The sequence below is a fragment of the Acidocella aminolytica 101 = DSM 11237 genome, assembly GCF_900129125.1.
Taxonomy (GTDB): domain Bacteria; phylum Pseudomonadota; class Alphaproteobacteria; order Acetobacterales; family Acetobacteraceae; genus Acidocella; species Acidocella aminolytica.
Map to the genome: position 1 here is coordinate 1 of NZ_FQVJ01000010.1, position 55,726 is coordinate 55,726.

At 62.2% G+C, this 55,726-nt stretch carries 53 protein-coding genes and 1 pseudogene (1 of these 54 cut by a window edge); 27 read left to right on the plus strand and 27 right to left on the minus strand.

Features of this window, described 5'->3' with window-relative positions:
- Positions 1-209: 209 nt before the first annotated feature.
- A complete protein-coding gene (locus tag BUB54_RS07045; protein WP_048877312.1) occupies positions 210-1,118 on the minus strand; it encodes a site-specific tyrosine recombinase XerD in 909 nt (302 codons plus the stop codon).
- A 29-nt stretch (positions 1,119-1,147) separates the two neighbouring features.
- Between BUB54_RS07045 and aroB the strand changes: the two genes are divergently transcribed.
- On the plus strand, positions 1,148-2,791 hold the full coding sequence (gene aroB, locus BUB54_RS07050; RefSeq protein WP_048877311.1) for a 3-dehydroquinate synthase: 1,644 nt from the start codon (positions 1,148-1,150) through the stop codon (positions 2,789-2,791).
- 47 nt (positions 2,792-2,838) lie between these two features.
- Here the strand turns inward: aroB and BUB54_RS07055 are convergent, their stop codons facing one another.
- The gene (locus tag BUB54_RS07055) at positions 2,839-4,227 is read right to left on the minus strand and encodes a lytic transglycosylase domain-containing protein (protein ID WP_048877310.1); all 1,389 of its coding nucleotides are present in this window, start codon (positions 4,225-4,227) and stop codon (positions 2,839-2,841) included.
- A 167-nt stretch (positions 4,228-4,394) separates the two neighbouring features.
- Between BUB54_RS07055 and BUB54_RS07060 the strand changes: the two genes are divergently transcribed.
- The 5 genes from BUB54_RS07060 (at position 4,395) to BUB54_RS07080 (ending at position 7,975) form a co-directional block, all read left to right on the plus strand.
- Positions 4,395-4,736, plus strand: coding sequence for a hypothetical protein (locus tag BUB54_RS07060; protein WP_048877309.1), 342 nt, complete (start codon positions 4,395-4,397; stop codon positions 4,734-4,736).
- Positions 4,737-4,806: 70 nt separating this feature from the next.
- Positions 4,807-5,712, plus strand: coding sequence for an ABC transporter permease (locus BUB54_RS07065; protein WP_052948269.1), 906 nt, complete (start codon positions 4,807-4,809; stop codon positions 5,710-5,712).
- Positions 5,713-5,715: 3 nt separating this feature from the next.
- Positions 5,716-6,504 carry an ABC transporter ATP-binding protein gene (locus BUB54_RS07070; protein WP_048877308.1) on the plus strand — a complete coding sequence of 263 codons (789 nt, stop codon included), beginning with the start codon at positions 5,716-5,718 and terminating at the stop codon, positions 6,502-6,504.
- A 3-nt stretch (positions 6,505-6,507) separates the two neighbouring features.
- Positions 6,508-7,371 carry a D-amino-acid transaminase gene (locus BUB54_RS07075; RefSeq protein WP_048877307.1) on the plus strand — a complete coding sequence of 288 codons (864 nt, stop codon included), beginning with the start codon at positions 6,508-6,510 and terminating at the stop codon, positions 7,369-7,371.
- Positions 7,364-7,975: an FMN-binding negative transcriptional regulator gene (locus BUB54_RS07080; protein ID WP_048877306.1), complete on the plus strand. Its 612-nt coding sequence runs from the start codon at positions 7,364-7,366 to the stop codon at positions 7,973-7,975. Before BUB54_RS07075 ends, BUB54_RS07080 begins: the two co-directional genes overlap by 8 nt.
- Here BUB54_RS07080 and BUB54_RS07085 read toward each other — a convergent pair.
- The 3 genes and pseudogenes from BUB54_RS07085 to rpsA all read right to left on the minus strand — a co-directional run bounded on the left by BUB54_RS07085 (position 7,972) and on the right by rpsA (position 11,466).
- Positions 7,972-9,309, minus strand: coding sequence for a methyl-accepting chemotaxis protein (locus tag BUB54_RS07085; protein ID WP_199444639.1), 1,338 nt, complete (start codon positions 9,307-9,309; stop codon positions 7,972-7,974). The two genes, BUB54_RS07080 and BUB54_RS07085, sit on opposite strands and share 4 nt — an antisense overlap.
- A 29-nt stretch (positions 9,310-9,338) precedes the next feature.
- Positions 9,339-9,623, minus strand: a pseudogene (locus BUB54_RS21425) (PAS domain S-box protein); the annotation flags it as partial.
- Between the two features lie 112 nt (positions 9,624-9,735).
- The gene (gene rpsA, locus BUB54_RS07090) at positions 9,736-11,466 is read right to left on the minus strand and encodes a 30S ribosomal protein S1 (protein ID WP_048877305.1); all 1,731 of its coding nucleotides are present in this window, start codon (positions 11,464-11,466) and stop codon (positions 9,736-9,738) included.
- Positions 11,467-11,729: 263 nt separating this feature from the next.
- Between rpsA and BUB54_RS07095 the strand changes: the two genes are divergently transcribed.
- The 8 genes from BUB54_RS07095 to BUB54_RS07130 all read left to right on the plus strand — a co-directional run bounded on the left by BUB54_RS07095 (position 11,730) and on the right by BUB54_RS07130 (position 20,956).
- Positions 11,730-12,608 (plus strand): outer membrane protein assembly factor BamD, encoded by an 879-nt coding sequence (locus tag BUB54_RS07095; RefSeq protein ID WP_052948268.1) that lies wholly within the window; start codon positions 11,730-11,732, stop codon positions 12,606-12,608.
- 7 nt (positions 12,609-12,615) lie between these two features.
- Positions 12,616-14,295: a DNA repair protein RecN gene (recN, locus tag BUB54_RS07100; protein WP_048877304.1), complete on the plus strand. Its 1,680-nt coding sequence runs from the start codon at positions 12,616-12,618 to the stop codon at positions 14,293-14,295.
- Positions 14,292-16,304 carry an NAD-dependent DNA ligase LigA gene (ligA, locus tag BUB54_RS07105; protein WP_048877303.1) on the plus strand — a complete coding sequence of 671 codons (2,013 nt, stop codon included), beginning with the start codon at positions 14,292-14,294 and terminating at the stop codon, positions 16,302-16,304. The genes recN and ligA overlap by 4 nt, the downstream gene beginning before the upstream one ends.
- A gap of 17 nt (positions 16,305-16,321) precedes the next feature.
- Positions 16,322-16,993, plus strand: coding sequence for a MarC family NAAT transporter (locus tag BUB54_RS07110; protein WP_048877302.1), 672 nt, complete (start codon positions 16,322-16,324; stop codon positions 16,991-16,993).
- A 58-nt stretch (positions 16,994-17,051) separates the two neighbouring features.
- Positions 17,052-17,516, plus strand: a complete 465-nt coding sequence (locus tag BUB54_RS07115) for a MarR family winged helix-turn-helix transcriptional regulator (protein ID WP_073211418.1) — start codon at positions 17,052-17,054, stop codon at positions 17,514-17,516.
- Positions 17,516-18,619: an HlyD family secretion protein gene (locus BUB54_RS07120; RefSeq protein ID WP_048877301.1), complete on the plus strand. Its 1,104-nt coding sequence runs from the start codon at positions 17,516-17,518 to the stop codon at positions 18,617-18,619. The genes BUB54_RS07115 and BUB54_RS07120 overlap by 1 nt, the downstream gene beginning before the upstream one ends.
- A complete protein-coding gene (locus BUB54_RS07125; RefSeq protein WP_048877300.1) occupies positions 18,619-20,166 on the plus strand; it encodes a DHA2 family efflux MFS transporter permease subunit in 1,548 nt (515 codons plus the stop codon). Before BUB54_RS07120 ends, BUB54_RS07125 begins: the two co-directional genes overlap by 1 nt.
- 178 nt (positions 20,167-20,344) lie before the next feature.
- Positions 20,345-20,956 carry a hypothetical protein gene (locus BUB54_RS07130; RefSeq protein WP_241869285.1) on the plus strand — a complete coding sequence of 204 codons (612 nt, stop codon included), beginning with the start codon at positions 20,345-20,347 and terminating at the stop codon, positions 20,954-20,956.
- Between the two features lie 63 nt (positions 20,957-21,019).
- On the opposite strand, the gene BUB54_RS07135 is transcribed toward BUB54_RS07130, so the two are convergent.
- The 6 genes from BUB54_RS07135 to BUB54_RS07160 form a co-directional block, all read right to left on the minus strand.
- Positions 21,020-21,895 carry a 3-hydroxybutyryl-CoA dehydrogenase gene (locus BUB54_RS07135; RefSeq protein WP_048877299.1) on the minus strand — a complete coding sequence of 292 codons (876 nt, stop codon included), beginning with the start codon at positions 21,893-21,895 and terminating at the stop codon, positions 21,020-21,022.
- Between the two features lie 2 nt (positions 21,896-21,897).
- Positions 21,898-22,827, minus strand: a complete 930-nt coding sequence (locus BUB54_RS07140; RefSeq protein ID WP_048877298.1) for an FAD-binding protein — start codon at positions 22,825-22,827, stop codon at positions 21,898-21,900.
- A gap of 2 nt (positions 22,828-22,829) precedes the next feature.
- Positions 22,830-23,579 (minus strand): electron transfer flavoprotein subunit beta/FixA family protein, encoded by a 750-nt coding sequence (locus BUB54_RS07145; RefSeq protein WP_048877297.1) that lies wholly within the window; start codon positions 23,577-23,579, stop codon positions 22,830-22,832.
- Positions 23,580-23,679: 100 nt separating this feature from the next.
- On the minus strand, positions 23,680-24,840 hold the full coding sequence (locus tag BUB54_RS07150; protein ID WP_048877296.1) for a pyridoxal phosphate-dependent aminotransferase: 1,161 nt from the start codon (positions 24,838-24,840) through the stop codon (positions 23,680-23,682).
- Between the two features lie 3 nt (positions 24,841-24,843).
- A complete protein-coding gene (locus tag BUB54_RS07155; protein ID WP_073211421.1) occupies positions 24,844-26,100 on the minus strand; it encodes a gamma-glutamyltransferase in 1,257 nt (418 codons plus the stop codon).
- A 67-nt stretch (positions 26,101-26,167) separates the two neighbouring features.
- On the minus strand, positions 26,168-26,938 hold the full coding sequence (locus BUB54_RS07160; protein ID WP_048878548.1) for an SDR family NAD(P)-dependent oxidoreductase: 771 nt from the start codon (positions 26,936-26,938) through the stop codon (positions 26,168-26,170).
- 231 nt (positions 26,939-27,169) lie between these two features.
- Here BUB54_RS07160 and cysD point away from each other — a divergent pair, with 231 nt between their 5' ends.
- From cysD to BUB54_RS07175, 3 genes are read left to right on the plus strand one after another with little or no spacing between them, the layout of a single operon-like run.
- On the plus strand, positions 27,170-28,096 hold the full coding sequence (gene cysD, locus BUB54_RS07165; RefSeq protein WP_048878549.1) for a sulfate adenylyltransferase subunit CysD: 927 nt from the start codon (positions 27,170-27,172) through the stop codon (positions 28,094-28,096).
- Positions 28,096-30,006, plus strand: a complete 1,911-nt coding sequence (gene cysN, locus BUB54_RS07170; protein ID WP_048878550.1) for a sulfate adenylyltransferase subunit CysN — start codon at positions 28,096-28,098, stop codon at positions 30,004-30,006. The genes cysD and cysN overlap by 1 nt, the downstream gene beginning before the upstream one ends.
- Positions 30,003-30,734: a 3'(2'),5'-bisphosphate nucleotidase CysQ gene (locus tag BUB54_RS07175; RefSeq protein ID WP_048878551.1), complete on the plus strand. Its 732-nt coding sequence runs from the start codon at positions 30,003-30,005 to the stop codon at positions 30,732-30,734. The genes cysN and BUB54_RS07175 overlap by 4 nt, the downstream gene beginning before the upstream one ends.
- Before the next feature lie 53 nt (positions 30,735-30,787).
- On the opposite strand, the gene shc is transcribed toward BUB54_RS07175, so the two are convergent.
- Genes shc through hpnA form a run of 6 tightly spaced genes read right to left on the minus strand, consistent with a single transcriptional unit; the run spans position 30,788 to position 37,784 of the window.
- Positions 30,788-32,725 carry a squalene--hopene cyclase gene (shc, locus tag BUB54_RS07180; protein ID WP_048878552.1) on the minus strand — a complete coding sequence of 646 codons (1,938 nt, stop codon included), beginning with the start codon at positions 32,723-32,725 and terminating at the stop codon, positions 30,788-30,790.
- A 36-nt stretch (positions 32,726-32,761) separates the two neighbouring features.
- Positions 32,762-33,943, minus strand: a complete 1,182-nt coding sequence (hpnE, locus tag BUB54_RS07185) for a hydroxysqualene dehydroxylase HpnE (protein ID WP_048878553.1) — start codon at positions 33,941-33,943, stop codon at positions 32,762-32,764.
- 10 nt (positions 33,944-33,953) lie between these two features.
- Positions 33,954-34,799 (minus strand): presqualene diphosphate synthase HpnD, encoded by an 846-nt coding sequence (hpnD, locus tag BUB54_RS07190; protein WP_048878554.1) that lies wholly within the window; start codon positions 34,797-34,799, stop codon positions 33,954-33,956.
- Positions 34,796-35,665 (minus strand): squalene synthase HpnC, encoded by an 870-nt coding sequence (gene hpnC / locus BUB54_RS07195; protein ID WP_082075631.1) that lies wholly within the window; start codon positions 35,663-35,665, stop codon positions 34,796-34,798. The genes hpnD and hpnC overlap by 4 nt, the downstream gene beginning before the upstream one ends.
- Entirely contained in the window at positions 35,662-36,765 is a 1,104-nt protein-coding gene (locus tag BUB54_RS07200; RefSeq protein WP_048878555.1) for a glycosyltransferase, read from the minus strand. The genes hpnC and BUB54_RS07200 overlap by 4 nt, the downstream gene beginning before the upstream one ends.
- Entirely contained in the window at positions 36,762-37,784 is a 1,023-nt protein-coding gene (gene hpnA / locus BUB54_RS07205) for a hopanoid-associated sugar epimerase (RefSeq protein ID WP_048878587.1), read from the minus strand. The genes BUB54_RS07200 and hpnA overlap by 4 nt, the downstream gene beginning before the upstream one ends.
- 78 nt (positions 37,785-37,862) lie before the next feature.
- Between hpnA and BUB54_RS07210 the strand changes: the two genes are divergently transcribed.
- The 4 genes from BUB54_RS07210 to BUB54_RS07225 all read left to right on the plus strand — a co-directional run bounded on the left by BUB54_RS07210 (position 37,863) and on the right by BUB54_RS07225 (position 41,354).
- Positions 37,863-38,810, plus strand: coding sequence for an aminomethyltransferase (locus BUB54_RS07210; RefSeq protein WP_048878588.1), 948 nt, complete (start codon positions 37,863-37,865; stop codon positions 38,808-38,810).
- Positions 38,811-38,818: 8 nt separating this feature from the next.
- Entirely contained in the window at positions 38,819-39,811 is a 993-nt protein-coding gene (locus BUB54_RS07215; RefSeq protein ID WP_241869357.1) for a lysylphosphatidylglycerol synthase domain-containing protein, read from the plus strand.
- A 74-nt stretch (positions 39,812-39,885) separates the two neighbouring features.
- Positions 39,886-40,143: a GlsB/YeaQ/YmgE family stress response membrane protein gene (locus tag BUB54_RS07220; RefSeq protein WP_048878557.1), complete on the plus strand. Its 258-nt coding sequence runs from the start codon at positions 39,886-39,888 to the stop codon at positions 40,141-40,143.
- Between the two features lie 95 nt (positions 40,144-40,238).
- Positions 40,239-41,354 (plus strand): MFS transporter, encoded by a 1,116-nt coding sequence (locus BUB54_RS07225; RefSeq protein ID WP_073211424.1) that lies wholly within the window; start codon positions 40,239-40,241, stop codon positions 41,352-41,354.
- Here the strand turns inward: BUB54_RS07225 and BUB54_RS07230 are convergent.
- Genes BUB54_RS07230 through ftsE form a run of 4 tightly spaced genes read right to left on the minus strand, consistent with a single transcriptional unit; the run spans position 41,351 to position 44,225 of the window.
- Positions 41,351-42,034 (minus strand): lysophospholipid acyltransferase family protein, encoded by a 684-nt coding sequence (locus BUB54_RS07230; protein ID WP_048878559.1) that lies wholly within the window; start codon positions 42,032-42,034, stop codon positions 41,351-41,353. The genes BUB54_RS07225 and BUB54_RS07230 overlap by 4 nt on opposite strands.
- A gap of 7 nt (positions 42,035-42,041) precedes the next feature.
- Complete coding sequence (locus BUB54_RS07235) at positions 42,042-42,671, minus strand: YdcF family protein (RefSeq protein WP_048878560.1); 630 nt, start codon at positions 42,669-42,671, stop codon at positions 42,042-42,044.
- Positions 42,668-43,561: a cell division protein FtsX gene (locus BUB54_RS07240; RefSeq protein ID WP_241869358.1), complete on the minus strand. Its 894-nt coding sequence runs from the start codon at positions 43,559-43,561 to the stop codon at positions 42,668-42,670. Before BUB54_RS07240 ends, BUB54_RS07235 begins: the two co-directional genes overlap by 4 nt.
- Positions 43,551-44,225 carry a cell division ATP-binding protein FtsE gene (ftsE, locus tag BUB54_RS07245; RefSeq protein WP_048878562.1) on the minus strand — a complete coding sequence of 225 codons (675 nt, stop codon included), beginning with the start codon at positions 44,223-44,225 and terminating at the stop codon, positions 43,551-43,553. The genes BUB54_RS07240 and ftsE overlap by 11 nt, the downstream gene beginning before the upstream one ends.
- Positions 44,226-44,356: 131 nt before the next feature.
- Here ftsE and BUB54_RS07250 point away from each other — a divergent pair, with 131 nt between their 5' ends.
- Positions 44,357-44,878 (plus strand): zinc-ribbon domain-containing protein, encoded by a 522-nt coding sequence (locus tag BUB54_RS07250; protein ID WP_158320095.1) that lies wholly within the window; start codon positions 44,357-44,359, stop codon positions 44,876-44,878.
- A 21-nt stretch (positions 44,879-44,899) separates the two neighbouring features.
- Here the strand turns inward: BUB54_RS07250 and glmU are convergent, their stop codons facing one another.
- The 5 genes from glmU to BUB54_RS07275 are packed head-to-tail and all read right to left on the minus strand — an operon-like array spanning position 44,900 to position 49,346.
- Positions 44,900-46,183 carry a bifunctional UDP-N-acetylglucosamine diphosphorylase/glucosamine-1-phosphate N-acetyltransferase GlmU gene (gene glmU, locus BUB54_RS07255; RefSeq protein WP_048878564.1) on the minus strand — a complete coding sequence of 428 codons (1,284 nt, stop codon included), beginning with the start codon at positions 46,181-46,183 and terminating at the stop codon, positions 44,900-44,902.
- 2 nt (positions 46,184-46,185) lie between these two features.
- On the minus strand, positions 46,186-46,506 hold the full coding sequence (locus tag BUB54_RS07260; protein ID WP_048878565.1) for an NIPSNAP family protein: 321 nt from the start codon (positions 46,504-46,506) through the stop codon (positions 46,186-46,188).
- A 12-nt stretch (positions 46,507-46,518) separates the two neighbouring features.
- Positions 46,519-47,406 carry a prephenate/arogenate dehydrogenase family protein gene (locus BUB54_RS07265; protein ID WP_048878566.1) on the minus strand — a complete coding sequence of 296 codons (888 nt, stop codon included), beginning with the start codon at positions 47,404-47,406 and terminating at the stop codon, positions 46,519-46,521.
- Entirely contained in the window at positions 47,399-48,484 is a 1,086-nt protein-coding gene (gene hisC / locus BUB54_RS07270) for a histidinol-phosphate transaminase (protein WP_048878567.1), read from the minus strand. Before hisC ends, BUB54_RS07265 begins: the two co-directional genes overlap by 8 nt.
- 1 nt (position 48,485) lies before the next feature.
- The gene (locus BUB54_RS07275; RefSeq protein ID WP_048878568.1) at positions 48,486-49,346 is read right to left on the minus strand and encodes a chorismate mutase; all 861 of its coding nucleotides are present in this window, start codon (positions 49,344-49,346) and stop codon (positions 48,486-48,488) included.
- Positions 49,347-49,464: 118 nt separating this feature from the next.
- Between BUB54_RS07275 and metX the strand changes: the two genes are divergently transcribed.
- The 3 genes from metX (at position 49,465) to adhP (ending at position 52,337) form a co-directional block, all read left to right on the plus strand.
- A complete protein-coding gene (gene metX, locus BUB54_RS07280) occupies positions 49,465-50,607 on the plus strand; it encodes a homoserine O-acetyltransferase MetX (protein ID WP_048878569.1) in 1,143 nt (380 codons plus the stop codon).
- Positions 50,604-51,221 (plus strand): methionine biosynthesis protein MetW, encoded by a 618-nt coding sequence (gene metW, locus BUB54_RS07285; protein ID WP_241869359.1) that lies wholly within the window; start codon positions 50,604-50,606, stop codon positions 51,219-51,221. Before metX ends, metW begins: the two co-directional genes overlap by 4 nt.
- A gap of 87 nt (positions 51,222-51,308) precedes the next feature.
- Complete coding sequence (gene adhP / locus BUB54_RS07290; RefSeq protein WP_048878570.1) at positions 51,309-52,337, plus strand: alcohol dehydrogenase AdhP; 1,029 nt, start codon at positions 51,309-51,311, stop codon at positions 52,335-52,337.
- On the opposite strand, the gene BUB54_RS07295 is transcribed toward adhP, so the two are convergent.
- The gene (locus tag BUB54_RS07295) at positions 52,334-52,846 is read right to left on the minus strand and encodes a septal ring lytic transglycosylase RlpA family protein (protein WP_073211397.1); all 513 of its coding nucleotides are present in this window, start codon (positions 52,844-52,846) and stop codon (positions 52,334-52,336) included. The two genes, adhP and BUB54_RS07295, sit on opposite strands and share 4 nt — an antisense overlap.
- A gap of 165 nt (positions 52,847-53,011) precedes the next feature.
- Between BUB54_RS07295 and ilvD the strand changes: the two genes are divergently transcribed.
- A complete protein-coding gene (gene ilvD / locus BUB54_RS07300) occupies positions 53,012-54,856 on the plus strand; it encodes a dihydroxy-acid dehydratase (protein ID WP_048878571.1) in 1,845 nt (614 codons plus the stop codon).
- Positions 54,857-55,093: 237 nt separating this feature from the next.
- Positions 55,094-55,726, plus strand: the start of a protein-coding gene (locus tag BUB54_RS07305; RefSeq protein WP_082075636.1) for a hybrid sensor histidine kinase/response regulator. It continues 1,458 nt past the right edge of the window; the window shows 633 of its 2,091 coding nt (coding positions 1-633); its start codon is at positions 55,094-55,096; its stop codon lies beyond the right edge, outside the window.

The following is a 55,726-nucleotide window of genomic DNA, read 5'->3' on the forward strand; positions in this document are numbered from 1 at the left end:
TGAAACGGTCCCCGGTGAAGCAGGAACCGAACAGCATGGCTGCTGAGTAGCTTTAATCAGCTAGGGGCAGGTATGCGTAGGTTTCGGATAACGGGAGACAAGGCTGGCGCACGCCAGTTTCGGCGCCGTGTGCCATGCCGGGGCGATGCGCGATTAAATCCGCCCGTATGAAACTAAGCTGCGCGGCACATTGCTGACGCGGCTGTGGCTCAGCCTCCTGCCGGCTTAAAGCCCGCCGCCAGCGGATGATGTGCCTGCACCAGCTTTTGCAGCCGCTCCGCCAGAACATGAGTGTAAATCTCGGTGGTGGCGATGTCCGCATGTCCAAGCAGCTTTTGCAGCGCCCGTAAGTCCGCTCCGTGCGCCAGCAAATGCGAGGCGAAGGAATGCCGCAGCACATGCGGGGAGAGCCGTGCGGGGTCCAGCCCGGCATCGATGGCCGCCTGTTTCAGCAGCAGCGCGAAGCCCTGGCGCGTCATGGGTTTCATAATATCTCGCCCGGCGAACAGATAGCGTGCCTTGGCAGGAGAGGAAGCGCGCAGGGCGCTGGCGGCTTGGCGGGCGGCGTCTGACAGCGGGATCATGCGCTCCTTGCCGCCTTTGCCCTTGATGAGCAGCATCATTGCATCCGTGCTGAGGGCGCTGGCGCGCAGAGACAGCATTTCCGTCACGCGCAGCCCGGTGGAGTAGAGAATCTCAAGTCCTGCCACGGCTTTTAAGCCCGGCAGCCCGTCCATGCCGCGCGCGGCTTCCAGCAGGGTGTCCACCTCGCTCTCGCTGAGATATTTAGGCAGGGTCTTGGGCAGTTTGGGTGCGCTTATCTCGGCGGCTGGGTTGTCCTCCCGCGCACCCTCGCGCAGCAGGAATAGAAAAAATTGTTTCAGAGCCGAAAGGCGGCGCGCCTGGGTTCTGGCGGCCATGTCGGAAGCGCCAAGCCACTGCATATAGCGTACAATCTCCGCCGCCCCGGCGCCGGAAAGCGTATTGCCGTTGCCCAGAAAAGCGCTGAAATCCAGCAAATCTGCGCGGTAGGAGTCCAGCGTGTTGGTGGCCGCGCCGCGCTCGGCGGCCAACATCTCCAAAAAGGCATCAAGGCGGGCGTCTGGCTCTAACGTCATGGCACTCTATGTGATAAGCGTCCGCGCCGATGTCACTCAATAGTCAAACAGCCCCGGCGGCGGAACGCAGCATTGTTCTGGTCGGCCTGATGGGCGCAGGTAAGACCGCCATTGGCAAGCGCCTCGCGGCCTTGCTGGGTCTACCTTTTTACGATGCCGACGAAGAAATTGAACGTGCGGCAGGCATGACCATTGCCGAGATTTTCAAAACCCATGGCGAGGCAGCGTTTCGGGCCGGGGAGAAGCGGGTGATCCAGCGCCTGCTCAGCAATGGACGGATTGTGCTGGCCACAGGCGGCGGGGCGTTTATGGATCCGGAAACCCGCGAGGCGATCCGCGTGCGGGCGACTTCCGTCTGGCTGCGTTGCCCGATTCCGGTGCTGGTGCAGCGCACTGCCGGGCGCACCCACCGGCCCTTGCTGAATACGGGCAATCCAGCTGAGATACTGGAAAAACTTTCCGCCGTGCGCAGCCCCGTCTATGCGCTGGCTGATATCATCGTTGACGGATCAGAGGACCCTCCGCACGTGACCACAGCAAATGTCGCCAGCGCCATCGAGACCTACAGCAGCCCGCGCCGCGTGGAGGTCCAGCTTAGCCATTCCAGCTATGACGTGTTGATCGGCGGCGGGTTGCTTGCCAGGGCTGGAGCGCTGATGGCGCCACTATTGCCGCAGTCGCGCTGTTTTATTGTGACGGATGAGCATGTTGCCGAGCTGCATCTGCACACGCTTACCGCCAGCCTGGATGAAGTCGGCATTGCGCATCAGAGCTTCGTCGTGCCGCCGGGGGAGGCGTCCAAGAGCTTTGCTGCCTGGCAAAAGCTGATTGAAGATCTGCTGGCGGCGAGGATCGACCGCAAAACCACCATCATCGCGCTGGGCGGTGGCGTGGTCGGGGATCTGGCCGGTTTTGCCGCCGCCTCGGCCATGCGCGGGGTACCGTTCGTGCAGATTCCCACAACGTTGCTGGCGCAGGTGGATAGCTCCGTGGGCGGCAAAACCGGCATCAACTCCGTCCATGGCAAGAACCTCATTGGCGCGTTTTACCAGCCACTGTTGGTGCTGGCCGATACCGGCGTGCTGGACACGCTGTCACCGCGTGAGCGCGCGGCGGGCTATGCCGAGATCGTGAAAACCGGGCTCATCTCGGATGCGGGTTTTTATAATTGGTGCGAGGCGCACGGCCAGGCGTTGCTGCAAAACGACAAGGACGCGCTGGCCCAGGCGATTGAACATGCGGTGCGGTTCAAAGCCCGCGTGGTGGGGGATGATGAGCGCGAAACAAAGCCGAATGATGGTCGCGCGCTACTGAATCTCGGCCATACTTTTGCGCACGCGCTGGAGGCGGAAACCGGCTATGACGGCCGGCTGCTGCATGGCGAGGCGGTGGCGACGGGGCTGGTTCTTGCCGCGCATCTCTCCGCCGCCTTGGGGCTGGCACCGCAGGAGGACCCGCCGCGTATCGCCCAGCATCTATCAGAAACAGGCTTGCCGGTGCGGATTCAGGCGCTGCCGGCGGACAAGCTGCTGGCACATATGAAGCTGGACAAGAAAAACCGCGGCGGCAAGCTGCATTTTGTGCTGCAGCGGGGTATCGGACGGGCTTTCACCAGCGGTGATGTTCCGGAAGACGCGGTGCGCGCCACATTGCTGGCCAACGGCGCGGTATGACCAGAGTTAAAGTCGCGGAGGTTTCAGCCAGAAGCCCCCGCGACATTTTAAGACTGTGCGTCGGGCGAGAGTACTTCACAACCCGTCGGCCCGCCTGAGAGGCGGTTGCAGGCGTTTACCGCTTCATCGTGTTGAAGGCCCACAAAGCGCGCACGGTATTTGGTACTGCCGCCGGTGTGAATGGTCATCACAACCGGCTGCGCCTTATGGAGAATATTGGCGCCGGTCAGTTCCGCCATGCCAAGCGCGGCCTTGGCGTTGGAGGAGCTGTCATACGCGCCCACCTGAATCCCCCAGCTCGACCCGCCGGACGAGTTGAACGCCACTTGCTCGCGCGGGGGCGTGGCCGCCATCGCGGACGGGATGATCGAGAAGCGGTGCGGGCTGGGAGCCGGGGGCGGAACGGGCAGCGTGTTGCTGGCCAGCACCATGCTGGCCTGCCGGGGCGGCGGTGGCGGCAGGGCGCTGTGCGGCGTGTAAATCGCGGAGGCCATGCGCACCGGCGCAGGCGGCGGCACCGGAAGGGCGGGAGCGCGTGGCGCTTGCACGGGCGGTGCCGGCGGCAGGGACGAAGCCTGCACTGCGGCGGCCTGTTGGGCGCGGGCGCTCTCAATCTGCGCCACCTGGGGCATGATGGAGGATACCGGCACAGAAACCGGCGCGCTGGCTTGCTCCTCCTCCGCCGGTGCAAGGGAAGCGATTTCAACCGGGGCGGAAAGCTGGGACGGGGTTGGTGCTTCTGGCGTGAAACCACGAGGCAGAATCCCGCCATCGCGGCCCATCGGTTCGGTATTCAGTGCTAGCTCATCAGCCGGGGAGCGGTGTTTGGGGTAATAGCCGTCGATATTCGGGGCGATCATCGCCACGTAGTTTTTGGTCTCGTCCGGCAGCGGGCGGTGATAATTTATATAGGAATCCAGCCGCCCGGGCCCGGCATTATACGCCGCGAGGAAGCCTGGTGAGCCGTAAATCTGGTACATTTCATGAATATACGCTGCCCCGGCCATAATATTGTCGAGCGGGTTGAACGGGTCGTTGCCCAGCCCGTAACGCTCGGCCATCTCCTGATAGGTGCCGGGTTCGAGCTGCATCAGTCCCATCGCCCCGGCGGAGGAGACGATGAGATGCCCGCCGCTATATTCGTGCCCGCCGGATTCGACGCGCATGACCTGACGGATCCACATTTGCGGCACGTCGAAATGTTGGGCGGCGATTTTGATATACGGCCCCCACGGGTCGCTCGGTGGACCGGGCGGTTTATAGCTGTGCGACGCGTGGGCCAGATAATAGGCCGTATCCTCACCCGCATAGCGCGAGCCATGACCGCCCGCGCAGGCTGAAAGCAGCGCCAGCCCGGCGCATCCAGCGACAAGACCAGGCTTCAATTTCGCTACTTTCCGAGCGAAGCCGCTGGCCAGAATTCTGGTTGAACCCAAGGTTAGAAGCCTCCACGCAGTCAACCCGCCATCAGCTTACGGTATTTCGCTCAATGATGGCTTAAAAAAGGCGTTATAACCTCTTAAACGAGCATAAAACATGGAGCAAGAAAAACCTGTAACCGGGGCGCTACCGGAATGACGGGCGGGCGTGCTAGCAAGCAATTATGCGCTGTTTATCCGCCATTATGTGTCTTGGGTTTGGTGTGCTCGCGGGCTGCGCGGCGCCGCAGGACGGAGCGCGCTATAGCGCGCAGGGTGTCAGTTATACCGGCAAGGTGTTGGCCGTGCGCGCCGTGGCGGGCGGCCCCGCGACGGCGCGGATTATGCAGGCGCTGGGCCAGCCCAATGACGTGCCACAGCAAGGGGCGCGCGAGATTGTGGTGCAACTGGCCGACGGCTCTGTGAAAACGCTGGTGCCCCCGCCTGGCGTGGCACCCGCCACGTTGGTGCCCGGTAGCCGCGTGGTAATCACGGAAACGCCGCAGATGCGCATCACCGCCCGGTAAAGCGATTATATATGCTTCATGAAAAGCTCAGGGCGTTGATGCCAGACCATGCATCGGCTATCGGCTGCACATGAATATGCTTGCACCGGACTCTGGTCAAACTGGCACAGCCCTGCCCCGGTTTCCTAAGCCGGCCTCCAAGGCGGTTGTTATTGCCGCCTCGCACAGCCTGCGTATGCGGGTTGCCTCCGCTTTTGACGATATCGGGCAGATGCTGCGGCTCTGGTCACTAGTCTGGACGCTCAGCCTGTTCGACATCAAGCTGCGTTATCGAGGGTCGTTGCTGGGGCCGTTCTGGCTCACCCTCTCTACCGGCGTGATGATTGGGGCCATGGGGTTTGTGTATGCCCAACTGTTCCGTCAGGACGTGGCGGGATATCTGCCGTTTCTGGCGACCTCCCTGGTGCTGTGGGGTTTCATCAGCACCATCACGGCGGAGGGCTCGACCTGCCTCTCCGGTGCGGCGAATGCCATACACTCCCAACGCACGCCTCACACCCTGCATGCCGCGCGGGTGATGTTGCGCAATCTGTTCGTGCTGGCCCATAACCTGCCGGTTATCGCGGTAGTGTTCCTGATCTATCCGCCGCATTTTGGCTGGTCTTTGCTTAGCGTGTTGCCCGCGCTGGCGTTATGGACGCTGGATGCCTTTGCCGTGACCCTGCTGCTGGGGCTGATTGGTGCGCGCTTCCGGGATGTGCCGCCGATTGTCGGGAGCATCATGCAGATCGCGTTTTACGTCACGCCGATCATGTGGAGCCCGGACATGCTGATGCATCGCAACGTGGGCTTCGCGCTGGCCTTGATCGACTTCAACCCGTTCTACGGGATGCTGCAAATCCTGCGCGGCCCGCTGTTAGGCCATGCGCTGGACACGGCGGCCTGGGCCAATGCGCTCTGCTACTCGGCTGTGCTGATTGTGCTGTCTCTGCTGTTTTTCGTGCGTGCCCGAGCGCGCGTTCCGTATTGGGTCTGAGTCGTGGCGAAATTACAGATCGAAAATGTCTCTGTCTCGTTTCCGCTTTATCACGGAGAAAGCCGCAGTCTAAAGAAAACTGTGTTTGCCGCCGCCTCCGGGCGGATGGGGCAGGATTCCAAACACCGTATCACCGTGGAGGCACTGCGGGATGTGTCCTTCGCGTTAGGCACGGGGGACAGGCTGGGCTTTATAGGCTCCAACGGAGCAGGCAAGACCACGCTGCTGCGTACCATGGCGGGCATTTATGAGCCGGTGAACGGGAAGATTACCATTGAAGGCCGGGTGACGGCACTTCTGGACCCCGGCCAGGGCATGAATTTCGAACTGACCGGGAACGAGAATATCCGTCTGCGCGCGTTGTTCTCGGGCTATTCGGAAGCGCAGATCAAGAAGTTGCAAGAGGATGTGGCGCAATTCGCGGATCTGGGCGAGTTTCTTAGCCTGCCGGTGCGGACCTATTCGTCCGGCATGGTGGTGCGGCTCGGCTTTGCACTGGCCACCGCCATTCATCCGCAGATTCTGCTGATGGATGAGTGGATTCTTGCGGGCGACGCGGCGTTTTTGGGCAAGGCGCGGGAGCGGCTGGAAACAATGGTCGGCAGTGCAGAGATTCTGGTGCTCTCCTCCCATAATCCGGCCATTCTGATGCAATGGTGCAACCGGCTGATCTGGATGGAAGGCGGGCGCATCAGGATGGATGGCGCGCCGGAGGAAATTCTCGCCGCCTATTTGCCCCCGGACCAGTTTCAGCAGGCTAAGGCGGCGGCTGAACAAGTGGCGGCGGCCTGAACTATGGCTCGCATCGCCTATGTGAATGGGCGTTATGTAAAGCTGGCTGAGGCCAGTGTGAATATCGAGGATCGCGGCTATCAGTTTGGCGATGGCATCTACGAGGTGTTTTACGCTTATCACGGCCGGTTGATTGACGAGGCGCTGCATTTTGCGCGCCTGACCCGTAGCCGGGGCGAGATTGGGCTGGCGGCGCCGATGAGCGATGCAGCCCTGCGGGTGGTGATTCAGGAACTCATGCGCCGCAACCGGGTGGGGACGGGGCTGATTTATCTGCAGCTCACACGCGGCGTGGCGCCACGGGACCATGCGTTTCCAGCCGCGCGACGTCCCGCTTTGACCATGACCGTGCGCCCCAAGCCCGCCCCGCCCGAAGGACTCGCTGGCTGGCACGCTGCCGCCATTACCCTGCCAGATGAACGTTGGGGCCGGTGCGATATCAAATCCATCAACCTGCTGCCCAATGCCCTGGCGCGCGAGGCGGCGAAACAGGCCGGAGCGCTGGAAGCGATCTTGTTCGACACAACAGGCATGGTGACGGAAGGCGCGTCGAGTTCCATCTGGATTGTAGGCGCCGATAATGTACTGCGCACCCGCGCACTGGACCAGCGCGTGCTGCCCGGCTGCACCCGCGCGGCCTTGCTGGCGGACGTAGCGGCGGAGGGCGTGACGTTCCGCGAGGAAGGGTTTTCAGTGGAAGCGCTGCGCGGGGCTCGGGAGGTGTTCATGACCAGCGCGACCTCCTTCGTGAAGCCCATCACGCGGCTGGATGGCGCGCCCGTGGGCAACGGCGCGCCAGGGCTTGTGGCCAGCCGGCTTTACACGCGCTATCTGGCCCGGCTGAAGGAGCAGGGCGCCGATGTATAACCCGCCCGCCTTTGCTGAAACCCGAGATGAGGCGCTGCACGCCATCATGTGCGCTTCCTCTTTGCCGGTGCTGGTCTCGCCCGCGCGTGGCGGCGGCCTGCTGGCCACGCATCTGCCGCTTTTGTTCCAGGCGCCGGACAGGCTGGTCGGCCATGTGGCGAAGGGCAATTTCCATTGGCGGGATTTTGACCCGGCGCAGGACTCACTGGCGGTCTTCACGGCGGCGGAAGGGTATGTCAGCCCCTCCTGGTATCCCGCCAAGGAGGAGCATGGCCGGGTGGTGCCTACCTGGAATTACAGCGTGGTCCATGCCACTGGGCGGCTTTCCATCGTGGAAGCGCCTGAGCCGTTGCTGGAGATTGTAACGGCCCTGACCAACCGGCATGAGCAAGGCCGGGCGCACCCCTGGGCGGTGTCTGACGCGCCGGACGATTACATTGCGGCGCAGTTGAAGGGCATTGTTGGGCTGGTGCTGACCATCACTAAGCTGGAAGGCAAGGCGAAGCTCAGCCAGAACCGCAGCCAAGCCGACCAGGATGGCGTGATCGCCGGAGCGGCGCGGGTAAACCCCGCTCTGGCGGATTCCATGAAGCGCCGCCGCTAGACAGCCTCCTCTTTAGCCTTGTGGGCGCGGGCAGGGCGGTGCGTCACCCCGCCGGTATTGAACCTGGCCAGCAGGCGGGAGATGTTTTCAGCATCGTGCTCCAGGGTTAGGCTGGCGGCGGCGGCTTCCTCGGCCATGGCGGCGTTGGCCTGGGTCATTTGGTCCATCTGGTTAACCGCGCTGTTTACCTGACCCAACCCGGCTGATTGCTCCTGCGCGCTGGCGGTGGCGGCCCCGACGGCGTTGTCGATCTCAAGCACATGCCCGGCGATAAGCGCCTTAATCTCCTTCGCGGCTTCGGCGGAGCGCTGGGCCAGGGCACGCACCTCCGTGGCGACCACGGCGAAGCCGCGCCCGGCAGCACCCGCGCGGGCGGCCTCCACCCCGGCATTGAGGGCAAGCAGATTGGTCTGGAAGGCGATCTCGTCAATCACGCCGATAATGTTGGCTATCTTCACGGAGCTGTCGTCAATCTTGCCCATGGCCAGCACGGCCTTGCCCGCGACCTGGCCGGAGCTTTCAGTATCCCCGCGCGCCTTGCCCGCCATGGCGCGCATGCGGTGCGCGATCTCGGCGGATTTACGCACGGTGGTGGTAATTTCCTCCAGCGCCGCGGCGGTTTCCTCCAGGCTGGCTGCTTGGCGTTCAGCCCGTTGTGAAAGCTGCCCCGCGGATTCGTTGACCGCCGCCGATGTTTGCAGAATGCTTTCGGCCGAAATAGAAATATCCCGCATCGTGGCCTGAAAGGCGGCCGCGGCGTTGTTGAAATCCCCGCGCAGCCTGTCGATGGAGGGGATCAGAGGGCGGCTGAGGCGCGTTTGCAGATTGCCCTTGGCCAGCTCCTCCAGCCCTTGGCCGATTTGCTGAATATTTTCCATGCGCTCGGAAAGGTCCGTGGCGAATTTGACGATTTTCACCACTTGCCCCTTTGCGTTGAACACGGGGTTATAGCTCGCCTGCAACCAGATATCCCTCCCGCCTTTGCCGATGCGGTGATAATCGGCCGAGAAAAAATCGCCGTCGTTCAGCCTTTGCCAGAATTGCGCGTAATCCGGGCTGGCGGCGAAGTCGGGCTCCACGAACATGCGGTGATGCTGGCCTTTAGTCTCCTCCAGCCGGTAGCCGACGGTGGCGAGGAAATTCTCATTCGCCTCCAGAATCGGGCCGTCCGGCTTGAAGCTGATCACCGCCTGGGAACGGTAGATGGCGTTGAGGATGACGAGATCCTCCGCCGCTTTTTCGTGTGGCTGCGTGATGTCCAGTGCCAGCTTGACGACTTTCTTAACCTTGCTGTTGCGCCCGCGGACCGGGGTATATAGGACGCGTTGAGCCATAAATCCCGCCCGGCTTTATCCACTCGATGATATTGGCCGGTGGTGAAGGTGCCGTTGGCGAGCTTGTCCCAGAAGGCGGCATATTCGGGGCTGTCGGCGGCTTTGGGGGGCATGAGAATGCGGTGATGCTGCCCCACCAGTTCCGCCAGCCTGTAGCCGGTCGTTTCCAGAAAGAGCCTGTTAGCGTCCAGAATAATGCCCTGGTGGGTGAATTCGATAACGGCGAAACTGTTGCGTACGGCACGGAAGGTTTGGGAGTCTTGGATGAGTTTGAGCGGGTTTGGAGCAAGCATGGGTATGGCCTCTTCCCGCATATGATTTTGTCTGGATAGGCGGGCGTCTGTTAATTCGAGGTTAATGGCGGGCAAACAAAAAACCCGGCAGCTTGCGCTGCCGGGCCGGATCCGTTCCCTTTGCGGGGAAGGATTAGTCTTCGGTCTGCTGGTTGCGGCGGCGGATGGCCGCACCCAGAATGTCGCCCAGTGAGGCGCCAGAGTCGGAGGAGCCGTACTCGGAGATCGCCTGCTTGTCTTCGTCGATCTCTTTGCCCTTGATGGTCAACTGCAGCTTGCGGGCCGCGCGGTCCACCGCGGTGATCTTGGCATCGACCTTGTCGCCCACGCCAAAGCGCTCGGGACGCTGCTCGGCCTTGTCGCGCGCCAACTCGGCACGGCGGATGAAGCCGGTCAGCACGTCGTCCACCTTCACCTCGATGCCGTTGGACTGCACGGCGGTGACCACGCAGGTGACGACCTGGTTTTTGTGGATACGGTCCAGCACGCCAGCGGCCGGGTCGACCTCAAGCTGTTTGATGCCCAGAGAGATGCGCTCCTTCTCGACATCCACGTCCAGCACCTTGGCCTTGACCAAATCGCCCTTGTTGTACTTGGCGATCGCCTGCTCGCCGGTCTCTTCCCAGGAGAGGTCGGACATGTGGATCATGCCGTCGATCTCCGGGCCGACCGCGATGAACAGGCCGAACTCGGTGATGTTGCGAATCTCGCCCTCCACGATGGAGCCGATCGGGTGCTCATCCTGGAACTCTTCCCACGGGTTGCGCTGCACCTGCTTCAAGCCCAGCGAGATGCGGCGCTTGGAGGCGTCGACATCCAGCACAACCACTTCCACTTCCTGAGAGGTGGCAACAATCTTGCCCGGATGGGCATTCTTCTTGGTCCAGGACATTTCGGAAACGTGCACCAGACCTTCGACGCCCGGCTCCAGCTCCACGAAAGCACCATAATCGGTGATGTTGGTGACGCGGCCGGTGACCTTGATTCCGGGCGGGTACTTGAATTCCACGCCTTCCCACGGATCAGCCTCAAGCTGCTTCATGCCCAGCGAGATGCGCTGGGTGTCGGCATTGAAGCGGATCACCTGCACCTTGACCGGTTGGCCGATGGTCAGCGCCTCGGCCGGGTGATTGATGCGCTTCCAGGCGATGTCGGTCACGTGCAGCAGGCCATCGACACCGCCCAGGTCCACGAACGCACCGTAATCGGTGATGTTCTTGACCACGCCGTCGAGGATCTGACCTTCCTTCAGGCCGGTGATCAGCTCGGAGCGCTGCTCCGCACGTGTTTCTTCCAGCACTGCGCGGCGGGACACGACGATGTTGCCGCGCTGGCGGTCCATCTTCAGAATCTGGAAGGGCTGGGCCACGCCCATCAGGGGGGCAACATCGCGCACGGGGCGGATATCGACCTGGGAGCCGGGCAAGAACGCCGTGGCGCCGCCGAGGTCGACGGTGAAACCGCCCTTGACGCGGCCATGGATCACGCCGTTCACGCGGGTCTGGACTTCGAACGCTTTTTCAAGCTGGGTCCAGCTTTCCTCGCGGCGGGCCTTCTCGCGGGACAGCACCATCGCGCCGTCCTTGTCCTCGTAACGCTCGATGAACAGGTCGTATACGTCGCCGGGGTTCACCTCGGGCTTGGCACCGACAGGGGCGAACTCGCGCAGCGGCACGCGGCCTTCGGACTTCAGTCCGACATCGACAATCACGAAATCATCGTCAATGCGCAGCACGCGGCCGGTAATGACGGAACCTTCAAAACCAGTATTGCTGCCGAGGGAAGCGTCGAGCAGGGCGGCAAAATCGTCGGCACCGGTGTAGGCGGGCGCGTCCGAGTGACGGAGGGCAGTGGAAGAAGCCATGTGGCTGAATATGTCCTTGAAAAACGGACCAAGTTTGGCCCGGTTTGGGTGTGCGCGGCCTAAACTTCAGGCAACGACTAGAGCATCCCGAGCTTAACCAGGGATGTCCGGTTGAGAGATGCGAAGTTGTTTAGACCCGATGGCCAATAAGTCAAGAAAAACCGCCGAAATTTATGGTTTTTGTCATTCCGTGCGGGCGCGGGCGCGCGGGACGCCATCGTCAGGCTTCATGTTCGTGGATTAGCTGCTATAAGCCGGACGCGATGACACATCTCCGCTCCGGCCTCGTCCGCCTGTCCCTGCTTGCCCTTGGCCTTGCCCTGGCCTCTTGTTCAAGCTCCTCCAAAAGTGATGCGTCGCTGGGGGACTTTGCCAGCGGCGCCCTGCCGCCGCCGGGGCAGGCTTACGCCACCGCCGTCGGGCGGATGCAGAAGGGCGATTACGATATCGCGGTGAAGGATTTCAACGCGCTGCAGGAGACCTATCCGTACTCCACCTGGTCCACCCACGCGGAAATCCTGACGGCATATTCGCAGTATAAGCAAATGAATTACGATGACGCGATCAGCACGCTGAACCGTTTCATCCAGCTGCACCCCGAAAATAGCGAGGTCGCTTACGCCTACTACCTGAAATCGCTCTGTTATTACGAGCAGATTGATGGCGTGCAGCGCGACCAGACCAGCACCTATGAGGCCATTCAGGCCCTGCAGGACGTGGTGTCCCGCTTCCCGAACAGCGCCTATGCCCGCGATGCACGTATCAAGATGCGCTTGGCCTATAACCGCCTCGCCGGGCACGATATGTCGATTGGCCGTTATTACGAAAAGCAGCATCTGTACGCCGCCGCCATCGGCCGGTATCAGGAGGTTTCGAACACCTATCAGACCACCACCTACGCCCCCGAAGCGCTGGAACGTATGGTTGAGGTGTATCTGGATCTCGGTCTGACCGACCCGGCTCTGCGCACTGCCTCGGTGCTTGGGTATAATTATCCTGGTAGCTCCTGGTACGAGGCCGCTTATGATCACCTGAAATCCAAAGGGCTGGTGAATAAAGCGGACGAGGCTGACGCCAATGGCGACAAAGTCGCCATGGCGAAGCCCGTTGAGCCTAAGCATCCTTGGTACTGGCCATTCTGACACAGCAATGCTGAATAGCCTCTCGATCCGCGATGTGGTGCTGATCGAGCGGCTCGATCTGCATTTTGCCGCCGGGCTGACGGCGCTTACGGGTGAAACAGGTGCCGGTAAGTCTATCTTGCTGGACAGTCTGGGTCTCGCTTTGGGCGCCCGCGCCGATTCCGGGCTGATCCGAGCCGGTGCCGCGCAGGCCGTAGTGGCTGCCAGCTTCTCGGCCGAATCCACACATCCCGTGCATGGTCTGCTGGCCGAGCAGGGGCTCGATTCGGGCGGAGAAATTCTGGTGCGGCGTATCGTCACGCGGGATGGCCGCTCCCGCGCCCTGGTGAACGATCAGCCGGTGAGTGTCGCGTTCCTGAAAAGCCTTACCGCGCTGTTGATCGAGGTGCAGGGTCAGCATGAGCAGGTGGGGCTGGCGGACCCGGCGCATCATATCGCGCTGTTGGATGCGTTTGGCGTACCGGAGGCCAAGCGCGCGGAGGTTGTTGCCGCGTATAGATCCTGGCGGGATTCCGCCGCCCGCCTGGCGGAGGCGGAACGCCGGATTGAGGAAACCGCCAAGGAGGAAGAGTTTCTCCGCCATGCGGCATCCGAGCTGGAGCAGCTGGCTCCGGTTGAAGGTGAGGAGGAGGCTTTGGCCGCCGAGCGTCTGCGCTTGCAGGCGGGCGAACGCCGAGCCGAGGCCATTGCAAGCGCCATGACTGAGCTGCGGCCCAAGGACCGGCGCAAGGATGGCCCCGCCGCCGCCTTGCGTGCGGCGGCGCGGGCGGTGGCGCGCATTACCGTGCCCGCTGGCCATGTAAACCCCGCTGGCCCGGCTATGGCGGCTATTGAGCGCGCCGAGATTGCTCTGGCCGAGGCAGAGGATTTTCTGGAGCGTCTGGCAGCCTCCGAGGAAGATGACCCGCGCGCTTTGGAAGCCACGGAGGAACGGCTGTTCGCCCTGCGCGCCGCCGCCCGCAAGCATGGTGTGCCGGTGTCGGAATTGCCAGCCTTTTTCCGGGAGCTGCGCGCGCGGCTGGTGGCGCTGGAAAGCGGTGTGGCGGACATTGTCGCCCTCACCACGGAAACCGCGCGGCTGCGGGGCGTATATGTCGAGAAAGCCGCCAGCCTCTCGGACCAGCGCGCCCGCGCGGCGGCCAGGCTGGAAAAAGCCATTGGCGCTGAACTGCAGCCGTTAAAGTTGGAACGCGCCCGCTTTGTAGTGGAGCGCGCGATGCTGCCGGAGCCGCAATGGGGTCCGCGCGGGGCGGATGCCATACGGTTCCTTATTGCCACCAATCCGGGCGAGGAGCCTGGTGCGTTGGACAAAATCGCCTCCGGCGGCGAACTCTCCCGCTTGATGTTGGCGATGAAAGTGGTGCTCTCCGCCGGGGCGGATAACGAGACGCTGATTTTTGACGAGGTCGATTCCGGCATTGGCGGCGCCACGGCGGCGGCGGTAGGCGAGCGTCTGGCCCGTGTGGCGGAAGATGTGCAGGTGCTGGTGGTCACTCACTCCCCGCAAGTGGCCGCCCGTGCGGCGGCGCAGATGCGGGTACAGAAACGTGAATCCGCTGGCCGTGCCGTGACCGAGGTGAAGATTTTGACCGAGGCCGAACGCCGCGAGGAAATTGCACGTATGCTCTCTGGCGAGAGCGTGACCGAGGCTGCAAGGCAGGCCGCCGAGAGCCTGTTGACGAGATGAACGACAAAGACAAACTCAACGCGCTGCTGGCGCAAATTGAAGCTGCCAACACTGCCTACCACGAACATGACGCGCCGGAGATTACCGACGCGGCCTATGATTCCCTGCGCCGAGAAGCAGAGGCGATTTTGGCCGCCCACCCGGACTGGCGCGGCCAAGCCAAGGCGCTGACGCAGGTGGGCGCCAAGCCCGCCTCGGGCTTTCGGAAGGTCATCCACCGCACGCCCATGCTCTCCTTGGATAACGTATTCGATGAGGTGGAGTTTGAGGATTTCATTGCCCGGATCAGGCGGTTTCTGGGCTTGAAGGATGAGGCGCTGGAGTTTGTCGCCGAGCCGAAGATGGATGGACTTTCGATCTCCCTGACCTACGAGAACCGCTTATTCGTTCGTGCCGCCACCCGTGGCGACGGGACAGAAGGCGAGGATGTCACCGCCAATATCCTCACCCTGGCCAGCCTGCCCCGGGAATTGCCGCATGACGCGCCGGATTTCATTGAGATCCGCGGCGAGGTTTATATGTCCAAGGCGGATTTTCTGGCGCTGAATGAATCGCAGGCGCGGCAGTTCGCCAATCCGCGTAATGCGGCGGCGGGCAGCTTGCGGCAGTTGGATCCCTCCATCACCGCTAAGCGTAAACTCTCTTTGTTTGCTTACGCGCAGGGGGAAGCCTCCGTTCCCGTAGCGCAAACCCATTGGGATTATCTGGCAACGCTGAAACGCTGGGGGTTTGCCGTGAACCCACTCTCCCGGCTGGTGAAGGAAGGCGGGACCGAGCTCTTCCAGGCCGAGATGGGGGCCGAACGCGCCGCGCTGCCTTACGATATTGATGGCGTAGTCTATAAAGTGAACGATCTTGCCTTGCAGAACCGGCTTGGCTTTGTGGGCCGTGCGCCGCGCTGGGCCGTGGCTTGGAAATTTCCCGCCGAAAAGGCCAGCACAGTTCTGGAGGATATCGAGATCCAGGTGGGCCGCACCGGTGCGCTCACGCCGCGCGCGCGGCTGAAGCCGGTGAATGTCGGCGGTGTGCTGGTCACCTACGCCACGCTACATAATGAGGACGAGATCGCCCGCAAGGATGTGCGGATTGGTGACACGGTCGAGCTTCAGCGCGCGGGCGATGTGATTCCGCAAATTCTCGGCGTGCTGAAACGCGGCGCACATACGCATCCGTTCAAATTCCCAGACCATTGCCCGGTTTGCGGGTCGCTGGCAGTGCGGGTGGATGACGATGTGGTGCGCCGCTGTACCGGCGGGCTTACCTGCCCGGCACAGGTGGTGGAGCGGCTGATTCATTTCTGCGCGCGCGGCGCGTTCGATATTGAGGGCATGGGCGAAAAGACGGTGCGGGAATTCCACGATGCCGGGCTGCTGCACGGGGCAGCGGATATTTTCAGCCTGCCCGCGCATGAGGCGGAAATCGCCAGACGCGAAGGCTGGGGCGAACTGTCCGCCGCCAAGCTCTCAGCTGCCATTGCCGCGAGGCGGGAGATCGGGCTGGCGCGGTTTATCTTCGCGCTGGGCATAAGGCGGATCGGGGAGAATAATGCCAAGCTGCTCGCCCGGCATTACGGCTCCTACACCCATTGGAAAGAGGCGATGCTGGCGGCGCAGGTCATTGGCTCCGATGCGCGGCTGGAACTGGGCTCCATTTCCGGAATCGGCCCCGCCATCGCGCAGGACTTACTGTCTTTTTTTGCCGAGTCGCATAACCTCGCCACGCTGGAACGGCTGGAGGCTGAGGTGAGGGTACAGGATGAGGAAGCTGCCGCCGCCATCGACTCACCGCTGGCAGGCAAGGTGATGGTGTTCACCGGCACGCTCTCCATGGCCCGGCTCGAGGCCAAGGCCCGCGCAGAGGCGCTGGGGGCGAAAGTGACAGAGTCCGTCTCGAAAAAAACCGACTATGTGGTAGTGGGGGAGGATGCGGGCTCCAAAGCCAAGAAAGCGGCTGATCTGGGCATCACCATTTTGTCGGAGCAGGCATTCCGGGATATGGCCGGGCTGTAAGAGAAAAGGAGAGGGGGGTGGAGCAGGCGATATCGGCGTTTCTTCTGGCCTTCACGGCCCTGTTCTCGATTCTCAACCCGCTCGGCAGCGCCATTATCTTTCACGATGTCGCGGGCGAGCACAGCAGCATGCAGAAACAGGCGCTTGCCAAACGCGTGGCGGCCTATTCCTGCGTGGTCATGCTCTGCGCCCTGCTGGCGGGTACTTACATCCTGAATTTCTTTGGCATCTCGATGAATGCGCTGCGGATCGCGGGCGGTATCGTGGTTTCCGTGCGCGCTTATGAAATGCTGAATGTGCCAGACAGCTCCACCAAGCGTAAACAAAGAGACGCCGCACCGGTAAACGAGGCCAGTGACGAGGATCTGGCCAGTTATGCCTTTTTCCCGCTGACGCTGCCTTTTACCGCCGGACCGGGGACCATCGCGGTGACCATTTCGCTCGCGGCGGCGCGGCCGGACAAGCTGACCGCCTCCGGGCTATTTTATCTGGGCGAGGCGCTGGCGGTAATGGCCAATTCAGCCATCATCTGGGCTAGCTACAGTGCCTCGGACCGAATGGTGCGGGTGCTGGGCCATTCCGGGCAGATGGTGGTCTCGCGACTGGTGGCGTTTCTGCTGTTCGGCATTGGGGTGCAGATCGCCATTACCGGTCTGGTGCCTGTATTGCACCAGGCGCTGGCCGGGTAAGCGGGGCGCGCAAAAGACAAAACTAATAAGCTGCGTTATTATCCCGCCCGTTATGGGCATGGATGACAGACTCGATTTATTGACTTTGACCATGGTGGTCGCGCGCCTCACTCGTGTGGAGGCCGACCGCCGTGCGCGCCAGCACGGTATGACCCGCGCGCAATGGGGGATTCTCATTCACCTCCAGCGCCAGCCGGGGTTGAGCCAGAAGGAACTGGCGGATCTGCTTGAGGTGGAGCCGATCAGCGTTGCCCGTCTGGTGGACCGGCTGGAGAAAGTCGGGTTGGTGGAACGGCGGGCCGATGCGCAAGACAGGCGCATCTGGCGGCTGCATCTGCGCCCGGACGCGGCGCCGCTGATGGACGAGATTGACCGTCACCGGCGGGAAATCGCCGATTTCGTGACCGCGGGCATGTCCGAGGCTGAGCAGGAAGCCGTGATCAACGCCCTGCGCAGCATGAAAGCCAATCTACTACAAAGGCCAGGCATGGTTTGCCCGGTGACACAGAAGGAGACGGCCTGATGTCGCAAACCAATCTTACGGCCGGGGAACGTTCGGGCAGGGAAAAAGCCGCCCCCTCGCCAGAAACCGCAGCCCGTCGCCGCGCCCGACTGCGCCCAGTGCTGATGATTGGCGGTATTGTACTGGTAGCGCTAGCTTCGCTGCTCTACTGGCTGTTCGGCGGGCGCTATGTTTATACTGACGATGCTTATGTGAACGCGGCCAAAGTCTCGCTCTCAACCGATGTTACCGGCCTTGTTAATCAGATATATGTCCAGGACAATCAGTACGTCGCCGCTGGGCAAAAGCTGTTTGACCTGGGGCAGAAGAGTTTTGCCATCTCGGTAGAGGCCGCCCGCGCCCAGCTGGCCCAGACGGTGCAGGACATCAACGCCGCCAAGCACGGCTACCAGATGGCACAGGCGCAAATTGCCGCGCAGCAGGCGCAGGTGGAGTCGGATAAATCCAATCTTGCTCGCTATGCCGCCGTAGTGAAAACCGGCGGCGCTACCCGCGCGCAATATGACGATGCGCGGTTTGCTTTGCAGGGGGATGAGGCGAAGCTGAAGCAGATGCAGGCCGTCGCGGGCCAGCAGCTCGCCAAGCTGAGCGGCCAGCCTGATATCGACCCGACCAAGACCCCGCAATATCTGGCTGCCCTCGCCAATCTCAACCAGGCGCTGCTGAACCAGCAGCATAGCGTTGTCTATGCGCCATATTCAGGTACCGTCACACATGTTGAGAAATTACAGCCCGGCATGTTGCTGCCCGCCGGTACGGCGGCGTTCGGGCTGGTCTCGAACAAGGATGTTTACATCACCGCCCAGCCCAAGGAAAATCAGATGACCTGGGTGCGCCAGGGGCAGAGCGTGAACATTACGGTCGACGCGTACCCCGGTAAGCACTGGAAGGGGGAGGTGCAGAGTATTTCCCCCGCCACCGGCTCGCAATTCTCCATTCTGCCGGCGCAGAACTCCTCCGGCAACTGGGTGAAGGTGGTGCAGCGTATTCCGGTGCGGATCAAAATTCTCTCCGGCCCCAAGGACATGACCTTGCGGGCGGGGATGAGTGTTGAGATTTCAATCGACACCAACCATCACCGGCATCTGTCGGATCTGTTCTGATGGCCAGCAAGGCGGAGATCGAACTCGCCCCGCAAGCGCGTGCGATCGTCACGGTTTGCCTGATGATCGCAACGCTGATGCAGGCGTTAGATTCCACCATCGCTAACGTGGCGCTGCCTTACATGCAGGGCTCACTCTCCGCCTCTTATGATGAAATTACCTGGGTTCTGACCTCTTATGTGGTGATGGCCGCCATCATGACCGCCCCGGTGGGCTGGATGGCGGCGCGGTTCGGGCGGAAAAACCTTTTCATCACCTGCCTGATCGGGTTCACCGTGACCTCGATGCTCTGCGGCGTGGCGCAGAACCTGACCGAGATGGTGCTCTACCGGCTGCTGCAAGGCGCGTTCGGCGCTGCCCTGGTGCCGCTGTCGCAATCCACCATGATGGATATTTACCCGGTCGAGCAGCGTGGTGTTGCTATGTCTATCTGGGGCATGGGCGTGATGGTAGGGCCAATTCTGGGGCCGACACTGGGCGGCTATCTTACCGAGAATTTCACTTGGCGCTATGTGTTCTTCGTCAATCTGCCGTTCGGCATCATCGCCGTGCTGGGGCTGCTGCTGCTGATGCCCAAGCGCAAGCCGGTGGTCATGGGGCGGTTCGACTGGATCGGCTTTGGCGTGCTCTCGCTGGGGTTGGGGGCGCTGCAACTGGCGCTCGACCGTGGGCAGGAGCTGGACTGGTTGTCCTCCTCCACCATTGTCGCCGCGTTTATTCTGGCGGGGTTGGGGTTTTATTTGTTCATCGTCCACATGCTCACCGCCGAGCGGCCCTTTATTCCCCGTGCGGTTTTCGCGGACAGGAACTTCATCAGCGGGCTGATCACCATGCTACTGGTTGGCATGGTACTGCTGGCCTCCACCGCGCTGCTGGCGCCATTTCTGGAAAATCTGGGCAATTACCCGGTGGAGACGGCGGGGCTGGTGATGGCCCCGCGCGGCTTTGGCACCATGTTCGCTATGCTGATCGCCGGGCGGCTGACCGTGCGGATGGATTCGCGGCTACTGATCATGTTCGGCTTCGCGTTGCTGGGCTACTCCCTTTATATGCAGGAAGGCTGGACGCCCGATACCGGGGTGCCGCACATGATCCTCACGCTGGTGCTGCAAGGGGCAGCTCTGGGCTTTGTATTTGTGCCCCTGCAGGTGGTGGCGTTCTACACCCTGCCAGCTGAATTGCGGACCCAGGGCACATCCTTGCTTAACCTGTCGCGGAATGTGGGCAGCGCCATTGGCATTTCCGTCACCACGGCCATGCTCACCCGGATGACTCAATATATGCATGCCGATCTGGCGCAGCATATCACGCCCTTTGCACGCTCCTTGCAGGTGGGTGGGGCGGTGAGTCATTTCTGGAACCCCGCCACGGCGGATGGAGCGGCGCAACTGAACCAACTTGTTACCACCCAGGCGCAGATCATTGCCTATATCGACGATTACAAGCTGATGTTCCTCTCCACTTTGCCGGCGGCGGCCTGCCTGCTGCTCATGCGCAAGCCGCTTCAAGTGCCGGAAGCGCAGACCGAACCTGTGGTGGTGGATTAAATGGCTCTGAAAGCCGCTTAATCGACATAATCCTTGGTTAGAGCCTTGAAAATAAGGCGGCTGCCTCCCACACCTGATAAGTGCATTACACAGCGTTAAGATTTTCCGCGGCCCGCCGAAGGCAGGAGGGGCGGGGCGCGGGGATGGCTAAACAAAAACTAAACAAGAGAGACGCCCAATGACCCCAACGATGTTTCAGTTTGCTCCATCGGCCTATGTGCCTCTGGGACTCGCCTTTTTCGGTCTCGGCACGGGTTATTTGATTTTCGGTCCGCAGGAATTATTCGGCTACCCAGACAAAAGCGAGGCCAGCGAAATCACCAATGGTTGGTGGGGCTTCTGGATGCCTGGGATGCTGCAATTTCTCTGCGGCACCTACATCCTGGTTGGCCTTACTTGGTTCAACGTGTTTGGCACAGCCGGTAAAGCCACACCGCTTTATGCCGCCGGTATTGAAACCACGGTGTTCGGTATTCACTGGCTGGCCATGGGGCTCAGCCGGATGCGCGGTGCTTCGATTGTGCCAAACGGCTATATGGCCGTCGCCTTCTTCCTAGTGTCACTGCTCGGCCTCATCGTGTTCGACGCGGCGGGCGATATGCCCGTGACGTTGCTGTTCGCTGGGCTGATGGCGGTTTATTTCTTCGAGTTCTTTTACTGCTTTGACCTGGCGATGCCGTTCAGCAAAAAGGCGCTCGGGCTGGTGCATATCCTAACGGGTCTGCTTCTGATGTATCTGACCTTTGGAATTGTGCTCAATCTGTCACTCGGCTGGCACGTTTACATTTAAGATTAAGACGAAAAAAGGCGGCCCAAAAGGCCGCCTTGCAAGGGAGACGTTAGCGCGCCCCGCTCAACGGGCGGGCTTGGGCGGGGTTGTGCTGTAATCATAAAAGCCGCGGCCGGATTTGCGGCCCAGCCAGCCTGCATTCACATATTTCACCAGCAACGGGGCAGGGCGGTATTTATCCTCGCCCAGCTCCTGATGTAGCACGCGCATGATGGAGAGCAGCGTATCCAGCCCGATAAAATCGGCCAGCGTTAGCGGGCCCATTGGGTGGTTAGCGCCCAGCTTCATCGCGTCGTCGATGGAGGTTACGTCCGCGACACCTTCTGCCAGAGCGAAGATAGCCTCGTTCAGCATCGGGCAGAGCAGGCGGTTGACGATGAAGCCCGGCGCATCCTGGGCGGTGGCGGAGGTTTTGTTCAGCTTACCCGCGAGCTCAGCGGCCGCCTGATAGGTGACGTCAGACGTGGCGAGGCCACGGATGATCTCCACCAGCTTCATCATCGGCACCGGGTTGAAGAAATGCAGCCCGATGAATTTTTCCGGTCGGCCGGACAGTGCCGCAAGCTCGGTGATGGAGATAGAGGAAGTGTTGGAGGCCAGAATGGTCTCCGGTGCCAGCACATCCTTCAGTTCTTTATAAATGCTCTCCTTGATTTCCAGCCTCTCGGGCACTGCCTCGATCACGATATCGGTGACCTTGAGCACATGGTAATCGGTGGAGGAGGTGAGGCGGCCAAGGGCCGCCGCCTTGTCTTCCGCCGTGAGGCTGCCCTTGGAGACTTGGCGGTCCATGTTTTTCTCGATGGTCGCCAGACCTTTTGTCAGGGCCGCCTCGAAGGCGTCCACAAGCACCACGTCAAAACCAGAAATCAGCCCCGCGTGTGCGATGCCATTTCCCATCAAACCCGCGCCAATGACTCCGATTTTGCTGATGCTCATGATTACAGGGCCTTCTCCAGTTCAGGAAGTACGGTGAAGAGGTCACCGACCAGGCCGTAATCAGCCACCTGGAAAATCGGCGCGTCTTCATCCTTATTGATGGCTACGATCACCTTGGAATCCTTCATGCCCGCCAGATGCTGGATGGCACCGGAGATCCCCACGGCGATATAAAGGTCAGGCGCCACGATCTTGCCAGTCTGGCCGACCTGGTAATCGTTCGGCACATAGCCAGCATCCACAGCGGCACGGGAGGCGCCAACAGCAGCCCCCAGCTTATCCGCAATCGGGTCAATCAGCTTGGTGAAATTCTCACCATTCTGCATCCCGCGCCCGCCGGAGATAATCACCCGTGCCGCGGTGAGTTCCGGACGCTCGGACTTGGAAATTTCCTCACCGACATAAGAGGACTTGCCCTCATTCGCGGCGGCGGCAACATTTTCGACGGCAGCCGAACCACCCTCGGCCGGGACCGGGTCGAAGGAGGAGGCGCGAACCGTCAGTACCTTTTTCGCGTCGGCAGATTTCACCGTGGCCAACGCATTGCCCGCATAGATCGGGCGCACAAAGGTATCTGCATCCATCACGTCCGAAATATCGGAGATTGGCTGGACATCCAGCAGTGCGGCGACGCGCGGCAGCACATTCTTGCCGGCGGCCGTGGCGGCCTGGAGAATGTGGCTGTACTGGCCCGCCACCGAGATGATCAGCGCCGCCATCGGCTCGGCCAGATGATGCGCGTAGGCGGGGTCATCCGCCACCAACACCTTGGCCACGCCGGAAATTTTCGCGGCTTCCCCGACCACGGCGCCAATGCCCTGGCCTGCCACCAGAACATGCACCTCGCCCAGCTTGGCTGCGGCGGCAATGGCGGAACGCGAAGGCTGCTTGATGCCAGAGGCGTCAAAATCGAGAACAACCAGAGCAGTCATGGTCAGATCACCTTCGCTTCGTTGCGGAGTTTTTCGACGAGCGTCGCCACATCCGGCACCTTGATGCCAGCTTTGCGCGCCGACGGTTCATTGACATTGATCGTCGTCAAACGCGGCGTGACATCCACGTTAAGATCGGCGGGTTTGAGTGTGTCGATCGCCTTTTTACGAGCCTTCATGATGTTCGGCAGCGAGGCATAGCGCGGCTCGTTTAGGCGCAGATCGGCGGTGATAACGGCGGGCAGGCTCAGCTTCACCGTCTCCAGTCCACCATCCACCTCACGGGTGACCGTGGCGGCCCCATCTGCGACCTCAACTTTGGAGGCAAAGGTGCCCTGCGGCCAGCCCAGCAGGGCGGCGAGCATCTGGCCGGTGGCGTTCATGTCGTCATCAATGGCCTGCTTGCCCAGAATGACCGCGTCAACCTCTTCCTTAAGCGCCACTTCCTTCAGAATTTTCGCCACGGCGAGCGGTTCCACCGCCACGTCGGTTTCTACCAGAATACCACGGTCGGCACCCATGGCGAGCCCGGTGCGGATGGTCTCCTGCGCCTGGGCCACGCCGATAGAGACCACGATGATCTCACTCGCGACGCCTTTTTCTTTCAGGCGCACAGCTTCCTCGACGGCGATTTCATCGAACGGATTCATCGACATTTTAACGCCGGCGGTCTCAACGCCAGACTTGTCCGCTTTTACCCGGACTTTGACGTTGTAATCGACCACCCGCTTCACGGCGACCAGCAATTTCATGTTTACAAATACCTCTGTACTGACCCGGATTGGGGGGTGAGCCTTGATAGGCAATGCTCCGGCCCTTGGATAGTCTTTATTTACTCATGAGTAAATAAACTCAAGAGAGGTGCTTTAACCGCGCCATCGCGTCCTTGATATCGGCCAGGGGGGCGCAATAGCTTAGCCGGAAATAGCGCGCGCCGCGCTCTGAATCGAAATCCAGCCCCGGCGTGGCAGCAATATTCTGCTCCGCCAGCAACCGGTTGCAGAAGGCGACACTGTCCGCCGCACGGTCTTCGATATCGGCATAGACGTAAAACGCGCCGTCCGGCGGGGAGAAAGTCGGGAACCCGGCCGCGCGCAGGCCGTGCATCATCACCTCCCGCGCCTCTGCGTAAGTGGCGCGGTTGGCCTGCAATTCCTCATGGCAGTCCAAAGCCGCCTCCGCCGCAATCTGCGAGATATGGGAAGCGGAGATGAACAAGTTTTGTGCCAGCCGCTCGGTTATCCGTACCATGTCTTCCGGCAGTACCAGCCAGCCGATTCGCCAGCCGGTCATCGAAAAATATTTAGAAAAGGAGTTCACCACGATGGCGCTGTCAGAAAACTGCGCCGCGCTGGCCTGGGTCTTACCGTAAGTCAGGCCGTGGTAAATCTCGTCCGAGATCAGGCGGATACCGTTTGCATCGCAATAGCGGCACAGGGAGGCCAGCGCTTCGGGGGCGAGCATGGAGCCGGTGGGGTTGGCGGGGCTGGCGAGAATCAGCCCATCTGGTTTCTCCGGCAGGGCGTCCAGCATCTCGATGGTGGGTTGAAACCCGGTCTCGATCCCGCAGGGCAGCACCACGGGGTTCAGTCCGAGCGCCTTTAACGTGTTGAAATAAGGCGGGTAATAAGGCGAGGCGAGGGCCACCTTGTCGCCTTGGTCGAAGCTGGACAAAAACGCTAACGGAAACGCACCCGAAGCGCCGAAGGTCACGGCGATGCGGGTGGGAGAAACCTCCGCCCCATACCAGTCCGCGATATGCCGGGCGATGCGCGCCCGCAAGGCTGGGCGGCCAAGACCCTCCGTATAACCCAGCGCGTCACCGCTTTGCAGCGCGGCCTGCACCGCCGCTCTTGCGCCGTACGGCAGGCCAGTGCCGGGCTGGCCGACTTCCATCCGCAGGATTTTCGGTGCCTCTGGTGGCAATGTGGCGGCCCGCGCATTGGCGGTCTGGATCACATCCATCACCCTGAAGGGCGGTACAATCCGCCCCGCACCGGTCTTCAGAACCAATGTTTACCGTCCGCCAATGGCCAGGCCGTTACTGCCAGGTGCCACGTTGGCGTGGCAGCTTGCCTCACCACCCGGCACGTCTTTGGGGCAGGAGATGACATTGGCCCGGCCCGGCGCGGGCACCGGCTTGTTGTTGCCGGTCAGCGCGTTGCTCAGGCCGATTTTGGCGGCGGTTTCCGCCTCGTTCTGCCCGGTGCCGGAGACCGCGGCGCGGAAGGCATAGCTGCCGGAGGTATAAGCCATGCTGGCGGCCAGTTGCGGCGTGGGGGTGGTGCGCGGCGAGGCCGCAAGCAGCACGCCCGTACCCGGCGCGAACCGACCGGTGCCGAACAGATTGTTCATTGAGGTCACGCAGATCACCGAGCCGCCATGCTTGTCCAACGTCATGAAGCTCGCGGAGGCGGGCAGCGCCTTGCCGGCCTCAGCCGGGACGGCGGGCAGGCTGGCCACGTCATAGCCGTTTTGCCGGCTTGCATCCGGGGTGCCATATTGGGGCGTGGCGCTAATGAGGTCCTGTGCTGTCAGCCCGCCTCCCGCCGCATCGGCGGCGGCGGCAAACTGGGCGGCATTATTGCCCGCATACAGTCCGCTCACGCCATTCACTCGCAGATTTTCCAGCGTGGTGGCGAGGCTGGGCTGCTGGAAGGTGGCGCCCTCCGGCAGCAAAGTGCCGTTGGGGGCGAAGATGGAAGCGGCCTGCGGGTCGGCCAGCAGGGCATTGCCCACCACTTTCAGGTCGGATTCGAGCGCCTGCGAGATCTGCGCCCCGCCTGCCAGACGTTCAGCGGGCACAATCACGGCGGATTGCGGTAACTGCCCATAGCGTGCCTGCATGGCCAGCAGGCCGCGCGCCAGCAAGGGCACGGCGGCGGGGCGGCTGCCGCTGGTGGCGGCAGGCGCGCCAGCCGGGAAGCTCAGCATCACCGGCTTCTGCATCTTGCCCGCGGCGTCGGGCATTTTGATCAAACAGGCGCCGCCGCCGCCAAGCCCGCCACGGGAGGGCAGGGTGACGGCCTGGGCGAAGCCTTCTGCCACTGCCGCATCCACGGCATTGCCGCCATGGTTTAGAATATCCTGGCCTACCAGAGCGGCCTGCGGCTCATCCGCCACGGCATAGCCAAACACGGAGGGCACGGCGCCTGGGGCGCTGGCTCCGCTATTCAGCCCGAAAAGCTGATGGCCGACGGTCTGGCCCGCGCCGCAACCGGCGAGCAAGGTAAGGGTGGCGAGGGCGCTGAGGGTGCGGAGGCGGTTCTGCAAACTGAATAACCCTTGAGACACTGACCCGGCCTGCTTAGCCGCGAAAGGCATGACGGGCAACGCCGCTTCAGACCACCGGCGGGGCCGGGCGCTCAAGAAACACCACATCGCGTGGACGGCGCTGCAGGACCTGCCCGCCATCAATCACCAGCGTCTGGCCGTGGTAGGACGGAGTGGTGAGGATAAAATCCACCGCGTTCAAAATCTGTTCTGGGGTACAGCCTTGGCCCATCGGGTTGTTGCGGTGGCTGCGCTCGAACTCCTCCTCGGTTTGCAAACCGCTGATCAGCGTGATGCCGGGGGCAATGCCCGCCACGCGCAAGGTGGGGGCCATGGCCATGGCCTGCATCTGGATCATGCCCTGCAGCGCTACCTTGGACAGGCTGTAGGAGAAATAATCCGGGTTAAGGCCAAAAACCTTATTATCCACGATATTGATGGCAAGCCCCTTTGCCCCGCGCGCCGCCAAAGAGGCGTGTAAATTCCGCGTCAGCAGCACCGGCGCAAAGAGATTCACGCGCATATGCGCCTCCAGCCCAGCGGGAGAGACGCTGGCGGCGGTGTCATATTCAAAGCCAGACGCGCTGTTGACCAGCATTTCCAACGGGCAGATGGCCTCGCAGTCCCGGTAAAGCTGCTCCACCTCATCGGTATTGCCTAGATCCGCGCCGACAGCGGTAGCCCGCCCGCCCTGGGCGATGATGTCGGCCACCACCTCCCGTGCGCCCTCGGCGGACTGGTTGTGATGCACAAAGACATGCCAGCCCTTGGCCCCCATATGGCGGGCAATGGCTGCCCCCAGCCTTCTGCCGCCACCCGTCACGAGCACGCCTTGCATTTCACTCTCCTTAAGACACTTGGCCTTGGCGACCATGCCGCCCCGGATAGACGAGACAGGCCGGAAACCCAAGCCCCCGACCAAGTTCCCTCACGGGTCTTGCATTGTACTAATAGCTGCTAGGCTTTTCGTGGTTTGATCTTGCCAGCATTTCACATCCGGTGCATTGCACCGCATCATTACGCTGGTCCATAAAGGACTTGTGTTTGGTTCTTGGAGTTTGCCTTGCCGATGACGCCCCAATCGCCTGCCGACCCGGTCACTTTGACGCATCTACAGCGCCTGGAGGCCGAATCCATCCATATTATGCGCGAGGTCGTCGCGGAGACAGACAAGCCGGTGATGCTCTATTCTGTCGGTAAGGACAGTGCGGTGATGCTGCATTTGGCGCGCAAGGCGTTCTACCCCGCGCCGCCGCCCTTCCCGCTGCTGCACGTGGATACGACCTGGAAGTTCAAGGCCATGTACGAGCTGCGCGACCGCATGGCCAAGGAAAGCGGCATGGAGCTGCTGGTCTATCAGAACCCCGAGGCCAAGGAGAAAGGGATCAACCCGTTCGACCACGGCCCGCTGCATACCGATATGTGGAAGACCGAGGGGTTGAAGCAGGCGCTGGACAAATACGGCTTCGACGCGGCCTTTGGCGGCGCCCGCCGTGATGAGGAAAAGAGCCGTGCGAAGGAGCGCATCTTCTCCTTCCGCTCGGCCAATCACCGCTGGGACCCGAAGAACCAGCGCCCGGAATTATGGAACCTCTATAACGCCCGTAAGAACAAGGGTGAGAGCATCCGCGTGTTTCCCATTTCCAATTGGACCGAGCTGGATATCTGGCAATACATCCATCTCGAAAACATTCCCATCGTGCCGCTTTATTTCGCCGCCGAACGGCCAGTGGTGGAGCGTGACGGGCTGTTAATCATGGTCGATGACGAACGTTTCCGCTTGAACCCCGGCGAGGTGCCGAAGCAGAGATCCGTGCGGTTCCGCACGTTGGGCTGCTACCCGCTCTCCGGTGCAGTGGACAGCAAGGCGCAAACTATCACCGAGGTGATTCAAGAAACTTTGCTCACCACAACCTCTGAGCGCCAGGGCCGGGTGATCGACAAGGATTCAGGCGGCGCCAGCATGGAAAAGAAGAAGCAGGAGGGGTATTTCTGATGAGCGAGATCCAGGAAAGCTCCTACAAGGTCGATTCACTGATCGCCCAGGATATCGACGCCTATTTGGTAAAGCACCAGCATAAATCACTGCTGCGCTTCATCACTTGCGGCTCCGTGGATGACGGCAAATCCACCCTCATCGGCCGGTTGCTTTACGATTCAAAGATGATCTTCGAAGATCAGCTCGCCGCGTTGGAAGCCGATTCCAAAAAGGTCGGCACGCAGGGGCAGAATATTGATTTCGCGCTGCTGGTGGACGGACTCGCCGCCGAACGCGAGCAGGGCATCACCATCGATGTGGCGTACCGTTTCTTCGCCACCGAGAAGCGCAAATTCATCGTCGCCGACACGCCCGGCCACGAGCAATATACGCGCAACATGGTCACAGGCGCCTCCACGGCGGATCTGGCGGTGATTCTCATCGATGCGCGCAAGGGAGTGCTGACGCAGACGCGCCGCCACTCCTACCTCGCCCATCTCATCGGCATCCGCCATATCGTGCTGGCGGTGAACAAGATGGACCTGATCGGCTACGACCAGGACAAGTACGACGCTATCGTGGCCGAGTACCGCAAATTTGCGGCCAGCATCGGCATCAAACAATTCACCCCCATGCCAATTTCCGGCTATATGGGCGACAACATCACCACTCGGTCTGAGAACACGCCCTGGTACACTGGCGTGCCCCTGGTGGAGTTCCTGGAAACGGTGGAGCTGGACGTGACCGCCGACCAAGCCAAGCCCTTCCGTCTGCCGGTGCAGTGGGTAAACCGCCCGAATCTTGACTTCCGCGGGTTTGCTGGGCAACTGGCTAGCGGCGTGGTGAAGCCGGGTGACGAGGTGCGTCTTCTGCCTTCCGGCAAAACCTCCAAGATCACGCGCATTGTCAGCTTCGACGGCGATCTGGACCAGGCGGTGGCCGGGCAGTCCGTGACGCTGTGCTTTGCTGACGAGATCGATTGCTCGCGTGGCGATGTCATCACCCCGGCCGATGCGCCGGTGCAGGTGGCGGACCAGTTCGAGGCCACGATCGTCTGGATGTCCGACGAGGCCATGACCCCGGGCCGCGCCTACTGGATCAAGCTTGGCACGCAAACCGTGTCCGCCTCCTTCCAGGCGCCGAAATACCAGGTCAACGTCAACACGCTGGAACATGCGGCGGCGAAGACGCTGGAGCTGAATTCCATTGGCGTCACTACGCTGATTACCGATCGTTCCATTCCCTTCGAGCCGTATGAGCAGAATCGCGAGTTGGGCGGTTTCATCATCATCGACAAGATGACCAACGCCACCGTCGGTGCGGGCATGCTGAACTTCTCGCTGCGCCGCTCGCAGAATGTACATTGGCAGCCGCTGGATGTGTCGCGTGAGACCCATGCGAACCTGAAGAATCAGAAGCCTGCTGTGCTTTGGTTCACCGGGTTTTCCGGGGCGGGCAAATCCACCATCGCCAATCTGGTCGAAAAGCGCTTGGTGCGGATGAACCGCCATACTTTCCTGCTGGATGGCGATAATGTCCGCCACGGTCTCAACAAGGATCTTGGCTTTACCGAGGCCGACCGCATCGAGAACATCCGCCGCGTGGGCGAGGTGGCGAAGTTGATGACAGATGCCGGTCTCATCGTCATCACCGCCTTCATCTCGCCCTTCCGTTCGGAGCGCGAGATGGTCCGCAAGATGATGGCGCCGGGTGAGTTCATCGAAATTTTCATCGACACCGCCTTGGTAGAAGCCGAGCGGCGTGACGTGAAGGGGCTCTATAAAAAGGCACGTTCCGGCGAGCTGAAGAACTTCACCGGCATAGACAGCCCCTATGAAGCGCCGGAAGACCCGGAGATTCACATCAACACAGCGAAGATGACGCCAGAGCAGGCAGCTGACCTCATCATTGAAAGGCTGATTCCATGACCGATCTGGAATTGGCGAAGATCATTTCTGAAGGTGCTGGCAAGATCTTGCTGGAGCTGCGCGCCACCGGCCTTTTTGAAGGAAAGGCGCTCGGCAAAGTGGGGGACCGCATGGCCAATGAGTTTATCATGACCGCGTTGCGCGAAACCCGCCCGGACGATGCGGTGCTGTCCGAGGAAGAGAAAGACAACGCCGATCGGCTCTCCGCCGAGCGTGTTTGGATTGTGGATCCGCTGGATGGCACGCGTGAATATGGTGAGTGCCGGACGGATTGGGCGGTACATATCGCGCTGTCCATCGGCGGCAAGCCAGCCATCGGCGCAGTGGCGCTGCCGGGGCTGGGGCAGGTCTTGCTCTCAGAGCCGCAGCCTTTGCCGGAGATTGCGCCCAAACTGCGCGTGCTGGTCAGCCGCACCCGTCCCGCGAAGGAAGCTCTGGCCGTGGCCGAGGCACTGAACGCCGAACTGGTGCCGATGGGCTCCGCCGGTGCGAAGGCGATGGCCGTGCTGCGTGGCGAGGCGGATATTTATTTGCACACGGGCGGGCAATACGAGTGGGATAATTGCGCCCCCGCCGCGGTTGCCCTGGCCGCCGGTCTGCACGCCACCCGCGCGGATGGCTCACCTTTGGTTTACAACAACGCCGACCCTTATTTGCCGGATCTGCTGATCTGCCAGAAGGAGCTGGCGCCAAAAGTTTTGGAAGCTCTGGCTAAGGTTCCGGCCTGAAGTTTTTAAATTTTTCGTGAGAGCTTTTTGAAAAAAGCTCCCACGAAGTGCTTTTAAAACCCGTATTTCACCACGCGGTCATTGCTGGCCAGCAACTGTTTATACCGGCTCAGCGCCAGCAACGGGAAGAAACGGGGATAGCCGTGATATTTCAGGTAAAATACACGCGGGAACCCAACCGCGTTATAAGGGGCTTCCTTCCAGCTGCCATCTTCGCCCTGCACGGCCTGTAGGTAACCAATCCCGCGCTTTACGGCCTCATGGTCCGTCATGCCCGCCGCCATCAGCCCCAGCAGCGCCCAGGCGGTCTGGCTTGGCAGGCTTTCCGCGGCATGGCCGTGGAACTCGCCGGGCGGGGCGTCGCCATAGCTTTCATTGTCCTCACCCCAGCCGCCATCCTCGCGCTGTTTGGCAAGCAGCCAGGCGGTCGCCTTTATCATCATAGGGTCGTTATGCGCCACGCCCGCCACGTTCAGTGCGCACAGCACGGACCAGGTGCCGTAAATATAATTCGTGCCCCAGCGGCCGAACCAAGAGCCGTCTGGCTTCTGCGTCTCACGCAAATAGGCAATGCCGCGCTCAATCGCGGGTCGGTCTTCCGTGTACCCCAGCTGGGCGAGGAAGGAGATACAGCGCGCGGACACATCTTCCGTCGGGGGGTCCAGCAATGCGCCATGGTCCGCGAAGGGGATATGGTTGAGGTACTGGCGATCGTTATTGATATCAAACGCCCCCCACGCCCCGTTGGTCGACTGCATGCCGATAATCCATTCCCGCGCGCGGGAGATTGCTTCGGCATATTTCGGGTCGCCAGCGCGGTGCAGCAGCATGGCGGCCACGGCTGTGTCGTCCACATCCGGGTAATGCGGGTTGTTGTACTGGAAGGCCCAGCCGCCGGGGCGCGTGCCGGGGGTGTTGTCCGCCCAGTCGCCCACCACGTTCAGTTCCTGGCGCGGGATCAGCCAGTCGCACGCTTCGGCCACGGCCTGGGCTTCCCCGGCTTCGGCCAGCGCGTGCCCGGCCAGGGCCGTATCCCACACCGGGGAGAGGCAAGGCTGGCAATAGGCTTCGTCTTCTTTGACCACCAACAGCTTGCGGACCGAGCCCCAGGCAATGTCGAAATTATCTTTGTCGCCCAGGTAATCGAACATCATCGTGGCGTTTGCCATGGCGGGGTAGATGGCGCCCAGCCCGTCCTCGCCATTCAGCCGTTCGATAATCCAGTCCCGTGCCTTGGCCTCCGCTTTGGCGCGGGAGCCTTTGGGGAAGAACGGCTCGGCCACGCGCAGAACGTCGTCCAGCACCTTGAACACCGGCCCCCATGCGGATTTATACGGGCCGCGAATCCAGTCCTTCACCTCGGCGGGGTTGGTGCGGAACAGCTCGTCGATGCGGATATTGCGCGGGTTGCGGGCCAGCGGCTTGCGGCTGGCCAGGAACATCAGCGGTACCATCACCGTGCGGGACCAATAGGAGACTTTACGCATGGTAAAGGGAAACCAGTCCGGCATCAGCACGGCCTCAATGGGGATCACAGGGCAGGCTTCCCAAGGCACAGCGCCAAACAAGGCCATCTGGAATCGCGTGAACACGTTGGAGCGCTCGGCCCCGCCCGCGGCCAGAATCGCCTTGCGCGCGCGGACCATGTGCGGCGCTTGAGGGGAATCACCCAGCGCCTTCAGCGCGAAATACGCCTTCACCGAACAGGAAAGGTCCATCTTGCCGCCATGAAATAGCGGCCAGCCCCCCTGGCAGGTCTCGTAATCGCCCTGGATGCGGCGCAGATACACGCCAATCTTGGCCTGGAGCCCGTCGTCAATCCGGTCCAGATAATGCTCTAGCAGCACATATTCGGCCGGAATGGTGGCGTCTGCCTCCAGCTCGTAGCAATAATGTCCGTCCGTCCGTTGCTCAGCCGTCAGGGAGGCACGGGCCAACTCGATCGAATTGTCCAGAATCGCGTTCATTTCAAGCGATTTGGCAGTTTTCATAAGGCTTTGCCAGTCCCCGGGTCAGCATGGCTGAAATCAGGACGTTGCCAGCAGCGCCGCCACCGCGTTTTCGCCGGAGCGTATGGCGCCCTCAATGGTCGCGGGCAGGCCGGTATCCGTCCAGTCTCCGGCCAGAACCACGCCAGAGCACGGGCTTTGTGGACCGGGGCGTTTGGCAAGCTGCTCGGGCGTGCAAGCAAAAGTGGCGCGTTTTTCCCACAGCACCCGGCATTGGGGCTGGGCCGGCGGTAAGCCAAAAGCCTTGGAAAGTTCCGCCCAGACCTGTGCGGCAATCGTCTCCTGGCTCAGATGTCCATAGCGGTTCGCCGCCGAGATGGTGACCGAGACCACACTCTCCCGCGCGAACACCCATTCCGCCATGCTGCCCAGTAGCCCGTAAAATCCCGCCTCGCCCGGGGGCATTTGTGTTTTGAAGTGCAGATTGCAGATAGATTCAAACGCATCCGGCACGGTTAGGTCTGGCATCAGCTCCTTCGCGGTCCAGGGCGGTACGGCGAGCACGGCCTTCTGGCCTGGAGGCAGTCTGGTCACGCGCATGCCGAATCGGATCTCCACGCCGCGCTGTTGCAGCCAGTCCAAAGCCGGGTCCACAAAGCTTTCAGACAAGCCTACCCGCGCCCAGCGCGGCACGGCGGCAAAACCGCCGCGTTCCACCGTTTCCGCCAGCACCGCGCCCAGGGGCTGGGCGGCAGCGACGTCCGGCATGGTGTTCAAGGCAGCGATGGCCAGTGGTTCCAGCAGCCTAGTATAAACCGCCCCGCCGCCCACCAGCGGTTCCACCAGATCCTCCGGCCTGGATTTGAGCAGCTTTTTCAGCGCCAGATAATGCCAGACGCGGGTGCCGGGTACGCGGTCGCCGGGTTTTAAAATCCACCAGGGAAAATGCCCCTGATTAAGCCGCAAGGTCCAGCTTTCGCCGGTTTTTGTGTCCGTGAACGGAAAAACCGGGTGGTTTGGCCCGGTCAGTGTCTCCCGCGCCCCGATACGGTCCAGATACGCCAGCGCGGAGACATTGCCCGAAAGCAGCAGATGGTTGCCATTATCAATCCGGCAGCCGAGCGGCTTGTCGAAATATGAGCGCGCGCGCCCGCCGGCCCGAGGGGCGGCTTCAAACAGCGTTACCTCGTGCCCCAGTTCTACGAGGCGGCAGGCGGCGGAAAGCCCGGCCAGCCCGGCGCCGATGACATTGACCCTCATGCCCGTTTCCTCAGCCCGCCAGCAGCCGTGCCGCCAGCATCAGCTTTTTCCATTTTGGCAGTGAGACGCGGCCCTTCGCGTAATCGAAATTCCGCCGCCGCAGAATATCTAGCAGCGGGCGGTAGCTGGCTTCCATCATCTGGGCCGGGCGCATGGCTTTGGTATTGCAGAGGGCCATGGCGTTGTTGGCGCGGGTGAAATTCTGCTCCGCCATCTCTGCCACGCGGGTGCAGACTTGCGGCAGGGCGGGCGCGGTGAGAATGCGCGCGGGGTCTGTTGTCACGCCTTCCGCGGCCAGAAACTCGCCGGGCAGATAAATCCGCCCGCGTTCCGCATCTTCCGCCACGTCACGCAATATGTTGGTCAGTTGCAACCCGCGCCCCAGCGCGTGCGCCACCTCGTCCGCCGCCGGGGAGGCGTCCCCGAACACTCGTACAGACAGCCGCCCCACGGCGGAGGCCACGCGGTCGCAATAAAGGTCCAGTTCCGCCAGAGAGGGCGCGATAATAGGCTCGCCTGCATCCATCTCCATGCCGTCAATGATGGCGATAAAATCTTCCCGGCGGACCTGGTAATCTTGAATCGCAGAAAGCAGGGTTCTGGTTATCGGGCTGTCCGCCTCGGCGCGCTCGTATAGAGCGGCGATGCGTTGGCGCCAGGCTTCCAGTTCACTCTGCTTGGAGGTGAAGTCGCGGCCTTCCTCATCGGCAATGTCGTCCACCACGCGACAAAAGGCGTAGATGGCATACATTGCGTCCCGGCGCGCCGGCGGCAAAATCTTCATGCCGTGATAGAAGGAGGTGCCGGAGGCTTTCACCAGGTTGGTGACATAGGCGGTATCGTCGGGGCTGATCATGGTGCGTATTTCAGCCCTTTCAGACTGGCGGTGAGAACATCCAGCTTGGAGAGTTTTATCCGCGTGGCCAGCGGGTCGCCATGGCGCAGCAGCACGGTCAGCCGGTTGGCGAGGGCGCAGATAATGGCGGTTTCAATCCGCAGGCGGCGGGATTTGACGCGTTTGGGAAGGTCAGCAGCGGTGCGGTTTAGGTCTTGTGTCGCGTCCAGCATTTTATCGAACACGGCGCGCAGGGCGGGGGTTGTTTCCGGGCGGGCGATGTCGTCCGTCGAGAGCCCGGCCTCGTGCAGCCAGTCCTGCGGGACGTAGCAGCGGTCCAGATCGCGGAGGTCCTTGGCGCAGTCCTGCAGATGGTTCAGCACCTGCAAGGAGGCGCATAGTGCGTCCGAAGGGCCCCAGGTGTCGAGGGATTCGCCGTGCACATCGAGTACATACCGGCCCACCGGGGCGGCGGAGTAGCGGCAATAATGCAGCAGCTCGGCCCAGTTTTCGTAACGGGTCTTGATCACGTCCTGTCGGAAGGCCACCAGCAGCTCGCGCGCATGGGCGGCGGGCACGCCGGATTCGGCCAAAGACCGGCGCAGCTTGGTGGCGCTGGCGCTGCCGGTTTCCTCGGCACCGGTGAGCACGGCCTCCATCGCGTTCAGCCGTGCAAGTTTTTCTTCCGGCGAAAGGGTGGGGCTGTCCGAGATATCGTCCGCGTTGCGGGCAAAATCGTAATAGGCATGGACCCGGGCGCGCAGCGGCTTGGCGATTAGCAAGGAGGCGACGGGAAAATTCTCATCCCCCTTATCCTTGCCGGACCAAGCCTCCACGCTTTTGCGGCCTTTGGCGCGGGTGGGGGCGGTGTTGTCGTTGGCGATCATGAGGGCTCCCCCGTATAGGCGCGCGCCTTCCATTTGGCGCCGCGCCCCAGCCAGTAATTCACCGCCGAGCCGACGGTGGCGGCCATGTAGAATAAGGCGATGGCGGGCAGGGCGATGGCGTAGGCACGGTGGACGTTATAGCGGTCCAGCGTCGGGAAATAGGTCAGCGCGGCGATGGACCAGATAGCCAGCCCCAGGGCCGCGCGCCAGCCAAAGCCGGTGCAGAGCGTGGCGAAGGGGAACACCAGCCACACCAGCGCCAGTCCGATGATGGTGCCGATGAGGATGAATGCCGAATAGCGCAGCTGGGTGAAGGCGGTGCGGGCGATCATGTCCCAGATGTCTTTGGCCACCGGGTAGGGGCGGATGGAGGTGGCGAGGTTCGAATGGCCGAGGTAAACCGGCCCTGTTTTCTTGACCTTGGCGGCCAGGGTCACGTCGTCGATCAACGCGTCCCGCATCGCCTCCAGCCCACCAATACGCTCCAGCGCCGCGCGTTTGATGAGCACCGTGCCGCCTGCGCCTGCCGCCACGCGTGAACGCGGGTTGTTCACGCGGGCGAAGGGGTAGAGCATCTGGAAGAAATAGATGAAGGCGGGGATGAGGAATTTCTCCGGCAGGGAGGTGCAGTTCAGCCGCACCATCTCGGAAACCATCTCCAGCCTGTCCGTTTTCATTTTCGCGACCAGTGTGGAGAGATGGCGCGGGTCGTGGGTGATGTCCGCATCCGCGAATAAAATTACCGGCGCGGTACTGGCGGCGGCCCCTTGGCTTAGCGCCCAGAGTTTGCCGGACCAGCCGGGCGGCTTCTCCTGCCCGGTGAGGATGGTTAGGCGCTCATGCGTGCCGGCGGCCTCGGCGGTACCGTCGGTGGAATTGTCGTCCACTAGGATCACGCGGAAATGGCCCGGATAATCCTGCGACACCAGCGAGGCGATAACTGGGGCGATGGTTTCTACCTCGTCCCGCGCGGGGATGATGATGTCTACATCCGGCGTGTCCAACGGTGTGGCGGGGGCAAGCTCGGGCGTGGAATCCCAGAACCGGCCATGGAAAAAGGCCAGATACAGCCAGATGGCGAATGAGAGCAGCAGGATCATGCGAGCATCCCCTCTTTGCGGAACCAGGTCAGCGCATCCTCAACCGCGCGGGCGGCGGGGCGAGGCGCATAGCCCAGTTCAGTTTCGGCTTTCTCAGCGGAGAAAAACATTTTTTTCTTTGCCATTCTAAGAATATCAGGCGTCATTAAGGGCGTTTTGCCGGTGCGCTCTGCCACGCGCTCCATCATCCAGGCCAGCGGCATTAGCGGGGTAACGGGCAGGCGGATGGTGGGCGCCTTGCGGCCGCTGGCCTGGGCCACCAGGGCCAGCAGGTCCCGCAGCATCAGATCCTCGCCGCCGAGAATATAAACCTCGCCCTGGCGGCCTTTTTCCAGCGCTAGCAGATGCCCGGTGGCGACATCGTCCACATGCACCACGTTGAGGCCGGTATCCACATAAGCGGGCATTTTGCCGCGCGCGGCGTCCAGTACCATCTGGCCGGTCGGGGTGGGTTTGATATCGCCGGGACCGACGGGGGTGGAGGGGTTCGCGATCACGATGTTTTGCGTCTGCGCCAGGGCGCGCACGGCCTGCTCGGCATCGTACTTGCTCTGCTTATAGGCGCCGACATGGTGGGCAGGCTTGATAAGGGTGGTTTCGTCCGCTGGGCTGCCGTCATCCGTGAGGCCCAGAGCGGCGACGGAACTGGTATAGACGCTGCGTTCCACCCCGGCAACGGCGGCGGCGCGCAGCAGGGCGAGCGTACCGTCGATATTCACCTGTCGCATAGCCGCCACGTCCGGTACCCAGAGTCGGTAGTCCGCCGCGACATGCAGAAGGTAGCGGCATCCGTTCAGCGCGGCGGCGAAGCTTTCAGGTTCAGCGAGGTCCAGATACACGGTTTCCGCCCCCAAAGCGGCGAGATTCCGGCGGGATGAGCCGTGCCTGGCCGTGACACGCACCTGATATCCGGCGCTCTGGGCCGCGCGGGCCACCGCCGCGCCGACAAATCCAGTCGCCCCCGTGATCAGCACCAGATCGCCCTGCGCCACTCTTTGAACCTCGTGTTTTTCTGCCATTACCGGCGCGAACATATACCCGCCGGGTCACTGGCTGTAGAACCTATTGCAGCTTTTGGCGCAACCATGAGGATGAAGATGAACGAGATTCGTGTGATCCCCACCGAGACGGCCGCCAGTGAAGAGGATGTGATCTCGGCCGACTTCCAGGCCCGCCATTGGGACTTTCCCGAGAGGGGCGCGATCCGTGTTGGTTCGGAAGAGCATTATCGCATGTTCACGGCGCTGCTAGGGGCAACCTACAACCCCTATAAGCCCGCCGTGCTGGACTGGCCGAAGCTGGAGCCGGAGACGCTGCAGCGCATCACCTCCCTGCCGATCTGGGATATCGCGGTGCAGACCGAGATTAAGGCGGCGGCGCGGATTGCGTTTTTCGCCCAGACGGTGCCGCATGAGGCGCTGCGGGCGGCGCTGCTGCACATGTCCGGCGAGGAGGCGCGGCATAAGGATGTGCTCTCCCGCCTAGTGGGGGCGTATGACATTCCGATGAAGCCTGAGCCGTATTACGCCCTGCCCAACGATGCGGAGTGGGGCTGGCTGGTGACGGGATTCTCTGAATGCGTGGATAGCTTCTTCGCCTACGGGCTGTTCGAGATGGCCAAGCGCTCCGGCTATTTTCCGGAGAAGCTGGTGGAGACGTTCGAGCCGGTGGTGCAGGAGGAGGGGCGGCATATTCTGTTCTTCGCCAACTGGCTTGCCTGGCACAGGGCGAATTTGCCCTGGCATAAGCGCATTTGGTTCGAGTTGAAGGTTTGGGCGGTGTGGGGCTTCCTGATCTACGAACGCATCGGCATCGCCAAGGATGTGGACGGGCTGGAAGGGGCGGACGCCAACTTCACCATGAACGGCTCCGCCGCCATCAGCGATGAAATGGATCTGCACACACTTTTGGCAATTTGTCTGGAAGAGGATAAGAAGCGCATGGCAGGCTACGATTCGCGCCTCAGGCGTCCCACGACAATGCCATTCCTGGGGCGTATCGGCTTAACCGCCCTGCGATTGAAAAAACGTATAACGGGACGTTGAGCAAACACTTGTCGGCAAAAAGCAAACTTATCCCCGCCACCCTGACCCTGGCAGGGCTCGCGGTGATTACCGGGCTGGTGATTTATTTTGGTGCGGGGGACGTGCTGCGGGCGCTCGCCTCTGTAACAATATGGGGCGTGGTGGGGTATACCGCCGCGCAGATCGCGACCTTGCTGGGGCTGGGGCTCGCATGGCGGATGCTGCTGCGCTCGCGCCAGAAAGGCTCGTTCTGGCTGTGCGTGTGGGGCCGGGCGGTGCGTGATTCCACGGGAGAGTTTCTGCCATTCTCGCAGGTGGGCGGCTATGTCCTGGGGGCACGGGTGATCTCGCTGGGTGGGGTTGCCAGAACCGACGCCGTGGCCTCCACGCTGGGGGATATCACCACCGAATTTCTGGCTCAGCTTGTGTTCGTGGGCGCAGGGCTGGCGATTTTAATGCGGTTGGTGCCGCATTCGGAGCTGTTGCTGCCGGTTTCAATCGGGCTGGCGGTGGCGGTGGCGCTGGGGGTGGGGCTGATTGTGGCCCAGCGCGGCGCGGGCACCAGGCTGTTCAGCGCGCTCGCCATGCGGATTGCGGGCACCACCGGGCAGGGGGCCGCTGATAATTTCCAGAAGCTGCAAAGCGCGCTGGATGGCATGTACACCCAGCATCATCGGCTGGCCTGGGGGGCGTTTATTCATTTGCTGTGCTGGTTTGGCACGGGTACGGCCTCTTATATCGGCTTTACCGCGCTGGGGGTGCATATCTCCTGGCTGGATGCGGTGTGTATCGAGGCAATGCTGCACGCGATCATGGCGCTTGGCTTTTTCATTCCTGGCCGGGTGGGGGTGCAGGAGGCCGCTTATACTCTGCTGGGCGGGCTGTTCGGGATTCCGCCGGATATCTCGCTTTCACTCTCCTTGCTGCGCCGCGCGCGGGATTTCATGATCGCCGTGCCGGTGCTGATTATCTGGCAGGGGCAGGAGGCGCGGCAGCTCAAGCTGAATATGAACGCTGGGTGAAGTTCTGGTTGGGCGCTTGTGCGGCCTGATGGCGGCGCCCATGTCGGTTTTAGAGACTTTTCGGAGACAGAACCATGTCGATTATCGGGTGGATTATTCTCGGCTTGGTTGCCGGGTGGGTCGCCAGTAATATCGTGGATAATGGCGGCAAGGGGCCGTTGTTGGATATTATTCTCGGTATTGTCGGCGCGCTGGTGGGCGGTTGGATTTTCGCGGCGCTAGGCGCGGTGGCGGTCACTGGATTCAATTTATGGTCGCTGTTTGTCGCGGTGGTGGGCGCGGTGGTGGTCCTGGTGGTGTATCACGCCATTGCCGGGCGGAAGGTGCTGTAACCCGCCACGCCGGGTTGGTACGGAAAGGGGGGCTTTCGGGCCCCTTTTTGCTGGCCGGCTTGCCGGGTTTCCGGCGCCGGGATAACCACATTGGCATGAACGGAAAACTCTGGACCATGCGGCTCGTCTTCGGCATGGCGGGCGTCGGTATTCTGGTCTGGGCGATTATCATTCCCTACGCCAAAATCCGATTCCAGCTGTCCGACGGTGAATTGGGGCTGGTGCTACTGGCCGGCGGCGTGGGCGGTGTGGCGGTGATGCCGTTTGCCGGCATGGCTGTGGCGCGGTTTGGCAGCCGCACCTGCACTGTAGCGGCGACGTTGCTGATGTGCCTGTTGCTGCCGATTCTGGGCGTGGCGCCATCTGTTTATTCATTTACGCTGCTGCTGTTTATCTACGGCGCCACTTTCGGGACGCTGGATGTGGCGATGAACGCTCAGGGCGCGGTGGTTGAGGCGTTGTCCGGCAAGCTGCATATGTCCAGGTTTCATGCCTGTTACAGCTTGGGGATGCTGGCCGTGGCACTGGTGGCGAGCCTGACGCTCAAGTTAGGCGGAACGGTGGAGACCATCTGCCTGATCTGTACCGTGGGTGTGCTGCTAGGGCTGACGCAGAGCTTCCGGCTAGTGCCCAAAAGCGGGGACGCCCTACCCGCCGGGAGGCATTTCGCTTGGCCCAACCGGCACGCGCTGATTTTGGGTCTATGCTGTTTTGCCGCCTTCATGACCGAAGGGGCCGCGACGGATTGGAGCACCATTTTTCTGCGGTTTTCACGGCACATGCCGATCGATAGCGCGACTTTTGGCTATGCCGCCTTCGCGGTGATGACAACGCTGGCGCGGCTGACCGGAGACAGGTTGGCAATGCGCCTGGGTCAGCCTGCTGTCATGCGGATGGGGGTGGTGGTGGCGGTAGCCGGATTCGCGCTGGCGGTGGGGGTGGATTCTGGCGTGGCGGGGGTGGTCGGGTTTGGGTTGGTGGGGTTTGGCACCGGCAATATCGCCCCGTTGGTGTTCAGCGCGGCGGCGCGGGTGCCGGGCATGGCGGCGAATCATGCCATGTCCGCCGTGGTGGGCATTGGCTATGCCGGGTTTCTGACCGGGCCGGTGATGAACGGATTTGTCGCCAATCATTCCGGGCTGGGCAGCGCCTTTCTGGTGGATGCGCTGCTGGTGGGGTTGACCTTCTTCGCGGCGCGTAGTGTGGCTTAATCGTAATAAAGGCGTGTCAGCGTGGCCAGCATTTCCTCCCGGCTGAGCCCGCTGGGCACGGCCGGGTGCAGGATGACATTTACGGGGCCCGGCTTTTTGTTGAAGGCAAGGCGCCCCCAGCGCAGCCCCGAATCCGTGGTGGCGGGAAAAAGCGGCGCGTGCAGCCCTTGCGCCAGCGCCACGATGCCATTGCGGATTTCACCTTTCACGCCGGGGGCGACGCGCGTGCCCTCCGGGAAGATGACCACCTGCCGCCCGGCCGCCACCGCCGCGTGGGCGTTTTCCACCATGTGCCGCAGGGCCTTGCGGCCACCGCCACGGTCCACGGCGATCATGCCTGCAGGTTCCAGCAGCGACCCGAACATCGGCAGGCGCTTTAGCTCTTTTTTAAAGACAAAGGCCGGGCGGGGCAGCAGGGAAACCCAGACCAGAATATCCAGTGCCGATTGATGCTGGGCGGCGATGACGCAACCGCCCTGGGGCAGCAATTCCATGCCCTGAGCATCCAGCCGGATGCCGCAAAACACGCGCAATGACCACAGGCTGATCCGCGCCCAGAGCCGCGCGGCGCGCAGAATCCCATCCGGCAGGAAGCGGCCGACGAGCATGCACCACAGGCTGAGCAGGGCGCCAGAGACCCAGAGCACGGCATTAAAGGCGAAAGAGCGCAGGCGTTGCATGGTTGGTTCAGTAATTTCCTGATTGGCTGGTGCTGAACAGGCTGCCGAGCCCGGCCCGCACCACGAGATATTTGCTGTATTCACTGGCCAGCATGAACAAAGTGGGCCAGCTTGGCCCGCCGCGCATGGCGGGCGGGCGCACCGGGTTGGGGATAAGCCGCACGCCGGGCAGAGCATTGCGGATTTCCAGCAAAGCGCGGGGCATGTGGTAGTCGGCGGTGACGACGATGAGTGAGCGCATGTGGTGCGCCTTGGCCCAGGAGGCGATTTCTAGCCCGTTATCATGGGTGGTGGTGGCCATATGGCCAACGGTGATCTCGTCTGCGTAATCGGTGGCGGCGCTGCTGTCGTCGGACGTGAAATCCCCCAGATAGGTTCCCTTGGCGGCGCCGGAGATCAGCAGCAGCGGGGCCTCATGCTCACCCAGCAGGGCGAGGGCGGCGCTGATCCGGTCGTCGCCGCCGGTGAGGGCGACGATGCCGTCGGCCAGCGGCAGCGGGTTGGGCGGGGCGGCATTATAAACCGCGATGAGATACACAAGAAACCCCGCGAACCAGGCGCCGCCAGCCAGCGCAATAAGCTTGCAGAGCAGCCGCCACAGCCTGAAGCGGCGACGGCGGAAGCGCGGGCGCGTCATGGCAGGCGCCGGAGCCAGCCACGGACGGTGATTTGTGCCGTGGCCCAGCCGATGAGCGCTGAACAGCCGGGCAGCAGCGGCACCAGGGCAAGCAAAGCCGGCGGCAGGCTGAACAGATGGTTGAACTGCGACCCGCCCGTGAAGGGCGCGGCCAGCCAGGCTAGCCAGCCCAGCACCGGCAAGGCCAGGACCGTACCGCCAATGGAGCCTGCCAGGGCCAGCCAGGTGGCACGCGCGGCGAAGCGGGCAGCGATGTCTGCGTCGAGCGCGCCCAGCCCATGCACGGTCTCAATGGTTTCGCGCAGTTGGGCAAGGCCCGAGCGCGTGGCCACGGCCACCACCGCAGCCGCCACCAGCGCCACGATCAGCAGCACCGCCAGGGCGCAGGCTTGCAGGCTGGTCGTGAGTGCTGCGACGCGTTGGGCCCAGAGGGCACCGGTTTTCAACAGTGCGCCAGGGCTGACCTGCTGTAATTCCGCGGTGAGCTGGTCTGTGCCGCCGGGGCCGGTCCATTGCCCGGTGATGATGGCGGGCAGGCTGAGGCCGAGGGAGGCGGCGTCGCTGCCCAGCCAGGGGGCGATGAGGCGATTGATCTGGGCCTCGCTGAGCACATGTACATCCGCCACGTTTTTGCTGGCGGCCAGGGCCTGCTGCACGGCGGCGAGGCGGGTGCCGTGATGGGCGGCGTCCTGCGCGGTGGGTTGCGGCACCTGGATGGTGAGGGCAGAGGCGGTATCGCCCTGCCAGCTTGCGGCCAGCGTCGCGCTGGCCAGCGCGCCGCCCAGTGCCAGCGCCGCGAGAAAGCTCATGGCGCCGACCAGAACCGGCAGCAGCCGGTCCGACAGCGCGGCACGCACGCCCAGAAGGTCGCCCCGGCGCTTAGCCATCATGCACCAGCCTACCATTTTCTAGCCCCAGCCGGGGGAAGGGGTAATGCTGCACCAGCTGGGTGTTGTGGGTGGCGACGATGACGGTGGTGCCGAGCTTGTTCAGCGCCGTGATCAGCAACATCAACCGCTCCGCCTGCTCGTCATCCAGATTTCCGGTGGGCTCGTCCGCCACCAGCAGCTTGGGCCGGGCTACGACCGCGCGGGCAATGGCGATGCGCTGCTGCTCGCCGCCGGAAAGCTCGTCCGGCCGTGCGTGCATACGGTGCGCGAGGCCGACCCAGCGCAGAATTTCCGTGACATCCGCCTGGACCTGGGCCTCGCTGCGGCGGGCGAGGCGCATGGGCAGGGCCACGTTGTCATACGCGTCGAGCTGCGGCAGCAGACGGAAATCCTGATACACCACTCCGATGCGCCGGCGCAGCAATGCCGCCTCGCGCCGGGTGGTGCGGGCCGCACGGGTGCCGAGGATCTCAATGCGCCCCCGGGCTGGGTGTTCAGCCAGATAGATGAGTTTGAGCAGGCTGGTTTTGCCGGCGCCGGAGGGGCCGGTGAGCCAGCGGAACCCGCCTTCCTCGATCTCGAAGCTGATGCCGCGCAGCGCCTCAGCCTCGGCGGCGCGTGTGGTGTGGCGGTAGCGCAGCCAGACATCGTCGAATCGGACCATCAGCCGTCTTCCCTCATGGAGGCTTTAGTGCCGTGACAACCAGTATCCCGGCAAGACGGGAGCAACATTTATTTTGCGACAAATTTCTTCGTCCGCTGACCATGTTATTGCGAAGGGCGGATAATAATGCCATGCCTTGCAACGTTATGCGTATCGCCTGCCCCGATTGTCAGACGCTTTATGAGGTTCCCGACCATCTGCTGCGAGCAGGCGCGCGGCGGCTTCGGTGTGGGCAATGTGGCCATGGCTGGACCGTGCAACCGCCCCCCCAGCCGGAGGCGCAAACGCCGGACCCGGCTGATGAGGATGAGACGCGGGAGCGGCAGTTTGGCCATGCCGTCGATGCGGCAGCCGAGGCTGAGATTCGGGTCGCGCTGCAAAGCGAGGGCGAGCCACCCGCGTCTGAGGTGAGGCTGCCCGCCCCGGCGGAAGGTGAGGACCGTTTTGCCGACCTTGTGCGCGCGGCGCGGAACAATACGGTGGAGCTGGAGCCGGATAAGGCGGAGCGTATGCGCAAGCAGGCCGCTAATCCGGGGCTGGTGACAGTTATGCTGGTTTTGCTGGTGCTGGCGGTGATTGTTGTGGAGCGTCATGCGGTGATGCGGCTAATCCCGGCGAGCGCCACCCTGTTTCATGCGCTGCATCTGGCATGAAAAAGGGGCTGTGTCGCCCCTTTAACCTTTGCGCGGCTTGACCACCTGGCGCGCGCGGCCCAGCCCTAGGCTATTCTCCGGCACGTTTTCGGTAATGACGGATCCCGCGGCGATCAGCGCGCCATCCCCCACTGAGACGGGGGCCACCAGGGCGGAGTTGGAGCCGATGAAGGCTCCGGCGCCGATTTTGGTTTTGTGCTTGGCCTTGCCGTCGTAATTGCAGGTGATGGTGCCCGCGCCGATATTGGTGGCAGGGCCGACCTCGGCATCGCCCAGATAAGTGAGGTGGTTGGCCTTGGCTCCCTTGCCGAGCTTTGCGGATTTCAGCTCGACAAAATTGCCGACATGCGCGTCCTCTCCTACATCCGCGCCCGGGCGCAGGCGCGCATAAGGGCCGATGATGGCACCGGAATGGACCACGCAGCCCTCAAGATGGGAAAAGGCCTTGATTTCCACATTGGCGGCGATCTTGGCGCCGGGGCCGAACACCACATGCGGGCCGATGATTGTATCCGTACCGATTTGCGTGTCGGCGGCGAAAAAGACGGTTTCAGGCGCCTGCAAGGTCACGCCGTTGGCCATAAAGCGGGCACGGGCGCGGGCCTGGAAGGCGGCCTCGGCCTGGGCCAGTTCGGCGCGGGAGTTCACGCCGAGGCATTCATCGTAAGGCGCGTCCAGCGCGGCGACATTCACCCCATCCGCGCGGGCGAGAGCCACGATGTCGGTGAGGTAATATTCGTTCTTGGCGTTGTTATTGCCAACGCGGGCGAGCCAGTCCCGCATATCCGCCCCGCGCGCGGCCATGCCGCCCGCATTGCAGAAGGGGATGGCGCGTTCCTGATCCGTCGCGTCGATATATTCGACGACGCGGGAGAGATAGGCGCCGTCCATGACCAGGCGGCCATATTTGGCGGGGTCGGGCGGGGTCATGCCCAGCAGTACCAGCCCGGCATCGCCCGCGTTCAGGCGCTCCTGCAACGCGCGCATGGTTTCCACCGAGACCAGCGGGTTGTCCGCGTAGAACACCGCCACGGGACCTTCGCCGAAAAACGGCTCCGCCTGGAGGGTGGCGTGGGCGGTGCCCAGGCGCTCATGCTGCACGGCCACGTCATGCGGGGCGGCGATCTGTTCCAGCAAGGGCATGTCAGGCCCCACCACCACGGCGATGCGGTCGAACATTTGCTCGGCGGCACGGATGAGGTGGGCAAGCATCGGCTGGCCCGCGATTTTGTGCGCGGCCTTGGGCAGGGCGGATTTCATCCGCGTCCCAAGACCGGCGGCGATGATGATGGCGGTGCTTTGCATGGTTACTTCGCGCTGAAGAACGGCGTTTCTTTGGCCAGCTTGTTTTCCATGGAGAGAAAGCCGTCCAGTTTCGCGGTTTCCGCAAGGAATTTTGCCCAGTTTGGCTCTTGGGCCAAGGCGTTGCGGCGGGTTTCGCGGTCGGCTTGGCTCTCATAGCGCCAGATATGCACGACCTGATGCAAGGCGCCTTCGATGGTGGTATAGAAGCCCAGGCATTCGCCCAGATGCTTCTGCTGCAAGGGCCAAGCGAGGTCCTCGTACAGTTTCAGCCAGGCTTGCATTTTGCCGGGCTGGAACTTGTAGGTACGGATATCCACGATCATAAGGCGGGTTCCTTAGGCTTGCTTGATGTCGATCAGCGTCTTGCGGATCTTGCGGCTGCGCTTGATCTTGTCCTCGATATAATCGGTATCGCCCCAACGTACGGCGCGGGCCATGGCCTGCGCGTCCTCCGAGAAGCGGGAGAACATTTCCAGCAGCGCGTCCTTGTTGTTGACGAACACGTCGCGCCACATCACCGGGTCCGAGGCGGCGATGCGGGTGAAGTCCCTGAAGCCGGTGGCGGCGAATTCCAGCACTTCCTCGCGGGTTTCATCCGCCAGATCGTCTGCCGTGCCGCAGATGGTGAAGGCGATGAGATGCGGCAGATGCGAGACGATGGCCAGCACGCGGTCGTGATGCGCGGCGCCCATGCGGGCGGTGCGTGCTCCCAGCGTTTGCCAGAATTGCTCGATTTTACGGGTGGCGGTCTCGTCAACGCCCTCAATGGGGGTGAGCAGGCACCAGCGGCCTTCAAACAGATCCGCTACCCCGGCGTCGGGGCCGGAGAATTCGGTGCCCGCCATTGGGTGCGCGGGGACGAAGGAGACGCCTTTCGGCACGAAGGGCAGCACGTCCCGGATGACGGATTGCTTGGTGGAGCCGACATCGGAGAGGATGGAGCCCGGGGCAAGATGAGGAGCGATGGCCTCGGCAATGCCAGCGAAGCTGCCGACGGGGGTGCAGAGAATCACACCGTCCGCATTGGTCACGGCGGCCGTGGCGTCGGCCACATAGTCATCGCCCAGGCCAAGCTCGCGCGCGCGCTGCAGGTGGTCGGGGTTGGTGTCCGAGATGACAAGCTGCTCCACCGTGCCGGGGTGCAGTTTGAGGGCGCCAGCGATGGATGCGCCGATATGGCCGATACCGATGAGCACCAGGCGGTTGAAAAGCGGTTCAGCCATGACAGAACTCAGTCAGATGCTCGGCCACGCGGCTGCATTCCTCCGAGGTGCCGATGGTAATGCGCAAGCAATGCGGCAGGCCGTAGGATTTGACCTGACGGACGATGATGCCGCGCTGGCGTAGATAAGCGTCAGCCGCGCTGGCGCGTTCCACGGTGACGAAATCCACTAGGACGAAATTCGCCTCGGAAGGGATCACTTTCAGTCCGCTTTGGGTCAGGCGCTCGGTCAGGCGGCGGCGTTCGGTGCTGTTATGGGCGCGGCTTGTTTCCAGCCAACTGGGTTCCGCCAGTGCGGCGATGCCCGCGGCGGCGGCAAAATTATTGATGGGGAAGGGCGGGCGGACGCGGTTAAGCACATCCACAATCGCCGCCGGGGCGTAGCACCAGCCAAGACGTGCGCCGCCCATGCCGAAGATTTTGGAGAAGGTGCGGGTCATCACCGTATTCTCTCCCGCATCCACCAGCTTGACACCGGCATCGTAATCGGCGCGTTCGACATATTCGGCGTAGGCGGCGTCCAGTACCAGCAGCACATGCGGGGGCAGGCTGTCACGCAGGCGCTCAACCTCGCTTTGCGGCAGGGCGGTGCCTGTGGGGTTGTTGGGGTTGGCGATGAACACCATGCGGGTGGCGGGCGTTACCAGAAACAGGATCGCGTCCACATCCGTGGTGAGGCTGGTTTCAGGCGCCTTAAGGACCGTGCAGCCCGCCAGCTTGCCTGCGATTTCATAAATCGCGAAGCCATGCTCGCTCATGATGAGCTCCGTGCCCGGCCCGCCATAGGACTGGATGAGCAGGGAGAGAAGTTCATCCGACCCGTTGCCGCAAACGATGCGCGCCGGGTCTAGTCCGAATTTGGCGCCGATGGCCTCGCGCAGCTTGGTGCTGCCGCCATCCGGGTAGCGGTGCATGGTGGCGGCCGCTTGCGCCATGACCTTGATGGCACCCGGCGGCGGGCCGAATGCGCCCTCGTTGGAGGACAGCTTGGTCGGGTTTTCAAACCCCGCCAGCTTGGATTCGCCGCCAACATAGGACGCCACGGAGAAAATCTCCGGGCGGGCAACGGGCTTGGTCATGTTAGGCGGTCTCGTTCAGGGGCAGGGCATAGCCGCCGACCACGCGGGCAGGCATGTCCAGCCCGGCAATGGCGCTCAGGCGCGGGTCTTCGGGGGCGATGAGGTTCTTGACCTCAACCAGCGCCAGCAACCCGGCATCGCCGGGCAGGCGTTTCACCCACAAGGCGGTGGGCTCGAACCCGGCATTGGTCACATGCTCCATCATCCGCGCGCGGGAGGGCTCGCCGCTGAACAGCAGCGTCATCAGCCCGAGATCGGCGCCGCTGGCATCCGGCGGCACGGTGGCCACCACATACGCTTCGCCCACGGGCAGGCCTTCGGCCCGGCGGGTCCAGAACGGGATTTTGGCGATGATGTAGAGCGCGGGGCTGGTGGGGGCCAGCATGCGCCACCAGCCGCCCTGGGCGTCTTCTCCCTCCCCGAGAGGGGGCAGGACGGCGAGCTGGGCGCCGCCTTCGCGTGTGAGGTCGGCCAGGGTTTGAGACGGGTTGTGGTGGCGGCGCACCGAGGTGAGGGGGCCGAAATGTTCACGCGCCAGGGCAAGACGGGCCTCTCCGCCCTCGCCATCGCACACGGCCATGGTCTGGCCGCCTTCGATGATCAGGGCCGCGCCGAACATTTCACGCCAGATTCGGACGATAGCCTGGGCGGGCCAGGAGCCTTGATGCCGGTCCAGAAGGCGGCGCAGGATGATGGCTTCGCGGCCGGGGCGGATTTTGGTGCCTTTCTTCCCCCCTTGACTGGCGACGTTTTCGACCACCTTGGCACGCTGCATCAGAAGATCATGGATCTGATCATCGATTGCATCCAGTTCAGCGCGCAATTCGGCCAGGCGCGGGGCGGGAGAAGAAAGATCATTCATTGCCGCGCATAGTTACTCTATCCAAAGCGTTTCCGCCAAGCCGTAACAGGGCGCGCTGCTACCATTCCTTGTTGGGGATTGCGCCAGTGGGGGTCCCAGCGCATATGCGAGGAGAATAATGGACCAGACGCAAGGCTATACTGATTTTCCGCACCAAAGTGTCACCTTTCCAGAGGGTGTGGCGCTTGATTGCGGCCGTATGCTACCCAGCGTGACAGTGGCCTACCGCACCTATGGCACGTTGAACGAAGCGAAATCTAACGCAATTCTCATCTGTCACGCTTTGACAGGCGACCAGTATGTGGCCGAGCAGAACCCCGAAACCGGCCGTCCCGGCTGGTGGCAGCGCGTTGTGGGGCCCGGTGCTCCGGTGGATACGGAGAAATATTTTGTTATTTGCGCCAATGTGTTGGGGGGCTGCATGGGCTCCACAGGTCCACACTCGCCGCATGCGGAAAAGCCCGGTGCGCTGTGGGGGACGGATTTTCCGGCCATTACCATTCATGACATGGTGCGGGTGCAGAAGCGGCTGATCGAGCATCTGGGTATTCAAAAATTGTTCGCAGTGGTGGGCGGTTCAATGGGCGGGATGCAGGCGCTTTCCTGGGCGGTGCAATTCCCGGATATGCTGTTTGCCGCCGTGCCTATTGCCGCGGCTTATTATCATTCCGCGCAGAATATCGCGTTTCATGAAATCGGGCGGCAGGCGATTTACGCCGACCCCGGCTTTAAGGGGGGCAATTACTGGGCAGAGGGGGGGCGACCGGAGCGCGGGCTCGCCGTGGCGCGGATGACGGCGCATATCACCTACGTCTCGGAGGAGGCGCTGAACCGCAAATTCGGACGCAAGCTGCAAAACGCCGAGGGGATTTCAGCCTTTGGCGAGCAGTTCGCGGTGGAGAGCTATCTGCAATATCAGGGCTCCAGCTTCGTGCAGCGGTTTGATGCGAACTCCTACCTTGCCATTACCAGAGCTATGGATCTGTTCGACCTTTCAAGCGAGCAGGCCGGGGAACTGGCTGGGGCGTTTAAAGGGGTGAAGGCGCGGTTTCTGCTGGTGTCCTTTTCGTCGGACTGGCTGTTCCCCACCGCGCAAAGCCGTGCCATTGCGCGGGCGCTGAACCACGTGGCGGCGAATGTGTCCTTTGTGGAAGTGCAGTCCGATAAGGGGCATGATGCGTTCCTGCTAGATGAGCCGGATTTTCATGCCACGCTGCGAGGGTTTTTAAATGGTTGCGCGGAACATGCGGGGCTTTCATGAGCAGTGCGAAGAAAATCCGTGTCGATCTGGCGTTGATCGCAGGGATGGTGCAGCCGCGCGCGCGGGTGCTGGATGTGGGCTGCGCGGATGGGCAGTTGGTTGAGCATCTGATCCGCGCCAAGCAATGCGATGCGCGGGGAATCGAGATTGACATGGATGAGGTGCAACGTGCCATCGCCCATGGCCTGCCGGTGATGCAGGGCGATGCCGATACCGAACTGGTGACCTACCCGGACCATGCGTTTGATTATGTGATCCTCTCCCGCACTTTGCAGGCGGTGGAACAGCCGCGTGAGGTGCTGCGGCAGATGCTGCGGATTTCCACCCATGCCATCGTCTCTTTCCCGAATTTCGGCCATTGGAGCCTGCGGCTACAATTGCTCACGCGCGGGCGGATGCCGATGACGGCCGGCTGGAATCGAATGTGGTACGAGACGCCGAATATCCATCCCTGCACGATCAAGGATTTCTTCGCGTTGTGCGACATGGATGGCTATGTGGTCCAGGATTGGCTTGCGGCGGATGAGGAAGGCCGGCGCACGCCATGGCGGCGTGCGCCAAGCCTGGCCAATCTGTTTGGTGAGCAGGGGCTGTTTCTGCTGCGCAAAGCCTAAGCGGCGGTTGATTTCCATCAAGGTGGGAGCCCGGGCGAGTTCCTAGAGTGGCGGTGCAGTTCACGCCATTGCAGGAAAGAAACGCACATGCCGAAAATGATGAAGGCCGCTGTTGTCCGGGAATTTGGAAAGCCCCTGACGATTGAGGAAGTACCCGTGCCGGAGATGGGCGATAGCCAGATTCTGGTGAAGATCGCTGCCTCTGGGGTATGCCATACCGATTTGCACGCTGCTGAGGGCGACTGGCCGGTGAAGCCGAAACCGCCTTTTATTCCTGGCCACGAGGGCGTGGGGCATGTGGTGGCGGTAGGGCGCAATGTGCGCCATGTGAAGGAGGGTGACCGTGTGGGCGTGCCTTGGCTCTACAGCGCCTGTGGCCATTGCCCGCATTGTTTGGGCGGCTGGGAGACGCTGTGCGAAGAGCAGCAAAATACCGGCTATTCAGTAAATGGCGGCTTTGCCGAATATGTGGTGGCGGACCCGAATTATGTCGGCCATCTGCCGGATAATGTCTCGTTCACCGAGATCGCACCGATTCTGTGCGCGGGTGTGACCGTGTACAAAGGGCTGAAAGTGACCGACACCAAGCCTGATGACTGGGTGGTGGTGTCCGGTATTGGCGGGCTGGGGCATCTGGCCGTACAATACGCCAAGGCGATGGGCCGTAATGTGGTCGCCGTGGATATTGATGATGCCAAGCTGGAACTGGCAAAGTCCCTGGGCGCCGCGCTGGCGGTGAATGCGCGACATGAGGACCCGGCGGCGTTTGTGAAGCGCGAAATTGGTGGAGCGCATGGTGTGCTGGTGACGGCGGTGTCGCCCAAGGCGTTCGAGCAGGCGCAGAAGATGCTGCGGCGCGGGGGCACTTTGTCTCTGAACGGTTTGCCGCCGGGAGATTTTCCATTGCCGATTTTTGACACGGTGCTGAACGGCATTACCGTGCGGGGCTCGATAGTGGGCACGAGACTGGATTTGCAGGAGGCGTTGAACTTCGCCGGTGAGGGCAAGGTGAAAGCCACGGTTGAGACCGAAAAGCTGGAAGATATCAACGCGATTTTCACCCGGATGCATAAGGGCGATATCCAGGGGCGCGTGGTGCTCGACTTCGCGGGTTAGTCCGCGTCCACCAATTTCACGGGGGTGACGCTGACCTGGGCGATGCCCTGGCTGATCATCCCCAGATCTCGCGCGGCGCCTTCTGAAAGGTCGAGCAGCCGGCCGTTATGGGGCATGCAGTCATTCACCTTGACCACCACGGAGCGGCTGGGGTCCTCGAGCATGGCTACGCGTACCTTGGTGCCAAGCGGAATGCTGTGGGAGGCGGCGGTCATGCCGCTGGCGGTGAAGGTTGTGCCCGTGCAGGTATGGTGCAGGCCAGGGCCGGGCTTGTACCAGGAGGCGGTGCCGGTGATCTTGGGCCCGTTGGCAGCCAGAACAGGCGCGGATGGTGGCGGATTTGGCAAAGCGGCGGGCGGCGATGTGAGGCTGGCTTGCGGCGCGGCGGCTGGCTGCGTGGCGCAGGCCGAAAGCAGGCAGGCCGCCAGCAGGGAGATGGCCAAAGCAGGCGCGAAGCGCGAACGGCTCTGCCGAGCCGCCCCGCAGGGCGTTTGGGTGGTCACAACCATGCAAGGGCTGTGGGACAAGAATGAGGCTTTTGCATGGCAAACCGTGTTGGGGCGTTATGTTGGCCCGGAAACTGCCTGGCGGTCTGGCTGTTTATACGGCAGGCATTTTACCTTTTTTGGCAACAGGCTTAATTGAGGAAAAACGTGAGATTTGGAGAAGCCGCTATGCCCGCCTATCGTTCCCGTACCACTACCCATGGCCGCAATATGGCCGGCGCGCGCGGGCTGTGGCGCGCGACTGGCATGAAAGATGCGGATTTTGGCAAGCCGATTATCGCGGTGGCCAATAGCTTCACGCAGTTTGTGCCTGGCCATGTGCATTTGAAGGATCTCGGGCAACTGGTGGCGGGTGAGATTGAGGCCGCAGGCGGTGTGGCCAAGGAGTTTAACACCATCGCCGTGGATGACGGCATCGCCATGGGGCATGATGGGATGCTCTATTCACTGCCGTCGCGTGAATTGATCGCCGATAGCGTGGAATACATGGTCAACGCCCATTGCGCGGATGCGCTGGTGTGTATCTCCAACTGCGACAAGATCACGCCGGGCATGTTGATGGCCTCACTGCGGCTGAACATCCCGACCGTGTTTGTCTCCGGCGGGCCGATGGAAGCGGGCAAGGTTGTGGTGAAGGGGGCCAAGCGCGCGCTGGACTTGGTGGATGCCATGGTTGTGGCCGCCGATGATAGCTACTCCGACGAGGAGGTGCAGACCATCGAGCGTTCGGCGTGCCCGACCTGCGGTTCGTGCTCCGGCATGTTCACCGCCAATTCCATGAACTGCCTGACGGAAGCGCTGGGGCTCTCTCTGCCCGGCAATGGCTCGACTTTGGCGACCCATGCCGACCGTGAAAAATTGTTCCGTGAGGCGGGGCATTTAATCGTGGATCTGGCCCGGCGCTGGTACGAGCAGGACGATGCCACCGCCCTGCCGCGCGGGATCGCCAGCTTCAAGGCGTTCGAGAATGCGATGAGCCTGGATATCGCCATGGGCGGCTCCACCAATACGGTGCTGCATCTGCTGGCCGCCGCGCAGGAAGGCGGGGTGGATTTCACCATGGCGGATATTGACCGGCTCTCTCGCCGCGTCCCGTGCCTGTGCAAGGTGGCCCCTGCGAAGAGCGATGTGCATATGGAGGACGTTCACCGCGCGGGCGGCATCATGTCCATCCTGGGCGAGTTGGAGCGTGCGGGGCTGCTGGATACCTCTCTGCCGACCGTGCACTCCAAGACCATGGGCGAGGCGTTGAACCGGTGGGACATCACCCGGACGAATAGTGAGGACGTGAAGAATTTCTATCTCGCCGCACCTGGTGGCGTGCCGACCCAGGTAGCGTTCAGCCAGAATGCGCGCTGGGATGACCTGGATACCGACCGGGAAAACGGCGTGATCCGGTCCGCAGCGCATCCATTCTCGAAGGATGGCGGGCTGGCGGTGCTGTTCGGCAATCTGGCGCCGGAAGGCTGTATCGTGAAAACCGCAGGCGTGGACGAGAGCATTCTGACCTTCAGGGGCACCGCGCGGGTGTTTGAGAGCCAGGATACGGCGGTCTCGGGGATTTTGAGCGGCGTCGTGAAGGCGGGTGAGATTGTGGTGATCCGCTATGAAGGGCCGAAGGGCGGGCCCGGTATGCAGGAGATGCTGTACCCGACCAGTTATCTGAAATCCAAGGGCCTGGGCAAAGCCTGCGCTTTGATTACCGATGGGCGTTTCTCCGGCGGCACGTCCGGGCTTTCTATCGGCCATGTCTCGCCGGAAGCGGCGGAAGGCGGGTTGATCGGACTAGTGGAGACGGGCGATGAGATCCTGATCGACATTCCAAATCGAGGTGTGACGCTCAATGTTGCGGATGAGGTTCTGGCTGAACGTCGCGCCGCGCAGGACGCAAAGGGGTGGAAGCCCGCCGAGCCGCGCAAGCGCAACGTCTCCCCGGCGCTGCGGGCCTATGCGGCCATGACCACCAACGCCGCTAAGGGCGCGGTACGGGATGTGACCCAAGTCGAACGCTGACTTTTTGGAGCCGGAAAAAGTTAATCTATTTCCGGTTTCAAAAACGACACAAATGCTTTCCTTTCACGTGCAAAGCTGCATTAATGGTGTTGCTTGAACGAAGTGAACCTGAAGTTGCAGCTTAAGGTGGAAAGCATTTGCGATGGCAGGGGTAGAAAAACGGTGCACATAACGGCGCCTAATGGGCAGCAAACATGCCTGGGGCCTGTTGAATGCTGGCCCCATACACTGCGCCTGATGTGGCATGTCTGTCTTAGCTCGCCTTTGCCGTCCTGCCTTTATTGGGGCGAGGCGCGGTTGATGCTGTTCAACGGCGCATGGGGCGAGCTGCATGGGATGCAGCCCGAGGGGGCTCTGGGCCACCCCGCCGATGAGGCTTGGCCGGAGGGCTGGGCGGAGCGGGCGCCAAGGCTGCGCCGTTTACACGAGCAGCAACGCGCTGGGTTTGAGCGGTTGCATATCAAGCTAGGGGCAAGCGGCCGCCAGGAAGAGATGCTCTGGCACCACGATATTATTCCCGTGTTGGATGAGCGTGGGCGTGTTGCGGGATTTTTTGAGCAGGCGCATGAGCTAAGCAGCCAAGCCTTGCAGGAGCATCGCCGCGCGCTGGAGAGCCTTAACTATATCGCCACCGCGACCATCGCCGAGAAAGACCCGGAAAAGATCCTCCAGATGGTGACGGATGCCGGGGTGGAGCTCTCCCGCGCGGCGTTTGGCGCTTTTTTCTATCATGTGGTGAACGAGGCCGGGGAGCGTATGATGCTCTACACGCTCTCCGGTGCACCGCGTGCGGCCTTCGCGCATTTTCCGATGCCGCGCCGGACGATCCTGCTTTCGGAAACGTTTGAGAGCGCGGCGATTATCAGGCTG

What these genes read in the sequence shown, in the direction of transcription:
- BUB54_RS07045 (WP_048877312.1), bottom strand. Translation starts at nt 1,118, where the DNA reads ATGACGTTAGAGCCAGACGCCCGCCTTGATGCCTTTTTGGAGATGTTG.
- aroB (WP_048877311.1), top strand. Translation starts at nt 1,148, where the DNA reads ATGTCACTCAATAGTCAAACAGCCCCGGCGGCGGAACGCAGCATTGTT.
- BUB54_RS07060 (WP_048877309.1), top strand. Translation starts at nt 4,395, where the DNA reads ATGCGCTGTTTATCCGCCATTATGTGTCTTGGGTTTGGTGTGCTCGCG.
- BUB54_RS07065 (WP_052948269.1), top strand. Translation starts at nt 4,807, where the DNA reads ATGAATATGCTTGCACCGGACTCTGGTCAAACTGGCACAGCCCTGCCC.
- BUB54_RS07075 (WP_048877307.1), top strand. Translation starts at nt 6,508, where the DNA reads ATGGCTCGCATCGCCTATGTGAATGGGCGTTATGTAAAGCTGGCTGAG.
- BUB54_RS07080 (WP_048877306.1), top strand. Translation starts at nt 7,364, where the DNA reads ATGTATAACCCGCCCGCCTTTGCTGAAACCCGAGATGAGGCGCTGCAC.
- BUB54_RS07085 (WP_199444639.1), bottom strand. Translation starts at nt 9,309, where the DNA reads ATGGCTCAACGCGTCCTATATACCCCGGTCCGCGGGCGCAACAGCAAG.
- rpsA (WP_048877305.1), bottom strand. Translation starts at nt 11,466, where the DNA reads ATGGCTTCTTCCACTGCCCTCCGTCACTCGGACGCGCCCGCCTACACC.
- BUB54_RS07095 (WP_052948268.1), top strand. Translation starts at nt 11,730, where the DNA reads ATGACACATCTCCGCTCCGGCCTCGTCCGCCTGTCCCTGCTTGCCCTT.
- recN (WP_048877304.1), top strand. Translation starts at nt 12,616, where the DNA reads ATGCTGAATAGCCTCTCGATCCGCGATGTGGTGCTGATCGAGCGGCTC.
- ligA (WP_048877303.1), top strand. Translation starts at nt 14,292, where the DNA reads ATGAACGACAAAGACAAACTCAACGCGCTGCTGGCGCAAATTGAAGCT.
- BUB54_RS07115 (WP_073211418.1), top strand. Translation starts at nt 17,052, where the DNA reads ATGGATGACAGACTCGATTTATTGACTTTGACCATGGTGGTCGCGCGC.
- BUB54_RS07120 (WP_048877301.1), top strand. Translation starts at nt 17,516, where the DNA reads ATGTCGCAAACCAATCTTACGGCCGGGGAACGTTCGGGCAGGGAAAAA.
- BUB54_RS07125 (WP_048877300.1), top strand. Translation starts at nt 18,619, where the DNA reads ATGGCCAGCAAGGCGGAGATCGAACTCGCCCCGCAAGCGCGTGCGATC.
- BUB54_RS07130 (WP_241869285.1), top strand. Translation starts at nt 20,345, where the DNA reads ATGACCCCAACGATGTTTCAGTTTGCTCCATCGGCCTATGTGCCTCTG.
- BUB54_RS07135 (WP_048877299.1), bottom strand. Translation starts at nt 21,895, where the DNA reads ATGAGCATCAGCAAAATCGGAGTCATTGGCGCGGGTTTGATGGGAAAT.
- BUB54_RS07140 (WP_048877298.1), bottom strand. Translation starts at nt 22,827, where the DNA reads ATGACTGCTCTGGTTGTTCTCGATTTTGACGCCTCTGGCATCAAGCAG.
- BUB54_RS07145 (WP_048877297.1), bottom strand. Translation starts at nt 23,579, where the DNA reads ATGAAATTGCTGGTCGCCGTGAAGCGGGTGGTCGATTACAACGTCAAA.
- BUB54_RS07160 (WP_048878548.1), bottom strand. Translation starts at nt 26,938, where the DNA reads ATGCAAGGCGTGCTCGTGACGGGTGGCGGCAGAAGGCTGGGGGCAGCC.
- cysD (WP_048878549.1), top strand. Translation starts at nt 27,170, where the DNA reads ATGACGCCCCAATCGCCTGCCGACCCGGTCACTTTGACGCATCTACAG.
- cysN (WP_048878550.1), top strand. Translation starts at nt 28,096, where the DNA reads ATGAGCGAGATCCAGGAAAGCTCCTACAAGGTCGATTCACTGATCGCC.
- BUB54_RS07175 (WP_048878551.1), top strand. Translation starts at nt 30,003, where the DNA reads ATGACCGATCTGGAATTGGCGAAGATCATTTCTGAAGGTGCTGGCAAG.
- shc (WP_048878552.1), bottom strand. Translation starts at nt 32,725, where the DNA reads ATGAAAACTGCCAAATCGCTTGAAATGAACGCGATTCTGGACAATTCG.
- hpnE (WP_048878553.1), bottom strand. Translation starts at nt 33,943, where the DNA reads ATGAGGGTCAATGTCATCGGCGCCGGGCTGGCCGGGCTTTCCGCCGCC.
- hpnD (WP_048878554.1), bottom strand. Translation starts at nt 34,799, where the DNA reads ATGATCAGCCCCGACGATACCGCCTATGTCACCAACCTGGTGAAAGCC.
- hpnC (WP_082075631.1), bottom strand. Translation starts at nt 35,665, where the DNA reads ATGATCGCCAACGACAACACCGCCCCCACCCGCGCCAAAGGCCGCAAA.
- BUB54_RS07200 (WP_048878555.1), bottom strand. Translation starts at nt 36,765, where the DNA reads ATGATCCTGCTGCTCTCATTCGCCATCTGGCTGTATCTGGCCTTTTTC.
- hpnA (WP_048878587.1), bottom strand. Translation starts at nt 37,784, where the DNA reads ATGGCAGAAAAACACGAGGTTCAAAGAGTGGCGCAGGGCGATCTGGTG.
- BUB54_RS07210 (WP_048878588.1), top strand. Translation starts at nt 37,863, where the DNA reads ATGAACGAGATTCGTGTGATCCCCACCGAGACGGCCGCCAGTGAAGAG.
- BUB54_RS07220 (WP_048878557.1), top strand. Translation starts at nt 39,886, where the DNA reads ATGTCGATTATCGGGTGGATTATTCTCGGCTTGGTTGCCGGGTGGGTC.
- BUB54_RS07225 (WP_073211424.1), top strand. Translation starts at nt 40,239, where the DNA reads ATGAACGGAAAACTCTGGACCATGCGGCTCGTCTTCGGCATGGCGGGC.
- BUB54_RS07230 (WP_048878559.1), bottom strand. Translation starts at nt 42,034, where the DNA reads ATGCAACGCCTGCGCTCTTTCGCCTTTAATGCCGTGCTCTGGGTCTCT.
- BUB54_RS07235 (WP_048878560.1), bottom strand. Translation starts at nt 42,671, where the DNA reads ATGACGCGCCCGCGCTTCCGCCGTCGCCGCTTCAGGCTGTGGCGGCTG.
- BUB54_RS07240 (WP_241869358.1), bottom strand. Translation starts at nt 43,561, where the DNA reads ATGATGGCTAAGCGCCGGGGCGACCTTCTGGGCGTGCGTGCCGCGCTG.
- ftsE (WP_048878562.1), bottom strand. Translation starts at nt 44,225, where the DNA reads ATGGTCCGATTCGACGATGTCTGGCTGCGCTACCGCCACACCACACGC.
- BUB54_RS07250 (WP_158320095.1), top strand. Translation starts at nt 44,357, where the DNA reads ATGCCTTGCAACGTTATGCGTATCGCCTGCCCCGATTGTCAGACGCTT.
- glmU (WP_048878564.1), bottom strand. Translation starts at nt 46,183, where the DNA reads ATGCAAAGCACCGCCATCATCATCGCCGCCGGTCTTGGGACGCGGATG.
- BUB54_RS07260 (WP_048878565.1), bottom strand. Translation starts at nt 46,506, where the DNA reads ATGATCGTGGATATCCGTACCTACAAGTTCCAGCCCGGCAAAATGCAA.
- BUB54_RS07265 (WP_048878566.1), bottom strand. Translation starts at nt 47,406, where the DNA reads ATGGCTGAACCGCTTTTCAACCGCCTGGTGCTCATCGGTATCGGCCAT.
- hisC (WP_048878567.1), bottom strand. Translation starts at nt 48,484, where the DNA reads ATGACCAAGCCCGTTGCCCGCCCGGAGATTTTCTCCGTGGCGTCCTAT.
- BUB54_RS07275 (WP_048878568.1), bottom strand. Translation starts at nt 49,346, where the DNA reads ATGAATGATCTTTCTTCTCCCGCCCCGCGCCTGGCCGAATTGCGCGCT.
- metX (WP_048878569.1), top strand. Translation starts at nt 49,465, where the DNA reads ATGGACCAGACGCAAGGCTATACTGATTTTCCGCACCAAAGTGTCACC.
- metW (WP_241869359.1), top strand. Translation starts at nt 50,604, where the DNA reads ATGAGCAGTGCGAAGAAAATCCGTGTCGATCTGGCGTTGATCGCAGGG.
- adhP (WP_048878570.1), top strand. Translation starts at nt 51,309, where the DNA reads ATGCCGAAAATGATGAAGGCCGCTGTTGTCCGGGAATTTGGAAAGCCC.
- BUB54_RS07295 (WP_073211397.1), bottom strand. Translation starts at nt 52,846, where the DNA reads ATGGTTGTGACCACCCAAACGCCCTGCGGGGCGGCTCGGCAGAGCCGT.
- ilvD (WP_048878571.1), top strand. Translation starts at nt 53,012, where the DNA reads ATGCCCGCCTATCGTTCCCGTACCACTACCCATGGCCGCAATATGGCC.